Source organism: Deltaproteobacteria bacterium (genome assembly GCA_022340465.1).
In the GTDB taxonomy this organism is placed as follows: domain Bacteria; phylum Desulfobacterota; class Desulfobacteria; order Desulfobacterales; family B30-G6; genus JAJDNW01.
In genome coordinates, this window is the sequence record JAJDNW010000056.1 from 57,672 (window position 1) to 104,144 (window position 46,473).

46 protein-coding genes (1 of these 46 cut by a window edge) are annotated in these 46,473 nt (G+C 56.5%); 15 read left to right on the forward strand and 31 right to left on the reverse strand.

Annotated elements, in window-relative coordinates:
- The 3 genes in view from LJE94_08800 to LJE94_08810 are tightly spaced (at most 28 nt apart) and all read left to right on the forward strand, a layout consistent with a single transcriptional unit that may run on beyond the window.
- Nucleotides 1-27, forward strand: the end of a protein-coding gene (locus LJE94_08800) for a hypothetical protein (GenBank protein MCG6910206.1). The gene continues 645 nt to the left of window position 1, outside the view; only the last 27 of its 672 coding nucleotides appear in the window; its start codon lies beyond the left edge, outside the window; its stop codon occupies nucleotides 25-27.
- Nucleotides 24-1,322 (forward strand): BatD family protein, encoded by a 1,299-nt coding sequence (locus tag LJE94_08805; GenBank protein ID MCG6910207.1) that lies wholly within the window; start codon nucleotides 24-26, stop codon nucleotides 1,320-1,322. The genes LJE94_08800 and LJE94_08805 overlap by 4 nt, the downstream gene beginning before the upstream one ends.
- 28 nt (nucleotides 1,323-1,350) lie before the next feature.
- Nucleotides 1,351-2,352: a haloacid dehalogenase-like hydrolase gene (locus tag LJE94_08810; protein MCG6910208.1), complete on the forward strand. Its 1,002-nt coding sequence runs from the start codon at nucleotides 1,351-1,353 to the stop codon at nucleotides 2,350-2,352.
- A 248-nt stretch (nucleotides 2,353-2,600) separates the two neighbouring features.
- Here LJE94_08810 and LJE94_08815 read toward each other — a convergent pair whose 3' ends face one another.
- Nucleotides 2,601-2,780, reverse strand: a complete 180-nt coding sequence (locus LJE94_08815) for a hypothetical protein (protein ID MCG6910209.1) — start codon at nucleotides 2,778-2,780, stop codon at nucleotides 2,601-2,603.
- A 176-nt stretch (nucleotides 2,781-2,956) separates the two neighbouring features.
- Here LJE94_08815 and LJE94_08820 point away from each other — a divergent pair, with 176 nt between their 5' ends.
- From LJE94_08820 to LJE94_08830, 3 genes are read left to right on the forward strand one after another with little or no spacing between them, the layout of a single operon-like run.
- Nucleotides 2,957-3,685, forward strand: a complete 729-nt coding sequence (locus tag LJE94_08820; GenBank protein ID MCG6910210.1) for a (Fe-S)-binding protein — start codon at nucleotides 2,957-2,959, stop codon at nucleotides 3,683-3,685.
- A 16-nt stretch (nucleotides 3,686-3,701) separates the two neighbouring features.
- The gene (locus tag LJE94_08825) at nucleotides 3,702-5,150 is read left to right on the forward strand and encodes an iron-sulfur cluster-binding protein (GenBank protein ID MCG6910211.1); all 1,449 of its coding nucleotides are present in this window, start codon (nucleotides 3,702-3,704) and stop codon (nucleotides 5,148-5,150) included.
- Nucleotides 5,137-5,883 (forward strand): LUD domain-containing protein, encoded by a 747-nt coding sequence (locus LJE94_08830; protein ID MCG6910212.1) that lies wholly within the window; start codon nucleotides 5,137-5,139, stop codon nucleotides 5,881-5,883. Before LJE94_08825 ends, LJE94_08830 begins: the two co-directional genes overlap by 14 nt.
- A 66-nt stretch (nucleotides 5,884-5,949) precedes the next feature.
- Here LJE94_08830 and LJE94_08835 read toward each other — a convergent pair whose 3' ends face one another.
- Both LJE94_08835 and LJE94_08840 read right to left on the reverse strand, forming a co-directional pair.
- Nucleotides 5,950-6,273, reverse strand: a complete 324-nt coding sequence (locus LJE94_08835; protein MCG6910213.1) for a cupin domain-containing protein — start codon at nucleotides 6,271-6,273, stop codon at nucleotides 5,950-5,952.
- 83 nt (nucleotides 6,274-6,356) lie between these two features.
- A complete protein-coding gene (locus tag LJE94_08840) occupies nucleotides 6,357-6,743 on the reverse strand; it encodes a RidA family protein (protein MCG6910214.1) in 387 nt (128 codons plus the stop codon).
- Nucleotides 6,744-7,075: 332 nt separating this feature from the next.
- Here LJE94_08840 and LJE94_08845 point away from each other — a divergent pair, with 332 nt between their 5' ends.
- On the forward strand, nucleotides 7,076-8,461 hold the full coding sequence (locus LJE94_08845; GenBank protein MCG6910215.1) for an FAD-binding oxidoreductase: 1,386 nt from the start codon (nucleotides 7,076-7,078) through the stop codon (nucleotides 8,459-8,461).
- Between the two features lie 71 nt (nucleotides 8,462-8,532).
- Here LJE94_08845 and LJE94_08850 read toward each other — a convergent pair whose 3' ends face one another.
- On the reverse strand, nucleotides 8,533-10,026 hold the full coding sequence (locus LJE94_08850) for a hypothetical protein (GenBank protein MCG6910216.1): 1,494 nt from the start codon (nucleotides 10,024-10,026) through the stop codon (nucleotides 8,533-8,535).
- 95 nt (nucleotides 10,027-10,121) lie between these two features.
- On the opposite strand from LJE94_08850, the gene LJE94_08855 reads away from it, so the two are divergent.
- On the forward strand, nucleotides 10,122-10,796 hold the full coding sequence (locus LJE94_08855) for a zinc ribbon domain-containing protein (protein MCG6910217.1): 675 nt from the start codon (nucleotides 10,122-10,124) through the stop codon (nucleotides 10,794-10,796).
- A gap of 28 nt (nucleotides 10,797-10,824) precedes the next feature.
- On the opposite strand, the gene LJE94_08860 is transcribed toward LJE94_08855, so the two are convergent.
- The 14 genes from LJE94_08860 to LJE94_08925 form a co-directional block, all read right to left on the reverse strand.
- Complete coding sequence (locus tag LJE94_08860) at nucleotides 10,825-11,343, reverse strand: type I restriction enzyme HsdR N-terminal domain-containing protein (protein MCG6910218.1); 519 nt, start codon at nucleotides 11,341-11,343, stop codon at nucleotides 10,825-10,827.
- 1 nt (nucleotide 11,344) lies between these two features.
- Entirely contained in the window at nucleotides 11,345-12,904 is a 1,560-nt protein-coding gene (gene gpmI, locus LJE94_08865) for a 2,3-bisphosphoglycerate-independent phosphoglycerate mutase (protein ID MCG6910219.1), read from the reverse strand.
- A 28-nt stretch (nucleotides 12,905-12,932) separates the two neighbouring features.
- The gene (gene rsfS, locus LJE94_08870; GenBank protein ID MCG6910220.1) at nucleotides 12,933-13,337 is read right to left on the reverse strand and encodes a ribosome silencing factor; all 405 of its coding nucleotides are present in this window, start codon (nucleotides 13,335-13,337) and stop codon (nucleotides 12,933-12,935) included.
- Nucleotides 13,334-13,999 (reverse strand): nicotinate (nicotinamide) nucleotide adenylyltransferase, encoded by a 666-nt coding sequence (gene nadD / locus LJE94_08875; protein ID MCG6910221.1) that lies wholly within the window; start codon nucleotides 13,997-13,999, stop codon nucleotides 13,334-13,336. Before nadD ends, rsfS begins: the two co-directional genes overlap by 4 nt.
- An 80-nt stretch (nucleotides 14,000-14,079) precedes the next feature.
- A complete protein-coding gene (obgE, locus tag LJE94_08880; protein MCG6910222.1) occupies nucleotides 14,080-15,105 on the reverse strand; it encodes a GTPase ObgE in 1,026 nt (341 codons plus the stop codon).
- Nucleotides 15,102-15,356, reverse strand: a complete 255-nt coding sequence (rpmA, locus tag LJE94_08885) for a 50S ribosomal protein L27 (protein ID MCG6910223.1) — start codon at nucleotides 15,354-15,356, stop codon at nucleotides 15,102-15,104. Before rpmA ends, obgE begins: the two co-directional genes overlap by 4 nt.
- Nucleotides 15,357-15,392: 36 nt before the next feature.
- On the reverse strand, nucleotides 15,393-15,704 hold the full coding sequence (rplU, locus tag LJE94_08890; GenBank protein ID MCG6910224.1) for a 50S ribosomal protein L21: 312 nt from the start codon (nucleotides 15,702-15,704) through the stop codon (nucleotides 15,393-15,395).
- Between the two features lie 223 nt (nucleotides 15,705-15,927).
- Complete coding sequence (gene nrfD / locus LJE94_08895) at nucleotides 15,928-17,085, reverse strand: polysulfide reductase NrfD (GenBank protein ID MCG6910225.1); 1,158 nt, start codon at nucleotides 17,083-17,085, stop codon at nucleotides 15,928-15,930.
- A gap of 7 nt (nucleotides 17,086-17,092) precedes the next feature.
- Nucleotides 17,093-17,884: a 4Fe-4S dicluster domain-containing protein gene (locus tag LJE94_08900; GenBank protein ID MCG6910226.1), complete on the reverse strand. Its 792-nt coding sequence runs from the start codon at nucleotides 17,882-17,884 to the stop codon at nucleotides 17,093-17,095.
- Complete coding sequence (dsrJ, locus tag LJE94_08905) at nucleotides 17,884-18,279, reverse strand: sulfate reduction electron transfer complex DsrMKJOP subunit DsrJ (GenBank protein MCG6910227.1); 396 nt, start codon at nucleotides 18,277-18,279, stop codon at nucleotides 17,884-17,886. The genes LJE94_08900 and dsrJ overlap by 1 nt, the downstream gene beginning before the upstream one ends.
- Entirely contained in the window at nucleotides 18,272-19,897 is a 1,626-nt protein-coding gene (locus tag LJE94_08910; GenBank protein ID MCG6910228.1) for a (Fe-S)-binding protein, read from the reverse strand. The genes dsrJ and LJE94_08910 overlap by 8 nt, the downstream gene beginning before the upstream one ends.
- Nucleotides 19,898-19,900: 3 nt before the next feature.
- Complete coding sequence (dsrM, locus tag LJE94_08915) at nucleotides 19,901-20,968, reverse strand: sulfate reduction electron transfer complex DsrMKJOP subunit DsrM (protein ID MCG6910229.1); 1,068 nt, start codon at nucleotides 20,966-20,968, stop codon at nucleotides 19,901-19,903.
- A gap of 24 nt (nucleotides 20,969-20,992) precedes the next feature.
- Entirely contained in the window at nucleotides 20,993-21,523 is a 531-nt protein-coding gene (locus LJE94_08920) for an RsbRD N-terminal domain-containing protein (GenBank protein ID MCG6910230.1), read from the reverse strand.
- A 328-nt stretch (nucleotides 21,524-21,851) separates the two neighbouring features.
- Nucleotides 21,852-23,060, reverse strand: a complete 1,209-nt coding sequence (locus tag LJE94_08925) for an RNA methyltransferase (protein MCG6910231.1) — start codon at nucleotides 23,058-23,060, stop codon at nucleotides 21,852-21,854.
- Nucleotides 23,061-23,249: 189 nt separating this feature from the next.
- Here LJE94_08925 and LJE94_08930 point away from each other — a divergent pair, with 189 nt between their 5' ends.
- The gene (locus tag LJE94_08930; GenBank protein MCG6910232.1) at nucleotides 23,250-24,359 is read left to right on the forward strand and encodes a DUF362 domain-containing protein; all 1,110 of its coding nucleotides are present in this window, start codon (nucleotides 23,250-23,252) and stop codon (nucleotides 24,357-24,359) included.
- Between the two features lie 123 nt (nucleotides 24,360-24,482).
- Here the strand turns inward: LJE94_08930 and LJE94_08935 are convergent, their stop codons facing one another.
- A complete protein-coding gene (locus LJE94_08935; GenBank protein MCG6910233.1) occupies nucleotides 24,483-25,589 on the reverse strand; it encodes an MBL fold metallo-hydrolase in 1,107 nt (368 codons plus the stop codon).
- Nucleotides 25,590-25,854: 265 nt separating this feature from the next.
- Between LJE94_08935 and LJE94_08940 the strand changes: the two genes are divergently transcribed.
- On the forward strand, nucleotides 25,855-26,673 hold the full coding sequence (locus LJE94_08940) for a DUF3786 domain-containing protein (GenBank protein MCG6910234.1): 819 nt from the start codon (nucleotides 25,855-25,857) through the stop codon (nucleotides 26,671-26,673).
- Nucleotides 26,674-26,849: 176 nt separating this feature from the next.
- Here LJE94_08940 and speB read toward each other — a convergent pair whose 3' ends face one another.
- Nucleotides 26,850-27,812: an agmatinase gene (speB, locus tag LJE94_08945; protein MCG6910235.1), complete on the reverse strand. Its 963-nt coding sequence runs from the start codon at nucleotides 27,810-27,812 to the stop codon at nucleotides 26,850-26,852.
- A gap of 424 nt (nucleotides 27,813-28,236) precedes the next feature.
- On the opposite strand from speB, the gene LJE94_08950 reads away from it, so the two are divergent.
- The gene (locus LJE94_08950) at nucleotides 28,237-29,166 is read left to right on the forward strand and encodes a hypothetical protein (GenBank protein ID MCG6910236.1); all 930 of its coding nucleotides are present in this window, start codon (nucleotides 28,237-28,239) and stop codon (nucleotides 29,164-29,166) included.
- 220 nt (nucleotides 29,167-29,386) lie between these two features.
- On the forward strand, nucleotides 29,387-29,827 hold the full coding sequence (gene ssb, locus LJE94_08955) for a single-stranded DNA-binding protein (protein MCG6910237.1): 441 nt from the start codon (nucleotides 29,387-29,389) through the stop codon (nucleotides 29,825-29,827).
- Between the two features lie 63 nt (nucleotides 29,828-29,890).
- Here ssb and LJE94_08960 read toward each other — a convergent pair whose 3' ends face one another.
- Genes LJE94_08960 through LJE94_08980 form a run of 5 tightly spaced genes read right to left on the reverse strand, consistent with a single transcriptional unit; the run spans nucleotide 29,891 to nucleotide 34,160 of the window.
- Nucleotides 29,891-30,460 carry a DUF4136 domain-containing protein gene (locus LJE94_08960; GenBank protein MCG6910238.1) on the reverse strand — a complete coding sequence of 190 codons (570 nt, stop codon included), beginning with the start codon at nucleotides 30,458-30,460 and terminating at the stop codon, nucleotides 29,891-29,893.
- A 27-nt stretch (nucleotides 30,461-30,487) separates the two neighbouring features.
- Entirely contained in the window at nucleotides 30,488-31,099 is a 612-nt protein-coding gene (locus tag LJE94_08965) for a PqiC family protein (GenBank protein MCG6910239.1), read from the reverse strand.
- Between the two features lies 1 nt (nucleotide 31,100).
- A complete protein-coding gene (locus LJE94_08970) occupies nucleotides 31,101-32,210 on the reverse strand; it encodes an MlaD family protein (protein ID MCG6910240.1) in 1,110 nt (369 codons plus the stop codon).
- A gap of 25 nt (nucleotides 32,211-32,235) precedes the next feature.
- Entirely contained in the window at nucleotides 32,236-33,027 is a 792-nt protein-coding gene (locus LJE94_08975) for an ATP-binding cassette domain-containing protein (protein MCG6910241.1), read from the reverse strand.
- Nucleotides 33,024-34,160 (reverse strand): ABC transporter permease, encoded by a 1,137-nt coding sequence (locus LJE94_08980; protein MCG6910242.1) that lies wholly within the window; start codon nucleotides 34,158-34,160, stop codon nucleotides 33,024-33,026. Before LJE94_08980 ends, LJE94_08975 begins: the two co-directional genes overlap by 4 nt.
- Before the next feature lie 335 nt (nucleotides 34,161-34,495).
- On the opposite strand from LJE94_08980, the gene uvrA reads away from it, so the two are divergent.
- Nucleotides 34,496-37,402 carry an excinuclease ABC subunit UvrA gene (gene uvrA, locus LJE94_08985; protein MCG6910243.1) on the forward strand — a complete coding sequence of 969 codons (2,907 nt, stop codon included), beginning with the start codon at nucleotides 34,496-34,498 and terminating at the stop codon, nucleotides 37,400-37,402.
- A 122-nt stretch (nucleotides 37,403-37,524) separates the two neighbouring features.
- Here the strand turns inward: uvrA and LJE94_08990 are convergent, their stop codons facing one another.
- Entirely contained in the window at nucleotides 37,525-38,958 is a 1,434-nt protein-coding gene (locus LJE94_08990) for a CoA-binding protein (protein ID MCG6910244.1), read from the reverse strand.
- Between the two features lie 398 nt (nucleotides 38,959-39,356).
- On the opposite strand from LJE94_08990, the gene LJE94_08995 reads away from it, so the two are divergent.
- Complete coding sequence (locus LJE94_08995; GenBank protein MCG6910245.1) at nucleotides 39,357-39,761, forward strand: cysteine rich repeat-containing protein; 405 nt, start codon at nucleotides 39,357-39,359, stop codon at nucleotides 39,759-39,761.
- 347 nt (nucleotides 39,762-40,108) lie between these two features.
- Here LJE94_08995 and LJE94_09000 read toward each other — a convergent pair whose 3' ends face one another.
- The 3 genes from LJE94_09000 to LJE94_09010 form a co-directional block, all read right to left on the reverse strand.
- Nucleotides 40,109-41,524 (reverse strand): VWA domain-containing protein, encoded by a 1,416-nt coding sequence (locus LJE94_09000; GenBank protein MCG6910246.1) that lies wholly within the window; start codon nucleotides 41,522-41,524, stop codon nucleotides 40,109-40,111.
- Between the two features lie 28 nt (nucleotides 41,525-41,552).
- Entirely contained in the window at nucleotides 41,553-42,464 is a 912-nt protein-coding gene (locus LJE94_09005) for a MoxR family ATPase (GenBank protein ID MCG6910247.1), read from the reverse strand.
- Nucleotides 42,465-42,757: 293 nt separating this feature from the next.
- Entirely contained in the window at nucleotides 42,758-43,279 is a 522-nt protein-coding gene (locus LJE94_09010) for a tetratricopeptide repeat protein (protein MCG6910248.1), read from the reverse strand.
- Between the two features lie 244 nt (nucleotides 43,280-43,523).
- Here LJE94_09010 and LJE94_09015 point away from each other — a divergent pair, with 244 nt between their 5' ends.
- A complete protein-coding gene (locus LJE94_09015) occupies nucleotides 43,524-43,691 on the forward strand; it encodes a hypothetical protein (GenBank protein ID MCG6910249.1) in 168 nt (55 codons plus the stop codon).
- Here LJE94_09015 and LJE94_09020 read toward each other — a convergent pair.
- Nucleotides 43,688-45,028 (reverse strand): nicotinate phosphoribosyltransferase, encoded by a 1,341-nt coding sequence (locus tag LJE94_09020; protein MCG6910250.1) that lies wholly within the window; start codon nucleotides 45,026-45,028, stop codon nucleotides 43,688-43,690. The genes LJE94_09015 and LJE94_09020 overlap by 4 nt on opposite strands.
- A 325-nt stretch (nucleotides 45,029-45,353) precedes the next feature.
- Nucleotides 45,354-46,256: an MBL fold metallo-hydrolase gene (locus LJE94_09025; protein MCG6910251.1), complete on the reverse strand. Its 903-nt coding sequence runs from the start codon at nucleotides 46,254-46,256 to the stop codon at nucleotides 45,354-45,356.
- Nucleotides 46,257-46,473 lie beyond the last annotated feature (217 nt).

A 46,473-nucleotide genomic window follows, 5' to 3' on the forward strand; every position in this document is an offset into this window, starting at 1 on the left:
GATCCGGAACAGGGGGGGGCAGAGTGAGCCGGCGCATCCTACACTACGTACTCCTGACGGCCGTCATGCTGGCAATGAGCAACCTCTGTTTTGCGGCCGGTGGTCCAGTGTTCCTGAAAAGCGAGCTTACGAAGCCGGATAAAATCTGGGTGGGGCAGCGACTGGACCTCAACGTCACCCTCTTTACGACCAGCGCCTTTGCCGGTGTTGTTCGCTTTGACCTGCCCAATGATTCGGGGATGGTGATTGTTGCGGACGACACCCACCCCCTCCTGGGGTCGGAGACGATCGAGGGGAGCTCCTATCTGTTTAAACAGTACACCATTTCCCTTTTTCCCCTGAGCGTCGGACCACAAACCATACCCTCCTTTCGGGTGGAATTCGGTTATCGGGGTGATGAGGGCCGGAAAGTGGAGATCTCCCTTCCCACAAACGCACACCCCTTCACGGTCCTGGACGTACCCGGCTACGATCCGGAACTTCCGCTGATCACCGCCGGGGACCTGAAGGTCGACGATCGCTGGGAGCCGAAACCGGGCAAGGCAACCGTCGGTGACGCGTTCCTCCGAACCGTGACCATGACCGCAACCGGCCTCCCCGGCATGGCCTTTCCTCCCCTGGCGATGAAGAGGATCGACGGGGTGGCCATCTATTCCAGACAACCGGCGGTCAGTACCGACACCCAACGAGGCGCCTTTACCGGTAAAAGGGTGGAGACCTATTCCTATGTCTGCCAGCGGGCCGGCGCGTACACCCTGCCGGAGATAGAGATACAGTGGTGGAACCCCGAGGGCGAGGTGCTGCAGCGGGTAACACTGCGTTCGGCCACGTTCCAGGTGGCCCCCAATCCGGCGCTGGAATCCGGCACGCCGCCGGCTGCAGCCGAAGCTTCCGGAGTCCCTTTCCCCTGGCGATGGGCGGTTGCAGCCGCGTTGATTGTGGTTATAATTGTGTTGTTGATGCTGCTTCGGAAAAAAAACAGTCGATCCACACCGCGCGACGAAAACAAAGAGAAAGCGCTATTCAGACAATTCAGGCGGGCCGCCGAATCCAGTGATGCGCCTGAAACCATGCAGACCTTGATGAAGTGGCTCGATGCATCGGGCCATGCAGGCGGCGTGTCCGAATTTGTTCGGATGGTGGGTGAACCAGAACTCGAACACCAACTTGATGCATTGGAAACAAGCTTGTACGGTAAACAGGAAAAGCGTTGGTCGGGTAAAATACTCTACACCACGGTTGCCGACGCACGGCCAAAATTTCTACGACAACGGCATGTCCATCCGGACCGCCGGTACGCGCTCGGACCGCTGAACCCCTGACAGGTCGAAACACAAAAAGGAGATGATGATGATGTCAAAACGCATGCTGACTACGGTATTCGCGGCCCTGATTACTGCGGCCTTCCTCCATTTACCGCTGGCCGATGCGGGCGAGGCACTGCCTTCCTGGCGGGAAGGGAAAGCCAAGCAGTCGATTATCGATTTCGTGAGCCAGGTGGCGCGCAAGGGCTCACCCGATTTTGTAGCGCCGGAAGAGAGAGTTGCGGTGTTCGACAACGACGGCACGCTGTGGTCGGAGCGACCCATCTATTTCCAGTTGTTATTCGCCCTGGACCGGGTTAAGGCACTCGCCCCCAAGCACCCGGAATGGAAAGGCAAGGAGCCCTTTGCGTCGCTGCTCAAGGGCGACGTGGCGGCGGCGCTGGCCGGTGGTGAAAAGGCGATTCTCGAAATCGTCATGTCCACCCACGCCGGCATGACCACGACGGCGTTCGAGAAGATCGTCAAGGATTGGATCGCCACGGCCCGGCATCCCAAGACCGGCAAACGCTATACCGAGATGGTCTTCCAACCGATGCTGGAACTGCTGGTTTTTTTAAGGGCGAATGGCTTCAAGACGTTCATCGTATCGGGCGGCGGCATCGAGTTCATGCGGCCGTGGGCTGAAGCGGTTTACGGCATTCCGCCCGAACAGGTCGTCGGCAGCAGCATCAAGACCAAATTCGAGATGCGCGCCGATGGGCCGGTGCTCGTTCGATTGCCGGAGGTAAACTTCATCGATGACAAGGAGGGCAAACCCGTCGGCATCAACGCTCACATCGGGCGCCGTCCGATTGCCGCCTTCGGCAACTCGGACGGCGACCTGCAGATGCTTCAGTGGACCACCGCAGGAAAAGCGCCGCGATTCGGGCTTTTGGTCCACCACACCGATGCCGAGCGAGAATGGGCCTATGACCGCAAGTCACACGTCGGCAAGCTGGACAAGGCTCTTGACGAAGCCGCGGTCAAAGGCTGGACCGTTGTCGATATGAAGCAGGACTGGAAAGTCATCTATCCTCCGGTAAACTAGCCGTGTTTGAGTTTGCCTTATTGAGCATTTGTCATTTAATTATAAAATTATAAAAGACAGGTACTTAATGTTTTTTGAATAATCTCCGCCCTAAAATAAGTTTTTCAGTCTTCATGCTCTTCCAACCCGGCAAGACTATTGCTGGTGGCACAGTGAGTTGCGCATGTTTGAAGACGGGATTTTACCGTGCGGGCGCATTCCAGCCTCTCAATCAACTGAAAAGCGCTGTATTGGAAGAAGTTGCCTGCTCAGATTAATTCCGAAAGCCGTTTCAGGTAGTAGATCCCCGAAAGGCCCTGGATCGGTTTGGGGACTTTCTCGTTTTTCGACTGAAAATGATGCTTGAACTGCTGGTAGTGTCTGGTATGGAACCCGCACGGTACATGTACCTGCGGTAGCGCCCACACGCTCCTTTTCACTCTTAACATTGAATTCCTGAAGACCGAAATAACATAAAGTACCTGTCCCTAATATCTAATATTATTCAGTCCATTAAGGCTTGATGTAATGGCCGGCCTCTGTTACCTAAAGTAAACACGCGACTCAGGTGTTGGTCAGGGCCATTGGTATACAATTTATCGACAAAGGCGGCGATTTTATTTCAATGCAAGCAAAAGCGACCCTTTTCATCCAGTGCATCGTCGACGGCCTCTACCCTCAGGTGGGCCAGGCCATGGTACGGGTTCTGGAAAGGCTGGGGGTTTCCCTGGACTATCCCAAGGACCAGACCTGCTGCGGTCAGCCGGCTTTCAACTCGGGATACCGGCAGGAGGCGCGCAAGGCGGCCGAACGGTTTATCCGCATCTTCGAATCGGCGGAATGCATCGTCTGTCCGTCGGGTTCGTGCGTGAGCATGGTGCGCAACCACTACGGCGATCTTTTTAAAAATGACCGCCGCTGGGTGGTGCGTGCCCGGCGCGTGGCGGAAAGGACCTTCGAGTTTTCCGAATACCTGGTGGATGTGCTGGGTTTCACGGATGTGGGGGCGGCCTTCGCCGGACGCGTCACCTACCATGAGTCCTGTCACCTCATGCGCGGCATCGGCGTCAGCCGTCAGCCGAGAACCCTGATTGCCCATGTGAAGGGGATCGATTTCGTGGAGATGCACGACGCCGACTTCTGCTGCGGTTTCGGGGGCGCCTTTTCCGTCAAATACCCGGACATCTCCACGGCCATGCTGAGCGAAAAGGTCCGCAATATCGAGCACTCTGGCGCCGAGGTCGTGGTTGGGTGCGACATGGGTTGCCTGATGAACATCCAGGGCATGTTGAACCGGAAGAAGGCCGCCGTCAAAACCATGCACATTGCAGAATTGCTGGATCGGTCCCACTAGGTTTCCGGAAGCGGATATGGATATCACCACAGAAAAATACAAAGCGGTTGCCAGGGCAGGCACGGAAAACCCGGTGCTGCAGAAGGCCTTGGCCGGCCTGCAGGCGCGGTTTGGCCGGGGAACGGCCCAGGCCTATCGCGAGCTGCCCGAAGGGCCAGACTTGCGACTGGTGGCCCATGACCTGCGCATGGACGCCGTTCTTCACCTCGACCGTCTGCTGGCCGCACTCGCCGGCAAGGTGCGCGGAAACGGCGGCCACGTTTATTTTGCCCAAAATGGGGAAGAAGCCGTGGCCTATTGCCTGAAAGTCGCTGCGGAAAACAAGGTAAAGCGGGTGGTCAAGGGCAAATCCATGGTCACCGAGGAGATCCGGCTGAACGAGGCGCTGGCGGCGTCCGGCATCGAAGCCGTGGAAACCGATCTGGGGGAGTACATCATCCAGCTGGCCGGTGAGACGCCTTCGCACATCATCGCTCCGGCCATTCATAAATCCAAAGAGGATGTCGGCCGCCTCTTTGCGGAAAAGCTGCGGATAGGCTACACCGACGACCCCCCCACCCTGACCCGGGCCGCAAGAAAGGCCCTGAGGGAAAAGTTTTTATCGGCGGATATGGGTATTTCCGGATGCAACCTGGCCTGCGCCGAAACCGGCCACATCACCACGGTGTCCAACGAGGGCAACATCCGCATGGCTTCGACCCTGCCGCGCATTCACATGGTTTTTATGGGCATGGAGCGGGTTGCCGCACGCCTGCAGGATCTCGACATCCTGCTGCGCTTGCTGTGCCGGGGGGCGGCGGCCCAGAATATGGCCACCTATGTCAGCCACATCAGCGGTCCGCGGGGGGCGGACAACCTGGATGGCCCGGAGCAGCTGCACCTGGTCATTCTTGACAACGGCCGCTCCCGGATGCTGGCCGATCCGGAATTCCGCGAGATGCTGTGCTGCATCCGCTGCGCCGCCTGCCTGAACATTTGCCCGGTGTATGGTAAAATAGGGGGCCACGCCTACGGATTCGCGTACTCGGGCCCGGTGGGAGCGGTGGTTACACCGTTGATGACCGGCATCAACCGTGCCGCCGACCTCTGCCAGGGGGAAACCCTCTGCGGGGCCTGCCGGGATGCCTGTCCGGTGAATATCGACATTCCGCGCATGCTCCTGTTGCTGCGCGCCAAGCTGGCGGACGGCGACTCCCGATGGGGGGTGACCCGCGGCAGTCTTATGGAAAAGGCGGCTTACATGTTCTGGGCGCGTCTCATGCAAAGCCGTGGACTCTACGACCTGGCCATCAACGCCGGCAGTGTTTTTCAACGGGCTCTTCCCAAAAACGGGGGCATGCTGCGATTTCTGCCGCCGCCGCTTAACGGCTGGACCAGAAGCCGCGACATGCAGCCTCTGGCCGACGAAAGCTTCTCGAGGTGGTGGCAAAAAAACCGGGAAGGGGATTCCCATGGCAACCCATAGCACGAGCCCTGATCAGCAGCGGTTCATCGGCCGTCTGCAGCAGGCCCTGGCAGACGGCGCCGGGGATCGCCGTCCCGGGCGACCGGGCAGCATTTATCGTAAACAGGGGCCTGTAAAAACGAGAAGCCGGCCTGAGCAGCTGGCCCTGCTGGACCGGCTGGTGGCGGAAAGCGCCCCCATCAACCAGCGGGTCGCCGTGCACCCGGAGGCTGCCTCCGTTGCCCGGGGTATATCGGAACTGGTCGCCGAAAAGGATCCGGAATGGGGGGATGAGAAACACGTCGTCGCCTGGCGGCATCCCCTGGTCGAAGCCTTGAGCCTGCCGGATGTGCTGCAAGGTGTCGGCGCTTCCATGAGCTATGCGGCATCTGCCGGCACTGATGACCGGGAAACGGTGCGACAGCAGATTTTTAAAGCGTATGTCGGCATCACTTCCGCCGATTTTTGCCTGGCGGATTCCGCCACCCTGGTGATGAAGTCCCGGCCGGGGCAGAACCGGTCCGTTTCCCTGGTGCCTTCCATTCACATTGCGGTCATCCGCCTCGAACAGATCCTGGCCAACCTGAAGGAGCTGTACTACATCCTCGACAACGATCCGGTCCATGTAAAGGAGGGGCTGACCCCCTGCATGACCTTTGTCTCCGGTCCCAGCAAGACGGCGGACATCGAGGCCACCATGGTTCACGGCGCCCACGGGCCGCGGGAAGTGCATCTGTTTGTCATAACCGGATAAACAAACAAGTCCTTCAGCCTGTTTCGGCACGGAAATACAGCCTGTTCAGTAACCCGCATGATGGTTTCAGGCGTAGTCTTCCCGGACCGGGGCAAAGAACTCCAGTACTTCGGTGGCCGCGTCCAGACAGTGTGCCTTGTGCGCCACATCCGATGGGATGCACCAGGCATCGCCCGCTTTGACCACTTTTTTTTCATCGCCGATGGTCAACTCCAGGGAGCCTTTCAACACCGTGCCGATCTGTTCGTGGGGATGGGTGTGTTCGGGTATGTCCGTGCCCGGGGCGAGGTAAAAAAAGACCATGCTCCCTTTTTTGCCGTTAAGGGGCTTGATGTCGATGCCCGGCGCCAGGTTTTTCGAATTCAATTCCGCAATAGTGTGATGGTACATTGTGTGATTCCTCTTCATCAGTTTATGTATGCCCATTGCCATAAGTATGTTCCGATTGAAACTCGAAATAGAGGCGACAATCCCTAAATGTACGCCGTCGCCGTCACTTCGACCCGCGTGCCAAAGGGCAGTTCGGCCGCACGGATGCAGGTTCTGGCGGGCAGATCGCCCTTGAAACAGGATTTGTAGACGGCGTTGAAGCCGGCATAATCCTCCATATCCAGCAGGTAGGCGGTGATGGTGAGGACCTTTTCCAGGGAGGACCCCGCCTCCTCGAGGATAATGCGCAGGTTTTCCATGGCCAGCCGGGTCTCGTGCTCGACACTGCCCAGGGATATTTCATTCGTGGCCGGCTCCATCGCCCCCTGGCCGGAGACATACACAATGCCGTTGTGGATGATGGCCTGGGAGTAGGGTCCTCCGGTGACGCCGGCCTTGTCCGTGTGGAACTTTTTCTTTTTTTCCGACATGTTCTTTTCCTTTCGCTGTGTTGGTCGCGCAGGCTGTCAGTTGCCCATCGAATCCAGACAACTTTATGACAACAGGGACAGCATTCTCAACAAAAAATATCGTTCAAAGGCGTCAAGGCCCAAGGAAATTTCAAAGCATCATGCGCGGGTGACGAAAAAACACCCATACGGCGCAAGTATTTGGTAATGGATCATTTGAAATTGTTTAGAATTTTGATATTAGATGGTGTTATACTCGATTTATCCGGGTTCGGTTATGGTTTCATTTTTGTAGAACATGTCATTCAAGTTGAATGAACGAACACCCGATCAACCAGTAAGAGGAGAAGAACGTGGAATTTACGACCCTCAGCGCAGCGCATATCGAAGACCTGCAGGCAATGGTACCGGAAGATCGTTTTTCAGCCGGAAAGTCGGTTCTGAAGCTGCATGCCCGGGATCAATCCCATCACAAGGGGTGCATGCCCGAAGCCGTCATATGGCCTGTGAACGAGCGGGAAGTGGTCGATATCGTGACATACGCCAACCAGCATCGCCTGCCGGTGGTGGGGTGGGGCTCGGGTTCCAGTTTGGAAGGCAACCCCATACCCGTGAAAAGGGGCCTGGTGCTCGATTTTACCCAGATGAATCGCATTCTGGAGGTGCGTGCGGAAGACTTCCAGGTGGATGTGGAACCAGGGGTCGTTTACCAGGACCTGAACGAGCACCTGAAGGATACGGGTCTCTTTTTTCCGCCGGATCCCGGAGCGCGGGCAACCATCGGCGGGATGATCGCCAACAATGCCAGCGGTACCCGTACCGTACTCTACGGCTCCACCAAGGACTATGTGCTGCAGATGACGGTTGTCCTGGCGTCGGGAGAAATACTCGAAATGGGCAGGCGTGTAGCCAAAACCTCTTCCGGCTATGATTTGCCCCATCTTTTTATCGGGTCGGAGGGGACGCTGGGGGTTGTGCTGAAAGCCACGCTCAGACTGGTGGGGCTGCCTGAGGAATTTTCGGCGGCTGTGGTGACTTTTCCGAGTGTCGAGGCGGCCAGCAGAGCCGTTTCCGACATTGTGAAATACGGTCTCAATCCCGCGGCCCTGGAACTCATGGATTCCAATTGCATCGAGCTGTTCAACAGGGAAAAATCCCTGGGTCTGGAAATTTTGCCGACCCTGTTCATCGAATTCCACGGTCCGTCCATGGCCTATTTATCCGAAATCATGAGCATGGCCGGGGAGCTTTGCAAGGAGTCCGGTTGCCTGGCCTTCAGCCCGGGCCTGGGGCGGGAGGCGCGCAACCGTCTGTTCGAGGCTCGGCACGAACTCGGCGAAATGATCGTACGGGCGCATCCGGACTGCCGCATCCAGGTGCTCGATGCCGCCGTGCCCATATCCGCGTATCCCGAAATCATTGCGCTGGCGCGGCAGGCGCCGGAAGAGGCCGGCATCAAGGGCTATGCCTTCAGCCACGCCGGAGACGGCAACCTGCACCTCTGCCTGGCGGGCCGAAAAACGGAAAAAGAGGACTGGGATCACATCGACAATATCGGCCGGCGCCTGGTCTCCAGGGCCATTTCTCTGGGGGGCACGGCCACCGGCGAACACGGCGTGGGAATCGGCAAACGCAGATACATGCCGGAAGAACACGGCAAGAGCCTGGAATGGATGCGACACATAAAAAACCTGTTCGATCCCAACGGCATTCTCAATCCCGGGAAAATATTTCCGTGATCGACATCCGGGGGGCGCTCCCTTTTCGTTGCCATACCATGGGGGCGCGGGAGGGCGGCACCGGGGGAGGGTTATTTGCTCCGGTCGCCGAGCACACGTTCCCAGCGCTTGATCAGCAGATCGGCATGTAACGGCCCTAAGGCATTGAATTCAAAAAACGCAAAGATATCCAATCGATTGCCCTGGAGCCACCATTGTTTCAGCCGGCTCCCGGCACCCGGGGAAAACATCCAGGCTTCACCGAAGTGTTCCCGCAGATGGGCCTCCATGGCCGCCTCCCCCATCCATCCCAGCAGGTAGTCGAGGCAGTAAAATTCCGGTACCAGATCGAAAAGATGGCTTTCCGGCTGGTGGTAGAAACCCGTGTGCCGCTGCATGGTGGTTGCGTATGGTTCGCCGTCAGCCAGCTCGCCGGTGTGGAACATTCTGTGTTCGGCAATGAGTTTGGCGGCATACCGTCGAAACAGCGCCAGGTCTTTCAGTGTTTTATAATAGTACAAACGGTGCGCCTCTTCCCTGGGTATGTCGAGAAATTGCCGGAGAAAGGGGAGCGAAAGGCCGATGTTCTGAATCAGAAATGCAAACGATTCCGAAAGGCTGTAGGATGTGGCCAGCTCCCGGTCGATAAAAGGCAGCTCAGGAGAGGTCAGGGCGGCCGACAAACCGTGGCCCAGCTCGTGCCAGATGGTTTCCAGGTCGATCCATCCCCCCACCGGATTTATCACCAGGTGCACATCGCCCGGTATCCGCAGTAAAAAGCTCATGGCCTGGTCGCTTTTACGGTCATTTTTTTCGGTGTGGAGGTGAAGCCCTTCGAGGGCATCGAGATCGATGCGCCACTTTCTTAAAAAGGTTCGGGCATGATCCAGGGCATCTCCAGGGAAAAGCCCGTTGAAGGCACGCATTCCGAACAGGTGAATCGCATCGAAGCGGTTGAGGCGTTCCAGCGGCAGATCGAAGCTGTTCTGCACCCAGGCCTGCATGGCGTTGAAGTAGAGCGGTCCGGTTTCATCCAGAAGGCGCTGCAGTTCATGGCAGAAGAAGTCGTAGTCGATTCCTTTCTTGTCACCGCAGTAGGCAAGGTAGGTGTCGAAACCCAGCTCGTTTTTCAATATGTCCAGGAGAATCTCCCAATAGTTGAGGGCGAACGGCTTGAAAAATTTGCACAACGGGCCGGTTTCCTTCTGGAGGTTCTCCCGGTCGGCGTGCGTGCACGCCTTCTGGCACCAATGGATGATGTTGCCGAAGCCGATTCGTTGGCCGTTGACCACGGCAGCCGCCCCCCGCATCCAGGTCTGCATTTCGGTTTCATGGGGCAGCAGGGCATGCTGAAGATAGTGGTCGATGAAGGCGTGGCGCACCTTTTGTCTTGATATTCCTTTAAATTCCCGGTCGATACGGTTCAGTGTTTTCAGCCTGAGGAAGGGGGCGTATTCCTCATACAGCCGGTTGGGGTTGACGGCGGCAGCGTCGCCCTGCCACATGGCCAGGGCATCGGCCGTGCGACGGTAATTCAACGCGCTAAGGTTGTCGAGCAGCGTATTTCTTTCCATCATGGGAGTCATTTTGCATTTCCGGAGGCAATTGACAATGATGAAAAGGAGATTATTTTGTGAGCCAATGTTTTTATTATCAAAAATTTTTATGGAGATGTAAGTACATGTTTGAAACGAAAGAGCAGGTATTGGAAGAAATCATGTCTCAGCCCAAACCGGTCTGCTGCGACTGTGGCAAGGAGATGAAGCTGTGGGAGGTTCCGCCCATTAATTTCAGCGATGGGTTGGGCTGGGGTACGCCCTACCTGTATATCTGTTTTAACGATGAATGTCCCTCGTATAAGCAGGGATGGGAGCACATGAAAACAAATTACAGCCATACGGCTTCCTACAGGCGCATGTGTTATCCCGGAACCGAGCAGTATGAGCTGATGCCGGTGTTCAGCCCCGTGGGCGGACAGGGACAGATCATCGACGACCAGGTGCTGCTGCAGGAGGAGATGCTGAAAGAAGCCATCAAAAAGGGCTTTTCCATTCTGGCGCAGTGCTATGTCGATAAAGATGCCGAGACAGCGTTGAGGCTCGTGCTCGACCCCACCGAACCGGCGCGTGTCCGGTTGAAGGCCGCCGAGATGCTCGGCGATATCGGTGAGCTGGATGCGGTCGATCCCCTGAGGAACCTGAATGTGGGCAACCGGCTGATTTCCGAGCAGCTGGAAGCGTCCATCGCCAAGATTCACGAGCGCTTTTTTACCCGCGAGTGTCCTTTCTGCGCGGAAATCATTAAGAAAAAGGCAAAGATTTGCAAACACTGCGGTAAGGAAGTCGCCGGATTGTAATTTACCCCGGCATCGTAACTGCGGGGGGTTATCCGGCAACGTTGACGTTCATGCTGTCGTAGGACCTGAAGATCAGTTTTTCGCGCTTCAGCCGTTGCATGTCCAGGGGCTGGAATTCCACGCCCTTGAACCGTTGCACAAGGTCCGCTTTCCCAGGGATGGCATCCAGGCCGTTGCCGATTTCTTTCCCGGTGACGGCGTCCCACAGAATCGCCGTTTTCCCATCCGACACCACGGCCAGGGGCACCGGGCGGGGTTCCAGCAGTCGGGCCGCGGCCACGATTTCCCGTTCCCTCGAGTCGAGAGACCCCGGTGCGCACTTGACGACCATCAGGGTACGCCCGTCGAGTTTGATGGTAAGATCCACCTGCGAATCGTAGGCCTGGCCCCCCATGTCCAAATGGATGGGGGTGTTCCGGTGGATTTCCTGCCGGTCATACCCTTTTTCCTCGACGAGATGCCGTTCGACGGCCTGCCGGTTGGCTTCGGCCCCCACATCGGGTACCTTCTGGCCGGTAAGGTAATCTATGATATAATCTTCGTCCATGCTACAACTCCCCGGCGCGTGACTTGATCAGCGACCTCCCCGTCATCTCCTCCGGCTGCGCTATTCCCATGACATCCAGCACGGTAGGAGCGATATCGCACAGGCTTCCCTCCTGCAGGGTTGCTCGGCGATGGTCGTCGTTTACGAGGATGAAGCGCACCTGGCCCAGGGTGTGGGCCGTGTGCGGGCTGCCGTCTTCGGCGATCATTTTTTCCGCGTTGCCGTGATCGGCAGTCACCATGGCGGCCCATCCTCTGGCCTGCAGTTCGGTGACGATTTTTTCGACACAGCCGTCAACGACCGTACAGGCTTTTACGGCGGCTTCCAATATGCCTGTGTGACCGACCATGTCCATGTTGGCAAAATTGAGAACGATGAACTGGTAGCGATTCGAGGCGATGCGTTCGAGAACTTCCCGGGTGACTTCGAGGGCGCTCATTTCGGGCTTGAGATCGTAGGTTGCAACCTCGCGTGGCGAAGGAATCAGGCAGCGGTCCTCCCCGGCGAACGGGCTTTCTTCACCACCGTTGAAGAAATAGGTGACATGGGCATATTTTTCGGTTTCGGCGATGCGCAGTTGTTTCAGGCCGTTCTTGCTGACGATTTCTCCCAGGATGTTGTTCAGGTGAATGGGCTCGAAGGCCACGGGCAGGTCGAAGGTTTCATCGTAGAGGGTCATGCAGACATAGCGCGACAATGCCACGACCGGTGTCCGGTCGAATCCGTCAAACGATCCGTCGGTGAATGCACGGGTGATTTGGCGGGCACGGTCGGCCCTGAAATTAAAAAATATGATGCCGTCCCCATCCCGAACCATGCCGGCAGGATCGCCCTGTGGATCCGTCAGCACAATGGGAGAGACGAATTCATCGGTTTCACCCTTGGCGTAGGCCTCTTTAACGGCCGTCACCGCTTCCGTGGCCGGTTCGCCCTCTCCGCGCGTGTACAACCGGTAGGCTTTTTGGGTGCGCTCCCAGCGCTTGTCGCGGTCCATGGCGTAATAGCGGCCGCAGATGGAAGCGATTCGGCCGTAGTGGTTTTGCAGCAGATGGCGTTGAAGCGTGTCCAGATAATGGACCCCGCTCTGAGGCGGCGTGTCCCGACCATCGAGGATGGCGTGAATGTAAACCCGCTCGACACCCTCGGCTTTGGCCATATCGATCAGGGTCAGCAGGTGGGTTAACTGGCTGTGAACGCCGCCGTCGGAAACCAGACCCATCAGATGCAGTGCGGACTTTTTTAATTTTACCGCCGACATGACCGCCTTGAACGCCTCATTTTCCATGAAGGTCCGGTTCTCAATGGCCCTGTCGATGCGCAGCAGATCCTGGTAGACGATGCGGCCGGCCCCGATGTTGAGGTGTCCGACTTCGGAATTGCCCATGATGCCGTCCGGCAAGCCGACATTTTTTCCCATACAGTTCAGACGGGTAGAAGGATAGGTTGCTGCGATCATGTCCAGGTAAGGGGTGTCGGCCTTGAAAACGGCGTTGCCCTCATGGGCCTCACGGATACCCCATCCATCGAGAATCATCAGCATGCAGGGTTTATGGTTTGCCATGGATCACCTCACAACGTTATATTATCGGTTAAATTACCACTTCTCCGCCGGCCCCGCCGTCATGTTCCAGCAGGGCTTTGGTGGTGATGGGCTTTGCATCGATCCACAGACCTTCCAGATCGTAAAAAGAACGCAAGGGCTCCAGAAATATGTGAATAATGACATCGCCGTAATCCATCAGCACCCAATGTCCTTCCTGTTTCCCTTCGATGTTGATGGCTTTTTTCCCCCTTTTTTTCAGATGGGTCGATATGAATTCGGCGATAGCGGTCACCTGACGGTTGGAGCGGGCGCTGCATATGATGAAGGTGTCGGCAACGGTGGTCAGGGCCTTCACATCCAGGATGACCACCTGGCGGGCTTTTTTGCCCAGCACCGCGTTTACATAGGTGTCGAGCACCGGGTCGTTGATGATTTCAATGCTATTGATCATGAATAGAGTCCTCGTTGTCGAATATAGGCTTCCACCGGTTCCGGGACGAGGAACCGGATGGATTTGTTCTGCCGGATCAATTGACGTATGCGGGTGCTGCTGATATCCAGCAGGGTGACGTCGGTGAAGAATATGGGTTGATAGGCCTTGGTTGCATCCGAGGCCTTTGTTTTTGTAAACACGTAGTTGTCGGAAATCTTCTGGCGGATGAAATCGGCCGCCCGCTTCCATGCGGGGTGCCCCTGGCCGGGTCCTCCCGCGGGCCGGGCCATGACGATGAGCGGAGCTGTTTTCAAAATGTCGAGATACGCTTTCCAGGTGTCGATTTCAAGAAAGGCGTCGACCCCCACAATCAGGAAGATCCGGTCCGTTTTCCCGGCCTGGCCCTTGAAATGCATCAGGGTGTCGACGGTGTAGGAAGGGCCCGGACGGTTGATTTCGAGGTCGGAGATTTCGAAGCCGGGCAGGTCGCCCGCTGCCAGGCGGATCATGGCCAACCGGTCTTCAGCCGCGGCGATATCATGGAGTGGTTTGTGAGGCGGCAGAGCCGCCGGAACGATATATGTCTTGGCCAGTTCGAAAGAGGCCGCGACCTCTTCGATTACACGCAGATGCCCGTTGTGGACGGGGTTGAATGTGCCACCGAACAATCCGAAGTTCATGTCAAGCTGCCTGCTGCAAGGGCTTCGTTTGGCAATATACGTTGGTTGCGGATGTTGTCATTAATAATCAAGCATATCGTTTATGGTTCATGATCAGCGTTTTTCGTTGCGGAGATTCGGTCCAACATGTTGACGATGGTGGTGAGCAGCTGTCTCACGCCGCGGCCCGTCACGGCGGAGAGCAGTATCACATGCCTGTTTTCCAGCGCGTTCTTGAAAAGATCAGCCGTTTTATCCGTTCCGGTTACATCCATCTTGTTGAGTACGACGAGCTGCGGTTTCCGGGTCAGTTCGCTGCTGTAAGACGCCAATTCCCGGTTGATGGCGTCAAAGGCACCCAATGGGTTGTCCGGTTCGACCGCCGTCGCATCGACCAGATGAACGAGAATGCGTGTCCGTTCGACATGGCGCAAAAACGTTATCCCCAATCCGGCGCCCTTGTGGGCCCCTTCTATCAGGCCGGGTATATCGGCAACGACAAAGGGTTCACCATGGGGTGGCCGGACGACGCCGAGGTTGGGAGTCATGGTGGTAAAAGGGTAAGCGCCGATCTTGGGTTTGGCGGCGGATATCCGGCTGATCAGTGTGGATTTGCCTGCATTGGGAAGACCGACGAGGCCGACGTCGGCAATCAGTTTTAAATCGAGTTTTACCGTAAGTGCCTGACCGGGTTCACCCGGCTGCGCAAAACGTGGGGTCCGATGCGTGGATGTTTTGAAATGGCTGTTGCCGAGACCGCCTCTTCCGCCCCTGGCAACGACGATCTTCTCACCGGGAAGGGTGAAATCCTTGATTAAACGGCCGGTTTCAGCATCACTGACAAGGGTTCCGGCGGGGACTTCGACCAACAGGTCGGCACCGGCTTTTCCGGACTTGTTCTTGCCCTGCCCACCGGATCCGTTTTGGGCTTTGAGAGATTGTTTATATCTGAAATCGTAGAGGGTTCTCTTGTTCGATGATGACAGCATAATGACGTCACCACCCCTGCCGCCATCACCGCCATCCGGCCCGCCGCGGGGGATGTGCCGTTCTCGTCTGAAACTGACGCAACCGCTTCCCCCACTTCCGGATTGGAGGGTTATCACCGCTTCATCAATAAATTTCACTCGGCATAAACACTGACTTTTTTCCGGGAACGTCCCAAGCGTTCATAGGAAACCGTCCCGTCGATTTTTGCGAACAGGGTGTAGTCCTTGCCCATGCCCACGTTCTCGCCCGGGTGGATTCTGGTGCCCAGCTGCCGCACCAGAATGTTGCCTGCCTTTACGTTTTGTCCGCTGTAACGCTTAACGCCGCGCCTTTGGCCGTTACTGTCACGGCCGTTTTTCGAGCTTCCGCCCGCTTTTTTATGTGCCATTTTTCATTGCTCCTGAGATTGTGGCCTGTTTTCGAATTATGCCTGGATCGAGCCGATTTTTACGGCCGTGAAGAGTTGGCGATGGCCCTGTTTCCGGCGATAGCGTTTTCTGCGCTTGTATTTGAAAACAAGGATTTTCCGGCCTTTGCCCTGTTCCACGATCGTGCCGTTGACAACGGCATTTTCAAGGACAGGCTGTCCGACTTTGACGTCATCCCCATCCGATACCATCAGAACCTGATCGAAGGCCACGCTGCTGCCCACTTCGCCCGCGATCTTTTCTATTTTCAGGGTGTCGCCTTCTTGAACCCGATACTGTTTACCGCCCGTTGCTACGACAGCGTACATGTGTGTTCCTCCATCAATCATTTTTCATGCCCGGCGTCGATCAACCCGGCATGAAACCGAATATATTGTAGAAAGGTTATCGTTTCTAATGAAAATAGATAATATTGACCGATCGCAGAGGATTGTCAAGCAAAAAAAAGAAAAATGGCGCGCTCCCACGAGGGGCCGCGCCATTTTTCTTTTATGGTTGAGCGTCGCTGTCAGACGCGGGGGGCTTCGAACTTCAGGCGCCGACCTCCTCTTTGACGCCGACGGCCATTTTGTAGAGCAGCGTCAGGATGAGGGCACCGATGCCGTAGACACCCAGCGTGATGATGATTTCCGGGATGGACGGGGCGTATTCGTGGACGTGGTGCAGGGGGTTGGGCACGAAACCGCCGGAAATCATCCCCAGCCCTTTGTCGATCCAGGTGCCCACAAATGTGGTCACGCAGGCAACCGCCAGCACGCCTTCGTTTTTACGCGTGACCGGGTTGACGAGCAGAATGATCGAGACCAGCATCAGGCCATAAGACGTCCACATGAAGGGGACCAGGGAACTGTGCCCGTGGAGGCCGAAAAACAGGTACTGGATATGGACCTTGTGGTCGGGAATGTTGCTGTAAAAGGCGGTGAACACCTCGCACAGGAAAAAGAACACATTGATGCAGATGGCATAGGCGACGATTTTTGCCAGCGCTTGAATCTGCTCGCGTCCCGGGTCGAATTTCGACACCCTCCTGACGAAAAGGCACAGCAGGATGAGCAGCGCCGGTCCGGCCGCAAAGGCCGATGAAAGAAAACGGGGTGCCATGATGGCGGTCAGCCAGAAGTGCCTGCCGGGAAGGCCGGCGTACAGGTAAGCGGTCACCGTATGAATGCTGACGGCCCAGGGGATCGACAGATAGATGAAAGGCTTCACCCATGCCTGATAATGGGTTCCGTTACGTTCGGCCTCGAGCACATTCCAGCCGACAATCAGGTTGATGAACAGGTAACCCTGCAAAACGATGATGTCGAAAAACAGCACCGAATTGGGGCTGGGATATATCAGGGTGTTGAACACCCGCATGGGTTGCCCGAGGTCGACAAGCACGAACAGAATGCACATGACCAGGGCGGCGATGGCCAGGAATTCGCCCAGGATGGTGATCCGGCCGAACGCCTTGTAGTCATGCAGATAATAAGGCAGCACCACCATCACGCCCCCTGCGGCAACACCGACCAGAAAGGTAAAGTTGGCGATGTAGAAGCCCCAGGTAACATCCCTGCTCATACCGGTGATTCCGAGGCCGAAATCGAGCTGCTTCAGGTAGACGAGAAAACCGATGCCGATGACGACCAGCAGCGCTGCCAGCCAACCGTAGTATTTTTTGCTTCCTTTGATCGCTAATTCAAGCATATGCACCTCATACGATATAGTAAACAGACGGCTCCGTTCCGAGGCTCTGCTTACGACGAATGGTGTAATTGGTTCTCAGCAGTTCTCTGACCTCAGAATGGGGGTCGTACAGATCTCCGAAGGCGATGGCGCCGTTGGAGGCCTCGACACACGCCGGCATTTTGCCGACGGCCAGTCTTTCGGCACAGAAGTTACATTTTTCGACAACCCCTTTCGTGCGGGTCGGGAACTCCTTGTTGGTCACTTCGATGAAAGGCCGCGGATCCCTGAAGTTAAAGCTGCGGGAGCCGTAAGGGCATGCCGCCATGCAGAAACGGCAGCCGATGCAGCGGTGAAAATCCATCATGACGATGCCGTCGGATTCTCTCTTGAAAGTCGCCTTGGTCGGACAGGCCCGGCAGCAGGGCGGGTTTTCGCAGTGGTTGCACAACACCAGAAACGGCAGCTGCTCGATTCTTTCATCTGTGAATCGCTGCGCCAGGCCCGGGAAGGCGTTGTGGAAATGTTCCTCCCAGATCCATTTGATTTCGTGATTTTTATTTTCGAACTTGGGGATGTTGTGTATTTTGTCACAGGCTTCGATGATGGGCTCCAAATCTTCCGCGGATTCGAATTCCCGGGTATCGATAACCATGGCCCACTGTTTGGCTATCAGCGCTTTGTCGCCCTTTTTGACTTCAACACCGTGGGCGTCTTCGCCCCCGCCTTCGGATGCAAAAGCGTTCAATACGGGTCGGGTCGTCAGGCCCAGCGCCGAAACACCGGCAAGTTTCAGAAAGCGTCTTCGGCTGTCTTCCATTATTCCGTCTCCTTCGGGTTTTCAATGTGGCAGTCCCAGCAGTAAGGTCTGACCGAGGCATAATCGTGGCAGCGGTCGCAAAATTCCTTTTTGTTCGAATGGCAATCCAGACAGGTGTTGGAGAGGCTCATGTTGAATTCCTGCCCGCTGCTGTTGACAAAGGTTCGTTCGCCGTTCCTTACGACCGAATGCCGCCAGAGATCCAGCAGCTTCATGTGATCGGACTTCATGAAATCCGTCGGCATGACACATTGACCGTGGTTGGCGGCTTTTGCCCTGGCAGTCAACTCGGGTTCGGGGGCCGGCGCGGCCTTGCCCATGTTGAACCAGAAAGGAAACGCGACCACGGCTACAAAAATCACGACTCCGGCAATGATCAAGTTCTTGTTACTCATCTGCATCCTCCATTCCCGGCAGCGGTTCGCCGCGCAGGTCTGTCTCACGCTCCTTTTCGCCCGGTAAAATCAATGCATTGGCTACCATTTCGTGCACACCGGCAACTTCGACCCCGGGCACCCAGTAGGACATCAGGTCCGGCAAAACGGCGCGGTCTATGGCGCAGATCGTGGCCAGGGTATTGACGCCCTTGCTTTCGTGAACCGACTTGACGGCATTGGCCCGCGGCAGGCCGCCCGCCATTCTCAGTTCCATGTCCTCACCGGCGTTGAGACCCGATCCACTGCCGCAACAGAAGGTCTGTTCGCGAATCGTGTTGGCCGGCATTTCGTAGAATTTGTCTACCACGCTCTTAATCACATAGCGCGGTTCATCGAGCAGGCCCATGCCCCGCGCAGGATTACAGGAATCGTGAAAGGTAACGCTCAGGTTGCTGTTGCGGCTCTTGTCGAGGTCGAGCTTGCCGTGCTTGATAAGATCGGCGGTAAACTCCGTAATATGGACCATTTTGGTCGATTTGGCATTTTCGAATTTGGTTCCGGTAATCGGAGAAACCGGTTCTTCGAGAAAGTCGGCGGGGCCGTTCATGGTGTCCATGTACTGGTTGATGACGCGCCACATGTGGCCGCACTCGCCGCCGAGGATCCACTTGACGCCCAGGCGCTTGGCCTCGGCGTACATCTTGGCGTTCAGCCGCTTCATCATTTCATGCGAGGTGAAGAAACCGAAGTTGCCCCCTTCCGATGCGTAGGTGCTCCAGGTGATGTCGAACCCGTACTTTTCCCTGAGGAAGTGAAAAAGCATCATGTAGCCCATGCAGGTATAGGTTCCCGGGTCCGCAAAAACGTCGCCCGAGGGCGTGATGAACAGGATGTCGGCACCCACTTTGTTGAACTGGGGCTTCACATCCACGCCGGTGATCTCTTCGATGTCTTCCTGAAAAAAATCGAGCATGTCCTTGAAGGCGTGGGGCTGGATGCCCAGGTGGTTGCCGGTGCGGTAGCAGTTGGCCACCGGGGTGGCGATCCAGTCGATATTCAGGCCCAGCAGGTTCAGCAGCTCCCGGCCCATGATGGTGATCTCCGCCGTGTCGATGCCGTAGGGGCAGAAAACCGAGCAGCGCCGGCATTCGGAGCACTGGAACAGGTAGGACCACCACTCCTTGAGCACCTCCAGGGTCATGGGCCTGGCGCCCCCCAGCCGTCCGAGTATTTTCCCGGCACGGGTAAAATCGTTGCGGTAGATGGATCGCAGGAGTTCGGCCCTCAACACCGGCATATTCTTGGGGTCGCCGGTGCCGATGAAAAAGTGGCACTTGTCGGCGCAGGCGCCGCACCGCACGCAGATGTCCATGAACACCTTGAAAGAGCGGAATTTTTCCAGCCGTTCCTTAAACCCCTGGTGGATGATCTCCTGCCAGTTTTCCGGCAGTTGCCAGTCCTCGTCGAAACAGCTCCACTTCCGGGCGTTCGGAAAGCCCACATATTCGAGGCTTTTGGGATTGGCCGCGTAGCAAGCGATGCCCTTGCGGATTTCCGCCGGCGTGTCCATCCAATCCGTCCGGGGCGGACGGTTGTCCATGTTATAGAGTTCCTCTGGTTTGGGAAGGTCTGACATATATTACTCCTTTTCCTCGGTTTCTTCGGGAGGTGTTGCAACAGGCTGTTTCACCACCGGCAGCCCGGCTTCGATCATTTTTTCACGGAACTCGTCCTCATATTCCTCGTAGGTGTGTACGTGAACCGGGTAGTTCCAGGGATTGACGTGGCGGTTTGCGCGGGTGTCGGCGGTCATGTTCCGGGTCGGGCTGAGGAAGATGCCTCCGAGATGCATGAGCTTGCTGAAGGGGAAGTAGGCCAGCAGAATGCTGACGAAAAAGACATGCACGTAAAATAGTGAGGCCAGGCCCTCGGGGATGGTCGGATGAAAGGTGACGAGTCCCATGGTGAGCTCCTTGGCCGCGACAACATCGATTTTGGCGACGTAGCGCATGAGGATGCCGGTGAAGGCAATACCGAAGATCAGAAAGAGCGGAAAAAAATCGGCTGCGAGAGAAATGTATTTGACATTGGGGATAAAAATCCTGCGCAGGAACAGGTAGACGACCGCAGCCAGCAGCACGAATCCGGAAAGGTAAAGGCCGGGGAGCCCGAACTGGTTGACATCGTAAAGGATTTCAACCCTGAAAAAGGAGTCGACGTTTTCGAGCAGCCGCACGAAAAAGGGTACCGGTTCCGTGAAGAAACGCAGGTGCCGCAGCAATACCGTCAGAAAGGCGTAGTGGAAGGCCAGGGCGCCCACCCAGAGGAAAATTTCCAGCTGGTAGAAAATTTTCGGGCCGGCCTTCATTTTCAAACGCGTGTTGCGGAACAAGGAGCGAAACAGGACGATCTCCAGGATCATGCGGACGACGACCGCGCCTTTTGAAAAAGGGTTGTCGATGGCGTTCGGTTTGATCCACGGCAGTGATTTCTGCTGCCCGCAGGTGGTGGTAATCTTGAACGGCACCGCAGAGCGTGCCCAGTCCATGATGCGGACGATGAATCCAATTATAAAGGTGAGCAGGGCGGCATAGGGCAGGATGATGCCGAAGAGAGCCTTGAAAGCCGTCCCTGTTCCGGCTAAAATATAGGAAGCCAGAAACAGTACAATAACCGCTAACAGGGAATACATGTACTTAACATTCATATACCATTACCTCGCGTCTGAATTTTAAATAAATTTAGGGTCCGGCTCATCCGCCGCAACCTCTTTTATAAGTCCAGCTCTCGCAAATGCCTTGTAAATCTTATCCCTCTCCACACTGGTTTTCATACGGTATATTTTTTCGCGGCAGTGCATGTACACGTCGAAACCGATCAGCGCCAGCGTGTCTATTCTGGACTCCAGGTCCAAAAGCGTCTCTATTGAAATTTTTTTGCGGTTTTTCTGGAAGTGCTTCCTGACAATCGGTTTCAGGAAAAAAACGAATGCGACAGCCTGCGAAGGCGTGAAATTTTGTACGGCCCTGATTCTGACAAGGGGGTCGATGATCGCTTCGGGGGATTCTTCTACCGATTTGATGAGAAGATCGTAGAGTTTTGCCAACGACTGCTTGGTGGTGGAGCCCACCGGGTTGAGGAAGGCGTCTTTCTGATTTTGATAGAAGATAGCCGTATCGGGCGCATAGGTTTGGATGACCTGTTCAAACCATTCGTTGACGATCGCTTCTTTTTTTTTCTCTAACAGGGCAGCCAACTCCATCCCAGCCGATCACTCCTTGTTTTTTAAGCGCCCCGCAGCTTGTCCCCTGCGCGCGGTTTATCAAAAGTTGAGGTATATCAATTTGGAAAATCCTGTCAAGATAAAACAAATGTTTTGGGCAGGAACCGCTTGACGGTAACATACCGCAATTTTAAATCTAAGTTAAGGGTTTCGGCTTTTAAAATTTGAAACGCTCAACGCATATTTTATATTCATTGCCATGCGTCTGTTCCGGTATCATGCCTTATTGTGTCCATTGCGTTTGGTTTTCTTCAGGGTCGGCGCACCAGATGATCGGCCGCCGGCCCCATATGCAACCGCCGCGGTGTCAGACGATAGTGCCGGTGAGCAGGGTGAGCGACAGACCGCCGTGGGGAATGCTACGGGGCCTGAGATGAGAAGGAAACAGGGCTGCCAGGCGTTTGTCCGGCAAGATGATGGCCAGGCGCCAGCGTTTAAAATCCTTTTTCAGTTTTCCGGCAATGTCGCCGTAAAGGTCGTCTGTTTCACGGGAAGGCCCCAGGCGTAAGCCGTAAGGGGGATTCAAGGCCACCGTGCCGGGCTGCGGGCTGATGGCTTTGGGCATGAGGCCGAAGAAATCCGCACGGTCCACGCTGACGATTTCCGCCAAATCGTGTTGCCGGACGACGGCTGCCAGCGCCTTGCACATGTCAGGATCGATGTCGGCTGCGAACACCTTCGCCTGTTCTGGAGCACGCTCCGGCGGGCGGATCCTTTGGGAACGCTCCTTTTTCAAATATTGCCACTGCCCGCTCTTAAAGGCCGGCCAATGCATGAAGGCAAAGGACCGGTACCACCCCGGGGGCGTCCGGTTCGACATCAGGGCGGCTTCCAGGGAAAACGTTCCCGAACCGCACATGGGATCCAGCAGCGTCCCCCTGCCCCTGTAACCGGCCCAGGTAAGGACGGCTGCGGCCAGTGTTTCGCGTAGGGGGGCCTTGCCCACGTCGGTTTTCAGGCCTCTTTTGTACAGAGGCAGCCCACTGCTGTCCAACGAGACGAGAAAGTTGTCGTCCAGGACCCGCGCGTGGACGGTCTGCATGTTTTTTGTACTGTTGCCTCCGGATCGGCTTCCAAAAATATCCGCCAGGCGCGTCACGACGGCTTGCTCGAGGTGGCGGGCAATCGCTTCGGTATGATAAAGCCGGGAATGAGCGGTTTTTACGCTGATTTTCAGGCTGACATCCGGAGGGAGGTACAGTTCCCAGGGAAGACGGCCGAGCTGTTTTTCCAATTGTCTGAAATTGGTGGCCTTGAACGCTGCCAGTCGCATGAGAATACGCGTGGGGGTACGCAGGTCGAGGCTGGCGCCGTAGAGATCGGTGAGACGGCCCTCGAATTCCACCCCGCCGGGAACGGCCGCAGCCTGAGCGACCGTTCCCGGTATGGTGGCAAGCTCCCGGAGACACAACCGCTCCAGGCCGGGAGCCGTCACGGCAAAAAAGGTGTGGGGCCGGCCGATAACGTGTCGCTTGATCCTTTTTGTCAGGGCTTCATTAGAAACAGTCGGTCGCATCTTCGTACTGAATTTTTTTCCCGGCAAACCGAGATGGCCGTTTTTATTATTGTGGTAGCGGCGAAGCCGCGTTACATAAAAGCGCGTTTATTGACCTCAATGTTGGTTATGGCTTGATTAACCATAGAAGGGATACTACAAACTCGACAAATCGTTTACAAGGGAGAATAAAGCGCTTTTATTTTTATCATGGTAGATGTCTTCTTCAAACACTCGTCCTATGTGGCGGCCGACCTCGGCGACACCATTTCCGACGTCATGGACGGCGCCGGCGGAGACCGCATTCAACCCGGGAGCCGTGTGCTGATCAAACCCAACCTCCTTTTGCCGGCGGGTCCGGAGAAGGGGATCACCACCCATCCCCTGATCGTCAGGTCCGTGGTCGAATATGTCCTCGCCAAAGGCGCCCGGCCGCTGGTGTCGGACAGCCCCGGGATGGGTTCTTTTGAAAAAATTCTGCGCAAAGGGGGGTACCTGGATGCGATGAAGGGGTTGGACGTCGAGTGCCGTCCTTTTAGGGACGCCGTCCGGGTCGATATCGGCAAGCCCTTCGGCACCATCGAACTGGCTAGGGATGCCCTGCAGTCCGATTTCGTCATCAATCTGGCAAAGCTGAAAACCCATGCCCAGATGCTCCTGACCCTGGGGGTGAAGAACCTGTTCGGTTGTGTCATCGGCTTGAAGAAACCCAAATGGCACCTCAAGGCGGGAAGCGATCGGGCCATGTTCGCCAGGCTCCTGGTGCAGATTGCCAGGGCCGTCAACCCGGACATCACCATCATCGACGGCATCACGGCCATGGAGGGCCAGGGCCCCGGCAGAAGCGGGGCGCCCAGGGAACTGGGCCTGATTGCCGGCAGCCGGGATGCTTATGCGCTGGACATGACCATCTGCAAGGTTTTGGGGCTGGACCCGGACACGCTCAGGACCCATTCGGTGGCAAAGGAGTTGGGGCTGCTTCCGGAGAACATCAACCTGAAAGGCCGTTTTCATGTCGTGGACGATTTTGATTTCCCGGATGTCGGTACGCTGCTTATGGGGCCGAAGATGTTGCAGGGCGTCATGCGCAGAAATATCATCCAGAAGCCGGTGGTGGACAACAAGGTCTGCAAACTGTGCGGCGAGTGCTGGCGCTACTGCCCTGTCAAGGCCATCACCCACCACATCAAGGGCATCCGTTTCAATTACGACACGTGCATCCGGTGCTACTGCTGCCTGGAAATCTGCCCGCACGGGGCCATACGGATGAAGGAGCCGCTGCTCGGGAAACTGGTTCGGCCATACCTGGGTTCTGAATAGCCAGGTTTTGAAAAACAAAGACCTTTCACCACGAAACCACAAAAAGTCGAAATCACGAAATATCTTAACACATTTCGCGGGTTTTTAATTTCGTGCTTTCGTGATTGGGTATTTCCAGTCAGCTTAGAGCCTAATGTGCTGTTCGAAATAGGCGCTGCCGGTGGCGGCATACCTGTGTTTGGCAACTTCCACCAAGTCACCGCAGGCCAGCAACACCTCGGCGTGGCTGATAATTTCATAGGCCGCCATCCGTTTGCCCGGCCCCTTCAGCAGCACCTCTTTGAAATGGCGCCGTGCGATCTCATCGACATCCCTTGCTTCTCCTGACACGATTTCCAGAATGGATGCACAGCGCTGGATGTGGTGCTCGAACAGTTGCTCCAGTCTTTCGGCCAGGTGGATCTCGTTCCAATGAGACTGGTAATAAACGCGATGAGCCGGAAACACCCGGATGTCCGGGGAGTGCCTGGCGATGTCGCGGAGCCGGCCGAGCGAACCCAGGTAGCGGTTCAGACCGAACAGGGCATCCGCCCGGGGGTAGAGCGGCGCCAGAACGGCTTCGGCTTCCGCATATTGCTCCAGCCGGGTGGGCCAGGGTGTGATATCCGGCAGGACCACATCGCCGGCGATGATGGCCTCGTCTCCCAGCATCACGGCCAGAGAGTCGGGACTGTGACCCGGCAGGTGCATGGTGCCGATGCCGTCTCCGAAATTTTCGTCTTCATCCCCGACCCTTTCCACGGACAATGCCTGCAGGACCCGGTGGTAGCCGAGGCAGTTGGCTTCGAAGAACTCGACGGGCATGATGCAGTGCCAGCATTTAGCGGGAAAATGCTGCTTGTACCCTTCAGGGGCCAGGGCGGGGTACTGCCGGATCAAAAGATCATAGACAGTGTGGGCCTTCACTTTGATATCGGTCAGTTCCACCAGTTCGGAAAGGCCGCCGTCGTGGTCCTCATGGCCGTGGCTGATAAGGACGAAGGCGAGATCACCCGGGCTGATGCCGGCGACCTGCAGCATTTTCAATAGATGTTTTCCCTGGCCGAAGCGTCCCGCATCGACCAGAAAAGGGCGATCGGCCATGACGGCATAATTCCAGGTGGGCCCCAGATCCCAATGGCCGCCGTAAAAATTCTTCGTGGGAAGGCTGAAGATTTCCAGCCCGGAAGGCAGGCGAAACCGGACCACCATGCCGTTGCCGTTTTCATCTCCTTTTTGAATGATTTTCATTACAAACTGACCTAACCTTGCAACTTTTTTCTTCGCGTCATGCCTGCGAAGGCAGGTATTCAGAACGATTAGCCGAATGCCTGTCCTCCATCCCTGGCGTCCCGGCATGATACCTGTACGGATGAAAAATGCAAGCCCAAGATCGCGGCCGTCTGCCCGGTTGCAGCCACCGGCGAAGAAGCGAGAAGCGATCGTCGTTTGCAGTTCGTTTGAAAATTGTCTATATGATCCCAGGTAAAAAAAGCCGTACGACAGGAGGAAGACCATGCCTGAGCCCAGCAATGTAATGGAGATATTCAAATACCTGGAAAAGTCCAACTGCCGGGAATGCGGGGAAAAAACATGTCTGGCATTTGCCGGCGCCGTATTTCAAGGCAGAAAAACAATCGATCAGTGCCCACGGCTGCCCGCCGAAGTGACGGCACTGTTTGCCAGGGATGATGACGACACAGAACAGGGAGCAGATGAAAGGCAGGTGGCGTTTTTGAAGAAAATGGCCACCGAAATCGGCCGTCTCGACCTGTCAGAAGCCGCCGCAAGGGCCGGCGGACGCTTTGACGGCGACAAACTGACGCTCAAGGTTCTCGGCAAGGACTTCAGTGTCAACGCCGAGATGAAATTCATCACCCAACTGCACGTGAACCCGTGGATTTTGGGACCCTTTCTCGATTACGTGATCTACGGCGACGGCGTCATCCCCAACGGTTCCTGGGTGTCCTACCGGGAGCTCGCCGAGGGCAAGGAGCGCTATCCCCTGTTTCAGAAGCGGTGCGAAGCGGCGCTGAAGCGGATTGCGGACACCTATACCGACCTCTTTGACGACCTGGTGCACATATTCGACGGGAAACGGGTGGCCGAAGCCTTCGAATCGGATATTTCCGTCGTGCTTCATCCCCTGCCCAAGGTGCCTATCATGATATGCTATTGGCGGCCCGAGGAGGGCATGGCATCGGATATGAACCTTTTTTTCGACCGGAGTGCGGACCGCAATTTAAAAAACGGAACGGCGTTCACCCTGGGAGCCGGACTGGCCCAGATGTTCGAGAAACTGGCGGTACGGCACGGGGTGTTTGAAAATGTGTAAAAAAAACGATTCATCCGGAAGCGCCCGATTTTATGCGGTCAAAGACAGAACACCACGGGTTTACCCGTGGATGAATGAGCCCATCCAAGCATTCACGCGAAAGCTTGCCTTTCGGTGTGAATGATTGGTCGGCCAACGGCCGTAACGGTTAGGACCCCGGGTTTACCCGGGGGAATCTATATTTGTTGGTCGACCGGTTTTCTGTCCGCCGCCAGTACACACAAGAGCTCGGCGGCGATGGTGGCGCCGGCCAGAGCCGTGATATCGCTCACGTCGTAGGCCGGGCTTACTTCCACCACATCCATGCCCGCATAATTGAGCCCCGTCAGGTCGCGTATGATTTCAAGCGCCATTAACGAGGTCAGCCCGCCGGGAACCGGCGTTCCCGTGCCCGGAGCGTAGGCCGGGTCGAGGCAGTCGATGTCGAAGGTCAGGTAAACGGGCCTGTTGCCGACGGTCTTCCTGACGGCGTCGGCCGTTGCTTTCGCACCGGTGTTCATCACCTCCGGTGCATGGATGATCTTGACGCCGTGAGTGCTTGGATTGGTGGTGCGAATGCCGATCTGAACAGAGGTTTCCGGGTCGATGAGTCCTTCCCGCAGGGCATGAAAAAACATGGTGCCGTGATCGAGGCGTTTTTCCTCCTCCGCCCAGGTGTCGGAATGGGCATCGAAATGCACCAGGGAGAGCTGCCCGAATTTTTCCGCATGCGCCTTTAAAAGGGGGTACGTGACATAGTGATCCCCGCCCAGGGTCAGCATGAAAACCCCGGCCTTGACAATCCGGCGGGCATGCCCGCAAATGCTGTCCGTAATGGTTTCCGGTTTCCCCGGGTCGAAAAGGCAATCGCCGTAATCTATGACCGCCAGCCGTTCGAAGGGGTCGAACGGCCAGGGCCAGGGCGGCGACCAGGCCAGGTGAGCGGAAGCCTTGCGGATGGCTGCCGGCCCGAAGCGGGTGCCGGGGCGGTTGGTAACCATCAGGTCCAAAGGGACGCCGCTGACGGCAACATCGGCACGGCTCAGGTCTTTTGTGTACTTGCGGCGCATGAAACTGAGCACACCGGAATAGGTGGGCTCTTCCTTGATCCCGTAAAGGCTTCCCGGGGTGATGGCATGGTCGATGGATTCGAACGGCATCGGGTTCTCCTCTTTCGTGATTTGGTTAGGGAGATTTGTTTTTTGCGTTTTCTCCTTGGCGGTATGTTCAATTTTCTGAGGGACTATAACAGATATGCATTCCGCGAGACAAGCCGTGAAATTGTCTTGACTTGTGACCTTCCCCTCATGTTAGTTTCGGGTCGTTTCACTTTTTTCAATGTGTGTTTCCAATTTAAATTTGAATTCCCCGCTGCTTGCAGCGCGGGATAGGAATTTTGGCCCGCCCAACTCACGGCGGATAAATTTTCCGCATAGAAGGGACGACTTGTCGCGGCGTCTTGTCCGGCTTAGCTCGCAGAGCGAAGACGGAAGTCGCGTTTCATAACATCGTGGAACACGATTTTATTACGGGTCTAACAATCATATCCTATCCTTGCTCAGTCAAATTCTTATGGAGGAAAGGATGCTCAGCATAATGAAAATAGTCGCCATCATCGCCAGTATCGGCGTTGCCATTCAGACGCTCATGTCGCTCTATGGCGGATCCAGCATCTGCCCCACCCAGGGGTGCCGCATCGTCGAAACCCTGACGGTGGTCCGGCCCTTTTGGTTCAACCTTTTGGGATTGGTTTTTTTCCAGGCTGTTTTCTGGTCGTTGAAAAAACTGAAGGACTGGACTTTTTGGGGAATCGATCCCGTGGGCATGCTCCTGTTGGGAGGGCTCACTTTCGACGGTGTGCTGCTGGCGTACCAGGTCTTTGTCGCCCAGACCTTCTGCCTGTACTGCCTGACCGTGTTTGCCTTCGTGCTGATATTGAACCTCATGTATGGCCGCAGGCAATCGGCCCTGTCCCTCACGGGCCTGGCGGTGATTCTGTTTTCATTTTCCCTGTTGAGCTTCAGCATCGATGGCCATCAAAAACAGACCTATTCACTGCGGGCCGCAGCCTACGCGGTGCGCTCCTGTTCGGCCCCCACCAGGGAGGTCTATCTGATTTTTTCGTCGACCTGCCCGCACTGCCAGAAGGTCATTCAAAGCCTCGACGAGTGCAACAGCTGTGACCTCTATCTCAATCCCATCGACCCCATCGATCATTTAGACCTGGCAGATGTCCAGCGGATCGATAGTTTTGCACCGCAGGTCAACCGCGCCATGCTCGATCTTCTGGAGATCGACGCCATTCCCGTGCTCGTGGCCAAGGGAAACGACAGCTACGACATCATCCGGGGCGAGGACAACATCCTAAAATACCTACAAAAAGCCTGTTTTACCGATGAAAATTTCATTTACCTGGACCGCTCCATTACGCCCGGGCAGGAAGGGATTACGGCATTCAGCCAGGATTCTGGGGAATGCGCCGTGAGCATCGACTGCCCGGAAGAGGGAAAATAGAAGGCGCGAACCCGCTTCTGGTCTTTGCGATCACGGCCACTATTGCATGAAAAATTGATTAACTAGCATCTTGGCGGCCAAAAAACCTTGACTATTTGTATTATTTCGGTAGGTTACAAGTGTATATGGTTCTGAGGCAATTTTAACCCTGTTCATAATCAAAAAAATTCACTAAAAGAATAAAGAAGATTGAAACATTTCAACAAAAAGGAGGGGACGTATGGCAGGCGTTAACAAGGCGATACTCATCGGCAATTTGGGCAGGGATCCCGAGGTGCGCTATACCCAGGACGGCACGGCGGTGGCCAGCTTCAGTATCGCCACGTCCGAGGAGTGGAAGGACCGCAATACCGGGGAGAAGCGGGAAAAAACGGAGTGGCACCGCATCGTCGCCTTTCGACGGCTGGGTGAAATCTGCGGGGAATACCTTTCCAAGGGACGCCAGGTGTACATCGAAGGGCGCATTCAGACCCGTGACTGGGAAGACAAGGACGGCGTTAAACGCTACACCACCGAGATCGTGGCCGACAAGATGCAGATGCTCGGCCCCAAGGGTGATTTCGGCGGCGGAGCAAAAAGCGGCGGCCAAGGCCCCCGCACCCAGGATTCGGCTCCCGGGCCCTCCTACGGCGACATGGGCGATGACGACATCCCGTTTTGATACGGGCTATGCCGGTCGGAAAACGAATGCGGGGTGTTTTCCGGATTTCAATCGGAATGACGATCAATCGGGTTGCGGCGGAAACTGAGAGAGTATTTTTTCAACCTTTTCTTTGATCCTTGCGGCGGCTTTCTCGGGCTTTGGGTGTTGATCGACACGGGAGGTTCCTATTCCGCGCCAGAGCAAATTTTCTTTGGATGGGTCATACAGATCTATCACCAGCATGCCTTCATCGTATTCTCTGGCATTTCCACCGGTATTCATTCCCAGCGCCCCATAGCCGCCGAGGCTTCCCATTCCGAACCCCACCGTGACATTGCTGGATTCGACTTTGCTGTGAATCTCGTATGTGTAAGCCACGTAAAAATCGGCTTTCCCCTGGGTAATCCTTTGATACCCCTCTTGTGATAGCGAGGCGTCTATCGCCGACCGTATCCGGCTGTCGAGAAGGGAACTGTCGACTCTAATGTCGCCGGTTTCAGGTTGGATTTTCGTCAGCCAGTCATAGGTTTTCAGCGCAGAAAAATCCGACGGCACCGTATAGTCCTGGCTTACCTGGATACCGCTGCATCCCCACAGAAGGCCCACCAGGGCAAAAAGAAGTAATCCGGATAAAAGATTGTGTGTTCGCATGGTTAGACCATATTTAGATGGTTATTGTTACAGGCCCGAAGTTATCTGCCCGGCGATCTCACGGCTGAGCTTGGCCAGCATGCCGCTGAGGGCTGTCACCAGAGCGGGGTAGTCTGCGCCCTCTACTTTGGTGGTGGCGCTGAAGCGTCGGGGGCGGGGCGCTTCCGGGGCATCCCCCTGGTAAAGCACCCAGCGGCAGACCAGGGTGGCCTCGCCGCCGGGCCACCCGTCGAAACGCAGGACATTTACCGCAATCCCATAGTCGGAGCCGGTATCCCTGAGGCGGTTGGTGATCGATATCCGGTCGGTTCCCAGAAGCAGGGATAGATTTTCGGCAAGGGTGGCGGTAACACCCGCTTTCAGTGGTTCGGCCCAGCGGTTGAATTCGTCGATGCCGACCATGCTATCTTTTTTGCGGGTCACGATCTGGGGGCGGTTCAGGTGTTCGGGCAGTTCGACCGGCGCCAGTGTGATGGAAAGCGATTCACTGCTGGCCGCGCTCGCCGCTTCACCCGGTTCGGCCAGGGGGTCAAGGAGATAAAAGCGCGTCGGGGCGGTGGTACCGCAGGCTGCCAGGAGCAGAAACACCAGCCCGCACAACAGGGTGATATGCCGGGATAAACGACCTCCTGCCTTCATGTCACTTTCCTCCATTTCCACGTTTGCCCCGCAGCAGGGCTTCGGGGTGGCGTTCCAGGTATTCCGCCACCGCCCGGATGGAGCGGGCCGCGAGGGTAATCTCTTCCAGGGCCGTGTTCAGGCTGTAGATCACGTCGGAATCCTGCCCGGCCAGGCTGTCGATGGTTTCCAGGGTGGTGTCGGCCTTTACCAGCGCATGGGTGGCGGCATTCACCGCCTGCTTGATGCCGGCCACCAGTTCGGCTCCCGGGCCCTCGGTGAGGGACAGGGTCTCTTCTGCCTGATTGAAGGCACCGGTGGCGGCATCGGTGGTGTTGAGGAGGCCCCGGGCCACGGGTTCAACCTGGCGCTTGACGCTGCGGATCAGGCGGTCGGTGTTGTTGATCATTGTTTTCAGATCGGCCGCCAGTGATGTGAGCTGGGTGTCGAGATTGACCATGGCCTGGTCGAAGGTGCCGGTAGCGCTTTCCACAGACTTGAGGATGGTTCCCAACTGGGGGGAGTTCACCAGCCGCTCGATGCCTGCGGTCATTTCCTCCAGGTTGTCGGCGATCTGCTGAAGGGGCAGGTTTTCGAATGTACGGGCCAGTTCTTCCATGTTGGAGGGAATCGTCGGAATTTCGGTCGATTCGATTTCTGCTTCCGCAGCTTCCGTGGTGGGCAGCGGGGCCTCGCTTCCCGGAAAAAACTCGAGTTTGACGTACAACAGCCCGGTGATGTAGCTCTGTGGAGCGAGCTGGGCTCTCAGGCCCCGGTTGACCAGATCCAGCATGACATCATTCTGATTAATTTTTTTGTGGTCTGCGAGAAATTCCCGGTTGATGATTGTCGTTGCCCGGCTGACCAGCTGAAAGTTGACGGCGATGCTGAAATCCATGTTCTCGCTATTGTACTCGATGGCAATGCCGGTCACTTCACCGACTTTGACGCCTCTGAAAAGGACGGGCGCTCCCACATTCAGCCCTTTTACGCTGCCGTAAAAATGGGCCGTATAGTTGTATTTTTTAGTAAAGTAGCGGCCGCCGCCGAAAATGACGATGCCGGCCACGGCCAGCAGAACGGCCCCGATGACAAAGCTGCCGATGACGGTGGTGTTCGCTTTTTTGCTCATAAAATTTCCTATTTCACCGGAGGCTTTACCCGGTATTCTCTCCACGGGTCAGGAAATTTCTCACCGTGGGGTTGTCGCACTCGGCCAGCAGCGTGTTGGGATCGCCCTGGGCGATCATGGTTCTGGCTTCCGGGTCCAGGAAGACCGAGTTGTTACCGATGGCAAAGATGCTGGCCAGTTCATGGGTGACGACGACCACCGTCGCCCCCAGGCTGTCGCGCAGCTCGATAATCAGGTCGTCCAGCCGTCTGGCGCTGACCGGATCGAGACCGGCTGAGGGTTCGTCGAAAAAGAGGATCTCCGGGTCCAGGGCCATGGCCCTGGCCAGGCCGGCCCTTTTTTGCATGCCGCCGCTGATTTCGGACGGGTAAAAGTCTTCGAACCCGGCCAACCCTACCAGGGAGAGCTTCAACGCCACCAGTTCCCTGATGTGGGCATCGCCGAAACCGGAAAATTCCTTGAGCGGCAGGGCGACGTTTTCGGCCAGGGTGAGGGAACTCCACAAGGCGCCGCTCTGGTACAGAATACCGAAGGTGCGCATGATCCCCTCCTGCTCAGAGGCCGAGGTTTCCCAGAAACTGGTGTCGCCGTAGAACACCCGGCCACTGGCCGGCGCTTTCAGGCCCACCAGGTGGCGCAAGAGGGTGCTCTTGCCGCATCCGCTGCCGCCCATGATGATGAAAATGTCACCGGTGCCGATTTCGAAAGTGAGATCACGCTGGATCACGAAATCGCCGTAGGCCATGGTCAGGTTGTCGACCCTGATTTTGGGCGTATTACATACTTTTTCCGGACGATGCGTACGTTTGTCATTCATATGCCGATGATGGTGAAAACGACCGTCATGAGAGCGTCGGAGACGATGATAAAAATGATGCCCGTCACCACGGCGGAGGTGGCGGCATCCCCCACGGCCGAGGAGCTCCGGCCGCACTGCATGCCCCGGAGGCACCCGGCGATGGCCACGAGAACGCCGAAAACGGCGCTCTTGAACACGCCGACGCCGAAATGGACCAGGTTGAGCGCCTCCCTGGTCTGGTGGTAATATTCGACGGCAGATATGTCGAGCATGCCGACGCTGACCAGGGCGCCGCCGGCAATGCCCATGAGGTCGGCGTAGATGCACAGAAAGGGCATCATGCACACCAGCGCCAGCATGCGGGGCAGCACCAGGAATTCAACCGGGTCGATACCCATGGTCTTGAAGGCGTCGATCTCTTCGTTGACCTGCATGGTGCCCAACTGGGCGGCAAAGGCGGCGCCGGTGCGCCCGGCCATGATGATGCCGGTCATCATGGCCCCCATTTCCCGGGCCATGGCCAGCCCCACCAGGTTGGCTACGTAGATCTGGGCGCCGAACATCTGCAGCTGAACAGCCCCTACGAATGCCAGAATCAACCCCACGAGAAGGCTGATCAGGCTGACGATGGGCAATGCCTGGGCGCCGCACTGCTGCATGTAGAGCACCAGGTCGGACATCCGGAAGCGGGCGGAGCCCCGTACCATTTTCAGGCAGGAGACGGCAGCCTGGCCGATGAAGTCCACCATTTCGGCCGAGGTGTAAAACCAGTCGATTGCCCATTGCCCCACTTTATCCGTAAGGGGGGCTTTTTCCGGAGCGTCTCGGGTTTCCTTTTGGGGAGGGACGGCCAGGGAGAGCGCCAGAATGCGCGTCACCCCCTGCGGCAACCCCCCGCGGGTCATTTCGATATCGTGCTTGACGCAAAACGAGTGGATATTGATAAGGAACGTGAGCAACCCACTGTTCCAGGCGCCCATTTTGCGGGTATCGAATTCGATCCTGCTAAGACCCTTTTCCCGATGAAGGGCTTTGAGGGCCTCCAGTGCGGATTGCCGATCTTCAGGCACGTTCCAATTGCCGTTGAGCTGCATCAGGAGGGTGCCCGGTTCGACTACGAAATATTTCAGCCCATGGGTTCCGGCTGCCATGGTGCGATCACCCCTGAAAACAAATGAATATTGATGAAAAAAATGATTGTTAATGATCACTGAAATTTGAAACGCTCAGCTTACGTATATATTAAATGCTATAAATACGTCAAGGAGCGTGCCGTACGCAGGCGTCGCCCTGCCGGGGCATCGCCACCGATTTCCCTGTTGCCAGAGCGGTTCCGGGTGCTTACTTTCGTTGTTCGGGAAACGGTAATGATCGCATATTCAATTCCGGCCCGCCCGTCTCCAGCGGGATCGGCAGCGTCGGAATGTGTTTACGGCCCTTGCGCCATGGCTGTTTTTATTGGACGGGCGGAAAGCTGAATCGCTGAATGAAAAAAAGCTCGAAAAAAAACAATCTGCACTCCACCGGAAAGGCCCGCAAAGTCAAAGAGCTGGATACCATCGACATCCGGGGCGCGCGGGAGCACAACCTGAAGGACATCCACGTGCGCCTGCCGAAAAAGAAGCTGATCGTTTTCACCGGCGTGTCCGGGTCGGGAAAATCGAGCCTGGCCTTCGACACTATTTTTGCCGAGGGGCAGCGTCGTTATGTCGAATCGCTTTCCGCCTATGCACGGCAGTTTATCGGGCAGATGGAAAAACCCCGCTATGACACGATCCGCGGACTTTCCCCGACGATCGCCATCGAGCAGAAGGCCGCCAGTAAAAACCCGCGGTCGACCGTGGGGACCATAACCGAGATATACGACTACCTGAGGGTTCTGTTTGCCCGGGTCGGCGAGCAGTACTGTTACCAGTGCGGCAGGAAAGTCGGCCGGGGGGACGCCGAGGGCATGGTCTCCCAGATCTTCGACCTGCCCGCCTCCAGCCGGATTCTGATTATGGCGCCCATCGTCGAAAACCGCAAGGGGGAACACCGGGAGCTTTTACGGAAACTGGAAAGCGACGGGTTCGCCCGGGTCAGGATCGACGGTGTGGTCAGGGAGATCGAAGCGGTTCAGGGACTGGCCAAAAACAAGAAACACACCATCGAAGCGGTTGTGGACCGTCTGGTGGTCGAGAGGGACGGTTCTTTCCGGAAACGCCTGACCGATTCCGTGGAAACGGCGTTGAAAACCGGTCAGGGTCAGTTGATCGTGCACGTGCTGGGCAAGGGTGACATCCGCATGAGCGAGGCACGGTCCTGCTGCGGCATCGCCTATCCGGTGCTCGATCCGCCCCTTTTTTCCTTCAATTCGCCCCTGGGGATGTGCCCCGACTGCAACGGCATCGGTTCCATGCTGTCCATGGATGTGGACAAAATCGTACCGGACAAAAGTCTGACGATCCGCCAGGGGGCCATCGTTCCCTGGAAGAACTACTTCTCGAAAATGGACCCGCCCAACGGGTCGTGGGGATACAGCCGCCTCAAGGCCATGGAGACCCAGTGGGGCATCGACTTCGACACCCCGTGGAAGGCATTGCCGGAAAAGCAGAAGCAATTGATCCTGAACGGTTCCAACGGCAGGGAGATGAAGGTCGACTGGACCTCCCAGAAAATTCAGGGACAGTTCACCACGACCTACGAGGGCCTCCTGAACAGCATGTGGCGGCGTTACCAGCAGACCAAATCGGAAAGCATGAAAAAATGGTATGCCCGGTTCCTCTCCTCGAAAACCTGTCCCACCTGCAGCGGGCAACGGCTCAAACCCGAAGTGCTCAGCATAAAAATCGGGGAAAAATCGATCATCGACATTACCCGCATGACCATTGCCGAGGCCCATGAATTTCTGGAGCGGCTGACGCTCACCGGGAACCGCCGCATCATCGCCGAGGAGCTGATCAAGGAGATTCGCGGCAGGCTGGGGTTTTTGATCAATGTGGGGCTGGACTACCTTTCCATGAGCCGCAAGGGGCCGACCCTTTCCGGCGGCGAATCCCAGCGCATCCGCCTGGCCTCGCAGATAGGGTCCGAGCTCACCGGCGTGCTCTACATCCTGGACGAGCCGTCCATCGGGCTGCATCAGCGCGACAACATCAAACTGTTGAACACCCTGCGGCACCTCCGCGACATCGGCAACACGCTGATCATCGTCGAGCACGACCGGGAAACCATGGAGTCGGCGGACTGGATCCTGGATTTCGGCCCCGGTGCCGGGCACCTGGGCGGCAAGATCGTGGCCGCGGGCACGCCCCGCGACATCGTCAAAAGCAAGGCTTCCGTGACCGGCGGTTTCTTGAGCGGCAAGGAAAAGATCGAGCTGCCGGAAGAACGGATGACGCCCCAAAAGGCCGGGAACAGGTGGATTACCATCAAAAAGGCGGCGGAAAACAACCTTGCCAAGATCGATGTCAAAATCCCTCTGGGGCTGCTGGTGGCGGTCACCGGCGTTTCCGGAGCGGGAAAATCGACCCTGGTTAACCAGATCCTGTTTCCGGCCCTGGCCCGCACACTTCACGACTCCCCCCTGGCCGTGGGCCGGCACGATCGCATCAACGGCCTTTCCCGGCTCAACAAAGTGATCAACATCGATCAGAAGGCCATCGGCAGGACGCCCCGGAGCAATCCGGCCACCTACACCAAGGTGTTCGACCACATTCGTGATTTTTTTGCCCAACTGCCTGAATCCAGGCTGCGCGGGTACAAAAAGGGGCGCTACTCCTTCAATGTCAAGGGGGGCCGCTGCGAGGCCTGCGGGGGGGATGGGTACATCAAGGTGGCGATGCATTTCCTGGCGGATGTCTACGTGCCCTGCGAAACCTGCAAGGGCAGGCGCTTCAACCAGGCAACCCTGGAAGTCCAGTACAAGGGGCACACCATCGCCGATGTCCTCGACCTGTCGGTTCGCCAGGCGCGGGACCTGTTCGCCCGCCATCCCAAAATCACCGCCATTCTCGATACGCTCATGGATGTGGGCCTGTCCTACATCAAGCTGGGACAGTCCGCGATCACCTTGTCCGGCGGCGAGGCCCAGCGCATCAAACTGGCCCGGGAATTGGCCAAGCGGGCCACCGGTCAGACGCTTTACATTCTGGACGAGCCCACCACGGGATTGCATTTCCAGGACATCCGCATGCTTCTCGAGGTGCTGCAGCGCCTCCGGGATGCCGGCAACACCATCGTGGTGATCGAGCACAACCTGGACGTTATCAAGACCTGCGACTGGATTATCGACCTGGGGCCGGAGGGCGGCGACGCCGGCGGGCGAATCGTGGCCCAGGGCCCGCCTTCGAAGGTGGCCGGTATTAAACAGAGCTACACCGGCCGCTTCCTGAAAAACATTTTGTCGGTCTGAAACACAGAACTCCCGAGGGCAGAACGTAAGAACATCAGAAAGTAAAAGGGTAAGAAGGGTAGGCGGCAATCGGCTTTGGCTGGGTTGAAACCCTGTGCTGCATTGCTGTTTTTCGCCACCGTTTATGCACGCCTTAGAAAGTCGCGGTATCGTTGCAGGTTCAGCATGACGCGGGCGGCCACCTCGAAGTCTGGAAAGACCGGCACCTGTTGCGCCGCCATTTTTTCGGTCGCAGCGCGTCCCACCAGCAAGAGTTCGGTGGTATTAAAGGCTTCGATGATAAAAAACAGGGGTTTTTCCAGCCAGCCCCGTGCCCTGGCAATCATGTTCAGGTACGCATCCACCCCCGCACGCCCCTTTTCATGGAATATGAACGGCAGCGGCAGCGCAAAAAAGAGCCCATCGACCAGGGGGTCCTCCTTCAGCAGCGTCATCACAAACTTGAAATTGTCCTCGCTGGTGAGAAACGGCAGAATGTCGAGCGGGTTCTTCACGCTGCTTCCCTGCACCGGGACGACGGCGCCGAGACGCTCCACGGTTTCATCCGACAGCTGCGGCACTCCGATGCCGTGTTTTTCCGCCATGTCCGTCATGGTGACGCTGCCGCCCCCGGCCCCGCCAAGGATGGCGGCATTGGTGCCCTTGGGAAGCGGGAGCCGCTTGAGAGCGGACAGGGTGTGCACCATCTCGGTCAGGGAGTCGACGGCGATGATGCCCGCCTGACGGCACATGCCCCGCCAAGTCTGATGGGAGCCCGCCAGGGCCGCCGTGTGGGACCGGGTGGCGCGCGATCCGCCCTCGGTCTGACCGCCTTTCAGGACCACCAGCGGTTTTTTGAGAGCGGTGCTGCGGGCGGCCTCCAGAAATGCGCGCCCCTCTTTCAGGCCTTCAAGATAGCAGGCAATCACATCGGTGGCGGGATCCCGGGCCAGATAGTTTAAAAAATCGTGGGCCTGCAGGTCGCAGGCGTTGCCGAAACTGACCACCTTGCTGAAATGGATGCCCTCGAGCGCGCCTGCTCTTACGATCATGTTGGCAAGCTGCCCGCTCTGAGAGAAGAGCCCCACGGATCCCGGCTTGTCTGGAAGATCGCCGTTCCAGGCCAGGCCGCCTTCAGGGCAGTACAACCCCATACAGTTGGGCCCGACGATGCGCATGCCCGCCTCCTTAGCCATGGCGGTGATCTCTTTTTCGATTTCTCCGGCTTCTTCCTGACCGGTTTCTCCAAATCCGGCTGTCAACATGTGCACGAAACGGACCCCCTTGCTGGCGCAGTCCGCAATCACCGCTTTGACCACCGCGGCGGGGATGCAGATGATGGCCAGATCCAGGGGGGCCTGAATGTCGCGCACCGATCGATAGCATGGAAAGCCGAGGATGGATTTCGCCTTGGGGTGAACGGGGAATATTCTGCCGCCGAAGCTCTGGCGCAGGCAGCCGTTGATGTAGGCATTGCCGCTGTCCCAGGTGACACCCCTTTTGGTGCTGGCGCCGACGACGGCAATGGCTCGAGGGTTGAAAAGTCTTTCCAGGTCAACATAAGACGTGTCGGTCATGTCAGGGTCCTTTGTAAGGTTTGCCCAGATTGCGCGTTTCAGCTTTTAATATGTTGGAACACTCGACCTGGGTTTTGGTTCATTCGGTTGCAGTCGTATTTTTTCAGAGCGCACCATCTTGTATCAGGAAATAAAAATTATTCCCATTTTTAATTTGAATTCCCCGCTGGTTGCTGCAGGGATAGAAAATTCGGTTTTTCGCACAGGAGCGACGGCTTTTCGCGGCGTTTTGTACGGCGTAGCTCGCAGAGCGAAGGCGGAAGCCGCGTTTCATAAAATCGTGGAACACGATTTCATTTGTGCTGCCGGGCGTCGTGTTGTATGGAATAGGCCGTATCGATCGGCATTTGTACTGAAAAAGTTCAGGAAAAATAGAGAGAAGGAAAAAGGAGGGTAAAATGAAACGTGTGCTGACAACGGCTGCCGTACTGGGAGTTTTCTTGATAACCGCAGCGACCGCAATGGGCGACCCGGTGCAGACCTTCGAGAAAGGCTGCAAGGTGGAGCTGGAAGAATACTGTGCCAAGGTCACCCCGGGCGACGGCCGCCTGTTGGGCTGTTTGTTCGCCTATCAGGACAAGCTGTCGAATAAATGCGAATACGCCCTTTACGATGCGGCGGCTCAACTGGAACGCGCCGTGGTCGCCCTCACCTACGTGGCCAACGAGTGCGACAACGACCTGGAAAAGTTCTGCAGCGACGTGGCGCCCGGCGACGGCCGCTTGAAGGACTGCATCGACAAGAACATCGCCGACGTCAGCGAGCGCTGCAAAGCGGCCATGAAGGATGTGGGGCTTAAATAAGGCGCTTCAGGGGCCGAGGATAGGGCCTTAGAGGTCAGAGATCAGCGGTCGAAGATCGATGAACGTCCAACATCGAATGCTGAACATCGAACGCTTGGCTGTTTGCTTTTGGCTGATTGCCCAGAAAACCTGAATACCGTAAGCGAATAAACCATATTCGACGTTGGATGTTCGATGTTCATTTTCCAATAGAGTGAAAACAGACGACTCAAAATCGAAAAAGTGACAATTTTAGATCAGGACTTGACCACCAGGCGGCGGGAGGGCTGTCTGGGCTTTGATTTTCATTCATGACAGTGACGCTTGTTTTTTTTTTTGACCGAGATGGTATGCATGGGCCCGACCATTTATAGGACCAGTTCCCGGATGAACTCGGTCAGTTGATTCAGGTTGGCGCAGGGCCGCACTTCATTGCAGATACCTTCATACAAGCGCATTTCGCTGTCCCCGGAATACCAGAACATTTCGGTTTCCGGGTTGAGCCAGATGAGCCGGCGGCACTTTTCACGCATTTCATCCAGGATGTCGGCTTCGGGATTGGCATAGTTCGAACGGCCGTCCCCGATGACGATCAGGGTGGTCTTTTTATTCAGAACATCCATGTAGACGGCTTTGAACTCCCTGAAGGTCAAGCCGTAGTCGGTGGCCGCATCGTATGCAAGCTCGGCGTCGTGCATGACTTTTTCGATGGCCTGGTTCACGTCGTGGTCTTCGAAAAAATGCGTGACTTCATCGAGGCCGGCGACAAAGATGAAGCTGCGCACCTTGGTAAAGCACTCCTGCAGGGAGTAAAGCATGTTCAGCATGAACCGTGCCGAAGACCAGACCGAGCCGGACACGTCGCAGAGCACGACGATTTTACCCCTGGCGGGAGGCTTTTTCCGGTGGACGACCTCCATGGGCACGCCCTGATACCGCATGGCCTTGCGCAGGGTTTTTTTGACGTTCAAAGGGCCCCTTGCCCGGGCGGCGTAGCGGCGGTTGACGGTATCCTTGAGTTTTCTTACCAGTTCCCGGATGACATCCCGCATTTCCCGCACCTCCTTGGGGGTCAGGGAGGTGAAGGGTACCGCGCCCAGCCGGGCGAGGCGCCGGTCGTATGACGGCGGCGGCTTGCGTTTGTTGGCCGGTGCGTCCTGCCGCTGACGCGTGAGCAACCTCCGGGCGCTTTCCAGGCGTCGTTGGAAATGTTGATTCAACCCCTCGCGGGTTTCCCAGGGGATGCGGTCGCGGGAATCCTGGATGGCCGCTTCCAGGGCATTGCCGGTACGATTGATGGCCATCATCACGTTGAGGCGGCGCACCATGGCGCCCAGGTTGGAACCCGGCCCCCCGGCACTCGGCTGCCCTCCGGTGGGTTGATTTTCCGATGTCAGTCCTTTGAGCAGTTCCAGGAAAGCGGCCGGGTTGCCACTCAAAAAATCGATGAGGGCCTCGATAGGATTTCCCGGCCCTTCTCCGTCATCCCGGGCATCCACTTCCAGGCTGTCCAGCATCTCCCGGCGGTATTCGGAAATGGCATCCGCGCCCACGAGCACTTCATCGTCACGCAATTCGTGAAAAAACAGGTGGTACAGGTGGTCGAACGTGGTCTGGTCCTTGCGGCTTTTGGCAAAGTTGGCCCGCAGCACCCTGGAAAACTGGGTTTCGCTCAACAGATCGATCATGCCGAGCTGGTTGAGACAATCCAGGGTTTCGGTGGTGGAAATCCGCAAGCCCGCGGCGCGGGCCGACGATACGAATTTGAGAATGGTTCTATCCATGTTTGGTCTTCTATAACAGAATCCCGTGTTAATGAACGACCACTTTGTCCAGGTTCTTTTTCACCAGGTCGGCGTCGATGCGGTACTTTAAAATGGTGCTCAAGGTGTCGGCCACCACCCCCGTGGAAAGGGTTTCCACCTGTAGAGCCATAAGCGAACCGGCCCAGTCCAGGGTCTCAGATATGGAGGGCTTTTTTTTCAGGTCCAGGTCCCGGATGGCGTTCACGGAGGCCACCAGCTGGTCGGCCAGCTGGTGCGGGATGCCGGGAATCTTCATCAGGACGATCTCCCTTTCCAGGGCAATGTCCGGGTAGTCGATGTAAAGGTGCAGGCACCTTCTCTTCAGGGCGTCACTCATGTCCCGGTAGTTGTTGGAGGTCAGTACGGCAAAGGGGATGTTCAGCGCTTTGCGGGTCCCGATTTCGGGGATGGAGACCTGGAAATCACTCAGTATTTCGAGGAGAAAGGCCTCGAATTCCGGATCGGATTTGTCCACCTCGTCCACGAGGAGCACCACGGGTTCTGGGGAAGAGATGGCTTTCAACAACGGCCGCGGCTGGATGAAACGTTCCGAAAAGAAAGCGTCTTCCTGCGCGGCGATGCGGTCGGCCGCTTCGGTGAGGGTAGCCACATCCTTGATCAGGGCGTGGATTTTTTCCTTCATGATCTGGGTGTAAAGCAGCTGCTTGGCATACTCCCACTCGTATAGCGCCTTGGCTTCATCGAGGCCTTCGTAGCACTGCAGGCGAATCAGTTCCCGCCCGAGGCTCCGGGCAACCGCCTTGGCCAGTTCGGTTTTACCGACGCCGGCCGGGCCTTCCACCAGAATGGGCTTGGCCGTAGCGCCGGCTAAAAAGATGACGGTTGCGATTTCATCGGAACAGATATAACGGGCCCTTTCAAGGGAGGTTTTGACGTGTTTCGGATCTTTGAACGGCATGCTTTCACTCTCAAGGTCGGTTTGGCTAGATTCAGGATTTACAGAATCAATAAAATCCGTTTGCTTTCAATCGCTTTTACGCTTCCGTCGCCAAAAATTCAATCCCTAAAACCACGAACAGCCCGAACACGCTTCAATTGACGAAAAAACACCCGAACGACGCAGGCCTTTGGTATTGGGTCTTTTGAAATTTCCGGTTTATCCGGGTTAGGTGTAATCATGAGCGTTGAAGCCGGCCGCGGACCGGCTGCCGGCGCAGCCGGTTCACGGCGTGACACGCATTCCGGTCCATTCTACGCGGAGCCCACCATCTGGTCGAATTCACTGCCCATTTCAGATTCTACGTAAAGCTGCCTTGACCGCCACACGTTGTTCTGGTTGCCAAAGACTTCAAGGTTGCGGTTCGTGAGCCGGGTAACGACTTCGATGTCATCGCCGGCCAACTCGCTTTTCCCCATTTCACTGAGCAGCGTGGCGCGGCTGTAGTAGGCGGCGCCGTACTCACCATCCAGGTGAATGGCGGTGCTGAAATCTTTCAAAGCGGCTTCGCTGTCACCGAGTTGCTGATGGGCAAATCCCCTCAGGTGATAGGCCCGGGCATAGCCCGGATCGGCTTCAATGATGTGATTGAACTGTTCCAGTGCCTTCTCGGCCCGGCCGAGTTTCAGCAGGGCGGACCCGATCGTCAGGCCGGCCAGCCGGTGCTGCGGGTCCATTTGCAGCACAAGTTTCAGATATTCGATGCTTTTTTCATAATTATTGGCGATATATTCGGTGATGGCCTCTTTGAAAAGGCCTTCTAATGTATTTCCCATGGTAAACTCCTTCCTGCCTAAGAATCGCTGACCTTAGGTCTTCTGTTCATTCCAAGTCGAGTGTTTCATTAACCTCGACACTCGCTCGATTTAGGCTTAAGGGGTAACCGTTCTCCAGGGCGCCCCTGGAGAGCGTACCCTGGTATAGACTAAGGTCCGTTTGTCGGTTGTCAACCGGTTGCCGCCTGTGAACATGCACGCCGGCGCTCCAAGAACCTAAAGATTTCGGTGTGTTGAAAAATGGGTGCGCGAAGGTGAAGGGCTTTGCCCCGGCGGAAGCGGCGTGCGCCTGGCCGGGGGCGCGCCAGGCGCGGCCGACTTTTTCAGGGCCGAAGAAATCGGGCAGGGGCAATGCTTCCTGGTCCGGGGCGCACGCTGTCATGATCTTCCCCGCTTTTTCCGCTGGAACTAACGGGAGCGATCCGCTCCCTGCTGTACCTTTTCCAGCCTTTTGCTCAGTTTTACGGGGAAGTTTCGCTTGTTTAAAATGGATTTATACGTTTCCGGCAGGCGGGCGAAGTTTATTTTGAACCGGGACTGTATCTCCACAAGCGATGGCAGTTGATCGATACGACGGCCGCCTTCCATCACCTTTTTGAGGAGCGGGTTCCCATCGGCAATGGCGTCGTCCCTCAATCCGATGACGTCTTCCTGCAACGTTCCGTCGGTCCCGCTGCGCCTGAAAATCTGCTTTTTGCCGGCGAGCGTGATTTTACCGGTGCTCAGTTTACGGATATTGCGCTGTTGAAACCGGACCAGTTTGTAGACGATGTCCAGGTAGGGCGCGTCCGCGGACACGCCCACCTTGGTACCCACGCCGAAAGCGTCGATTTTGGCATCCTGGGAAATGAGGTCCATGATTTCGAATTCGTCGAACCCGCTGCTGGCATAGATCTTCACCTCCGAAAGTTTTGCATCGTCCAGGATGTTGCGCACATGCCGGCTTAAAGCCACCATGTCGCCGCTGTCCAGCCTCACACCGCGCAGGGCGTATCCCCTGGCCTTCATTTCCAGTGCGACCCGGGCGGCGTTGCGGGCGCCCTTGAGGGTGTCGTAGGTGTCGATTAAAAAAACCGAGCTTTCGGGAAAGGTTTCCGCAAAAGCCCTGAAGGCGTCTATTTCCCTGTCGAAGGCCGATATATAGGAATGCGCCATGGTTCCCGACACCGGCAGGGCGAATTGCTTGCCGGCGAGGACATTGCTTGTGGCGGAAAACCCTGCCAGGAAGGTGCTGCGTGCGACTTTGAGGCCGGCATCCTGCCCCTGGGTGCGTCGCAATGAAAAGTCGACCAACGGGCGGCCCTTGGCGGCGTACACGCACCGGGCTCCCTTGGAGGCGACATTGGTCTGAAAGCCGATGGTGTTCAGGATATAGGTTTCTACGATTTGAGATTCGATCAAGGGGGCGGTCACTTCCAGAACCGGCTCGTTGGGAAAAAAAATGGTGCCTTCGGGCAGCGCATGGATCGTGCCTGTAAAACGCAGTCCCTCGAGATAGTCGATGAAGGCCTCCGAAAAAAGGCGCGTTCCCCTCAGGTAGTTCAGTTCATCTTCGGAAAAGTGAAACGCTTCCAGTTCCCTGAGGACATCCTCGAGACCGGCAGCCACAAAATAGTTTCGCCGGGACGTATCCCGTACGAAAACGGAAAAAGTGGCCTCCGAGAAAATGCGGTTGTCGAAATAGCTGGCGGCCATGGTCAGCTCATAGAGGTCGGTGAACAGGGGGCCGATTCTGCGGGTGACGGTCATGTTAATTTTTCTCCGATCTGTATCCGCTGGGCATTATAAGGGTTTCGGGGGTGATTTTCAAGGGGGATGCTTGCGGATTTCACGGGGTCCATACGCCGACCGGGTCGCGTGAACCGCACCTGTCGGTCCTTATGCAACCTTGGATTGAAACGTCTCTCCTTCGGGAGCCGATTTCAGTTACTGCAGCTAAAAGAAACGAGGAAATTATTAATATTCATTTTTCACGGCTGAGACGGTATTATTCCTCGGCGGTCAGTTAACCCTCTTTTGGGTTATAATTCGTTTTCTTCGTGTGCTTTGTGCCTTTGTGGTTCGTGGTTTTTTATCAGCCGGATACGAGGTAGTAATTTTCCGCTTCCTTCCTGACACGGCCCAAGCGTTCCAGGCGCTCCACATGCTTGATCATCATGGCCATTTCACTGATGGAAAGGTCCCAGGCCCCGCTGGCCAGTTTGTGGCCGCCGTAGATAATGCCGTGCTCGGTGATCTCCTCGATGGTCTTGGGGCCCGCCGCCAGAAAATCGAGCAGCTTTTCCTCCCGCCGGTAGATGACATCCAGGTAGCGTTGGATGTGGGCCGGGTCGCCGTCCAGGATCCCTTCCTTGCCGTGGGACACCAGATATACGTCGGCAGCGATGCCCGCCAACCGCTCGAGGGATTGGATCGTGTCGTCGATGCTGGAGGCCTTGTCGCCGTAGTAGGGGCCGAATTTCACTAGATCCAGGTCTGCCAGGAACAGCACGTTCTCGTTTAAAAAATGAAACGACAAGTGGCCCGGGGAGTGCCCGGGGGTGTGCAGCACGCGAACCCTGGTCTGCCCGAAATCGAGGATCTCGTTGTCCGTCAATAAGCGGTCGGGCACCCTGGGCTGAAACTTGACCACGTCAGCCATGAATTCCATCCAGCCCGCCTTGGTTTTGTCATCCATCCCCCCGGGGGCGAAAAACTGGTCGAGAAACGCGTTTACGTCCTTAAAGACACCGGCATCCAGGGCGTGCACCCAGAGTTGGGCGCCGGGAAAAAGGTGGTTGTAAAGGATGTGGTCCTCATGGCCATGGCTGTTGATGATTACGTCCACGGGCCTTTCCTGGAGAATTGACGCCAGCTTGTCTTCGTCACAGGCCGGATCGATGACGGCGCGCAGGCCATCGTCGATCAAAACGCTGTTGCTCTGGGGGTATTTGCCGCCGCGAATGAAACGGATGTTTCCTTTTTTAAAGTCGAACATGAGACTCCCTTTCTTTTGAGTGATGCAAAAAGTTTATCCGGTAGTGCTGGTTTGAGTGGCTGCTCGGCAGCCTGAGGTCCACATCTAGCCCATTTGTACAATGAGGGTTTACCTTACCGGATCCGTTGAATTTTGCAACACCTTCTTCCGTTTGGTGCCGGGGGTGAATTCAGCAGGGTGAACAAGTGGTGTTGATTTCAAAGGCCTTGACAGAAAA

Excerpts from the sequence above, each read along its gene's own strand:
- LJE94_08810 (MCG6910208.1), top strand. The coding sequence starts at position 1,351 with ATGATGTCAAAACGCATGCTGACTACGGTATTCGCGGCCCTGATTACT.
- LJE94_08815 (MCG6910209.1), bottom strand. The coding sequence starts at position 2,780 with ATGTTAAGAGTGAAAAGGAGCGTGTGGGCGCTACCGCAGGTACATGTA.
- LJE94_08820 (MCG6910210.1), top strand. The coding sequence starts at position 2,957 with ATGCAAGCAAAAGCGACCCTTTTCATCCAGTGCATCGTCGACGGCCTC.
- LJE94_08825 (MCG6910211.1), top strand. The coding sequence starts at position 3,702 with ATGGATATCACCACAGAAAAATACAAAGCGGTTGCCAGGGCAGGCACG.
- LJE94_08830 (MCG6910212.1), top strand. The coding sequence starts at position 5,137 with ATGGCAACCCATAGCACGAGCCCTGATCAGCAGCGGTTCATCGGCCGT.
- LJE94_08835 (MCG6910213.1), bottom strand. The coding sequence starts at position 6,273 with ATGTACCATCACACTATTGCGGAATTGAATTCGAAAAACCTGGCGCCG.
- LJE94_08840 (MCG6910214.1), bottom strand. The coding sequence starts at position 6,743 with ATGTCGGAAAAAAAGAAAAAGTTCCACACGGACAAGGCCGGCGTCACC.
- LJE94_08850 (MCG6910216.1), bottom strand. The coding sequence starts at position 10,026 with ATGACTCCCATGATGGAAAGAAATACGCTGCTCGACAACCTTAGCGCG.
- LJE94_08855 (MCG6910217.1), top strand. The coding sequence starts at position 10,122 with ATGTTTGAAACGAAAGAGCAGGTATTGGAAGAAATCATGTCTCAGCCC.
- LJE94_08860 (MCG6910218.1), bottom strand. The coding sequence starts at position 11,343 with ATGGACGAAGATTATATCATAGATTACCTTACCGGCCAGAAGGTACCC.
- gpmI (MCG6910219.1), bottom strand. The coding sequence starts at position 12,904 with ATGGCAAACCATAAACCCTGCATGCTGATGATTCTCGATGGATGGGGT.
- rsfS (MCG6910220.1), bottom strand. The coding sequence starts at position 13,337 with ATGATCAATAGCATTGAAATCATCAACGACCCGGTGCTCGACACCTAT.
- nadD (MCG6910221.1), bottom strand. The coding sequence starts at position 13,999 with ATGAACTTCGGATTGTTCGGTGGCACATTCAACCCCGTCCACAACGGG.
- rpmA (MCG6910223.1), bottom strand. The coding sequence starts at position 15,356 with ATGGCACATAAAAAAGCGGGCGGAAGCTCGAAAAACGGCCGTGACAGT.
- rplU (MCG6910224.1), bottom strand. The coding sequence starts at position 15,704 with ATGTACGCTGTCGTAGCAACGGGCGGTAAACAGTATCGGGTTCAAGAA.
- nrfD (MCG6910225.1), bottom strand. The coding sequence starts at position 17,085 with ATGCTTGAATTAGCGATCAAAGGAAGCAAAAAATACTACGGTTGGCTG.
- LJE94_08900 (MCG6910226.1), bottom strand. The coding sequence starts at position 17,884 with ATGGAAGACAGCCGAAGACGCTTTCTGAAACTTGCCGGTGTTTCGGCG.
- dsrJ (MCG6910227.1), bottom strand. The coding sequence starts at position 18,279 with ATGAGTAACAAGAACTTGATCATTGCCGGAGTCGTGATTTTTGTAGCC.
- LJE94_08910 (MCG6910228.1), bottom strand. The coding sequence starts at position 19,897 with ATGTCAGACCTTCCCAAACCAGAGGAACTCTATAACATGGACAACCGT.
- dsrM (MCG6910229.1), bottom strand. The coding sequence starts at position 20,968 with ATGAATGTTAAGTACATGTATTCCCTGTTAGCGGTTATTGTACTGTTT.
- LJE94_08920 (MCG6910230.1), bottom strand. The coding sequence starts at position 21,523 with ATGGAGTTGGCTGCCCTGTTAGAGAAAAAAAAAGAAGCGATCGTCAAC.
- LJE94_08925 (MCG6910231.1), bottom strand. The coding sequence starts at position 23,060 with ATGCGACCGACTGTTTCTAATGAAGCCCTGACAAAAAGGATCAAGCGA.
- LJE94_08930 (MCG6910232.1), top strand. The coding sequence starts at position 23,250 with ATGGTAGATGTCTTCTTCAAACACTCGTCCTATGTGGCGGCCGACCTC.
- LJE94_08935 (MCG6910233.1), bottom strand. The coding sequence starts at position 25,589 with ATGAAAATCATTCAAAAAGGAGATGAAAACGGCAACGGCATGGTGGTC.
- LJE94_08940 (MCG6910234.1), top strand. The coding sequence starts at position 25,855 with ATGCCTGAGCCCAGCAATGTAATGGAGATATTCAAATACCTGGAAAAG.
- speB (MCG6910235.1), bottom strand. The coding sequence starts at position 27,812 with ATGCCGTTCGAATCCATCGACCATGCCATCACCCCGGGAAGCCTTTAC.
- LJE94_08950 (MCG6910236.1), top strand. The coding sequence starts at position 28,237 with ATGCTCAGCATAATGAAAATAGTCGCCATCATCGCCAGTATCGGCGTT.
- ssb (MCG6910237.1), top strand. The coding sequence starts at position 29,387 with ATGGCAGGCGTTAACAAGGCGATACTCATCGGCAATTTGGGCAGGGAT.
- LJE94_08960 (MCG6910238.1), bottom strand. The coding sequence starts at position 30,460 with ATGCGAACACACAATCTTTTATCCGGATTACTTCTTTTTGCCCTGGTG.
- LJE94_08965 (MCG6910239.1), bottom strand. The coding sequence starts at position 31,099 with ATGAAGGCAGGAGGTCGTTTATCCCGGCATATCACCCTGTTGTGCGGG.
- LJE94_08970 (MCG6910240.1), bottom strand. The coding sequence starts at position 32,210 with ATGAGCAAAAAAGCGAACACCACCGTCATCGGCAGCTTTGTCATCGGG.
- LJE94_08975 (MCG6910241.1), bottom strand. The coding sequence starts at position 33,027 with ATGAATGACAAACGTACGCATCGTCCGGAAAAAGTATGTAATACGCCC.
- LJE94_08980 (MCG6910242.1), bottom strand. The coding sequence starts at position 34,160 with ATGGCAGCCGGAACCCATGGGCTGAAATATTTCGTAGTCGAACCGGGC.
- uvrA (MCG6910243.1), top strand. The coding sequence starts at position 34,496 with ATGAAAAAAAGCTCGAAAAAAAACAATCTGCACTCCACCGGAAAGGCC.
- LJE94_08990 (MCG6910244.1), bottom strand. The coding sequence starts at position 38,958 with ATGACCGACACGTCTTATGTTGACCTGGAAAGACTTTTCAACCCTCGA.
- LJE94_08995 (MCG6910245.1), top strand. The coding sequence starts at position 39,357 with ATGAAACGTGTGCTGACAACGGCTGCCGTACTGGGAGTTTTCTTGATA.
- LJE94_09000 (MCG6910246.1), bottom strand. The coding sequence starts at position 41,524 with ATGGATAGAACCATTCTCAAATTCGTATCGTCGGCCCGCGCCGCGGGC.
- LJE94_09005 (MCG6910247.1), bottom strand. The coding sequence starts at position 42,464 with ATGCCGTTCAAAGATCCGAAACACGTCAAAACCTCCCTTGAAAGGGCC.
- LJE94_09010 (MCG6910248.1), bottom strand. The coding sequence starts at position 43,279 with ATGGGAAATACATTAGAAGGCCTTTTCAAAGAGGCCATCACCGAATAT.
- LJE94_09020 (MCG6910250.1), bottom strand. The coding sequence starts at position 45,028 with ATGACCGTCACCCGCAGAATCGGCCCCCTGTTCACCGACCTCTATGAG.
- LJE94_09025 (MCG6910251.1), bottom strand. The coding sequence starts at position 46,256 with ATGTTCGACTTTAAAAAAGGAAACATCCGTTTCATTCGCGGCGGCAAA.